Annotated in this window: 49 protein-coding genes, 1 tRNA gene and 2 pseudogenes (2 of these 52 cut by a window edge); 32 read left to right on the top strand and 20 right to left on the bottom strand. The window is 61.3% G+C overall.

Going from position 1 to position 57,671, the window contains the following annotated elements:
- The 11 genes from GRX01_RS19190 to GRX01_RS11085 all read left to right on the top strand — a co-directional run.
- Positions 1–395: the 3' end of a cobyrinic acid a,c-diamide synthase gene (locus GRX01_RS19190; RefSeq protein ID WP_321168041.1), read on the top strand. The gene continues 904 nt to the left of window position 1, outside the view; only the last 395 of its 1,299 coding nucleotides appear in the window; the start codon falls outside the window, past its left edge; it ends in the stop codon at positions 393–395.
- A gap of 1 nt (position 396) precedes the next feature.
- Complete coding sequence (locus GRX01_RS11125) at positions 397–1,083, top strand: HAD family hydrolase (RefSeq protein ID WP_321168040.1); 687 nt, start codon at positions 397–399, stop codon at positions 1,081–1,083.
- The gene (locus tag GRX01_RS18855) at positions 1,074–2,045 is read left to right on the top strand and encodes a CobD/CbiB family cobalamin biosynthesis protein (RefSeq protein ID WP_201289577.1); all 972 of its coding nucleotides are present in this window, start codon (positions 1,074–1,076) and stop codon (positions 2,043–2,045) included. Before GRX01_RS11125 ends, GRX01_RS18855 begins: the two co-directional genes overlap by 10 nt.
- Positions 2,042–2,839, top strand: a complete 798-nt coding sequence (gene cobS, locus GRX01_RS11120) for an adenosylcobinamide-GDP ribazoletransferase (RefSeq protein WP_321168039.1) — start codon at positions 2,042–2,044, stop codon at positions 2,837–2,839. The genes GRX01_RS18855 and cobS overlap by 4 nt, the downstream gene beginning before the upstream one ends.
- Positions 2,824–3,522 carry an NTP transferase domain-containing protein gene (locus GRX01_RS11115; RefSeq protein WP_321168038.1) on the top strand — a complete coding sequence of 233 codons (699 nt, stop codon included), beginning with the start codon at positions 2,824–2,826 and terminating at the stop codon, positions 3,520–3,522. Before cobS ends, GRX01_RS11115 begins: the two co-directional genes overlap by 16 nt.
- A complete protein-coding gene (locus tag GRX01_RS11110) occupies positions 3,519–4,532 on the top strand; it encodes a threonine-phosphate decarboxylase (RefSeq protein ID WP_159667096.1) in 1,014 nt (337 codons plus the stop codon). The genes GRX01_RS11115 and GRX01_RS11110 overlap by 4 nt, the downstream gene beginning before the upstream one ends.
- Positions 4,522–5,265, top strand: a complete 744-nt coding sequence (locus tag GRX01_RS11105; RefSeq protein ID WP_321168037.1) for an adenosylcobinamide amidohydrolase — start codon at positions 4,522–4,524, stop codon at positions 5,263–5,265. The genes GRX01_RS11110 and GRX01_RS11105 overlap by 11 nt, the downstream gene beginning before the upstream one ends.
- Positions 5,266–5,335: 70 nt before the next feature.
- Positions 5,336–6,070, top strand: a complete 735-nt coding sequence (locus GRX01_RS11100) for a cob(I)yrinic acid a,c-diamide adenosyltransferase (protein WP_159667093.1) — start codon at positions 5,336–5,338, stop codon at positions 6,068–6,070.
- The gene (locus GRX01_RS11095) at positions 6,070–7,626 is read left to right on the top strand and encodes a cobyric acid synthase (RefSeq protein ID WP_159667090.1); all 1,557 of its coding nucleotides are present in this window, start codon (positions 6,070–6,072) and stop codon (positions 7,624–7,626) included. The genes GRX01_RS11100 and GRX01_RS11095 overlap by 1 nt, the downstream gene beginning before the upstream one ends.
- Before the next feature lie 30 nt (positions 7,627–7,656).
- Positions 7,657–8,646, top strand: a complete 990-nt coding sequence (locus GRX01_RS11090) for a class I SAM-dependent methyltransferase (protein ID WP_159667087.1) — start codon at positions 7,657–7,659, stop codon at positions 8,644–8,646.
- A gap of 77 nt (positions 8,647–8,723) precedes the next feature.
- A tRNA-Thr gene (locus GRX01_RS11085) sits at positions 8,724–8,796 on the top strand.
- Positions 8,797–9,261: 465 nt separating this feature from the next.
- Here GRX01_RS11085 and GRX01_RS11080 read toward each other — a convergent pair.
- Entirely contained in the window at positions 9,262–9,582 is a 321-nt protein-coding gene (locus GRX01_RS11080) for a DUF7344 domain-containing protein (protein ID WP_449271451.1), read from the bottom strand.
- A gap of 183 nt (positions 9,583–9,765) precedes the next feature.
- On the opposite strand from GRX01_RS11080, the gene dph5 reads away from it, so the two are divergent.
- Entirely contained in the window at positions 9,766–10,578 is an 813-nt protein-coding gene (gene dph5 / locus GRX01_RS11075; protein ID WP_159667081.1) for a diphthine synthase, read from the top strand.
- 22 nt (positions 10,579–10,600) lie between these two features.
- Here the strand turns inward: dph5 and artA are convergent, their stop codons facing one another.
- The 3 genes and pseudogenes from artA to glmU form a co-directional block, all read right to left on the bottom strand.
- Entirely contained in the window at positions 10,601–11,596 is a 996-nt protein-coding gene (gene artA / locus GRX01_RS11070; RefSeq protein WP_159667078.1) for an archaeosortase A, read from the bottom strand.
- Positions 11,597–11,763: 167 nt separating this feature from the next.
- Positions 11,764–14,397, bottom strand: coding sequence for a BGTF surface domain-containing protein (locus tag GRX01_RS11065; protein ID WP_159667290.1), 2,634 nt, complete (start codon positions 14,395–14,397; stop codon positions 11,764–11,766).
- Positions 14,398–14,879: 482 nt separating this feature from the next.
- Positions 14,880–16,052, bottom strand: a pseudogene (gene glmU / locus GRX01_RS11060) (bifunctional sugar-1-phosphate nucleotidylyltransferase/acetyltransferase).
- A 480-nt stretch (positions 16,053–16,532) separates the two neighbouring features.
- On the opposite strand from glmU, the gene GRX01_RS11055 reads away from it, so the two are divergent.
- From GRX01_RS11055 to GRX01_RS11040, 4 genes are all read left to right on the top strand, one after another.
- The gene (locus tag GRX01_RS11055) at positions 16,533–17,687 is read left to right on the top strand and encodes a glycosyltransferase (protein WP_159667075.1); all 1,155 of its coding nucleotides are present in this window, start codon (positions 16,533–16,535) and stop codon (positions 17,685–17,687) included.
- A complete protein-coding gene (locus tag GRX01_RS11050) occupies positions 17,684–18,808 on the top strand; it encodes a glycosyltransferase family 4 protein (RefSeq protein ID WP_159667072.1) in 1,125 nt (374 codons plus the stop codon). Before GRX01_RS11055 ends, GRX01_RS11050 begins: the two co-directional genes overlap by 4 nt.
- 4 nt (positions 18,809–18,812) lie before the next feature.
- Positions 18,813–19,355 carry a glycosyltransferase family 2 protein gene (locus tag GRX01_RS11045; RefSeq protein WP_159667069.1) on the top strand — a complete coding sequence of 181 codons (543 nt, stop codon included), beginning with the start codon at positions 18,813–18,815 and terminating at the stop codon, positions 19,353–19,355.
- Positions 19,356–19,676: 321 nt separating this feature from the next.
- Entirely contained in the window at positions 19,677–21,203 is a 1,527-nt protein-coding gene (locus GRX01_RS11040) for a phosphotransferase (protein WP_159667066.1), read from the top strand.
- 5 nt (positions 21,204–21,208) lie between these two features.
- On the opposite strand, the gene GRX01_RS11035 is transcribed toward GRX01_RS11040, so the two are convergent.
- Positions 21,209–22,303 carry a hypothetical protein gene (locus GRX01_RS11035; protein WP_159667063.1) on the bottom strand — a complete coding sequence of 365 codons (1,095 nt, stop codon included), beginning with the start codon at positions 22,301–22,303 and terminating at the stop codon, positions 21,209–21,211.
- A 128-nt stretch (positions 22,304–22,431) separates the two neighbouring features.
- Between GRX01_RS11035 and GRX01_RS11030 the strand changes: the two genes are divergently transcribed.
- Entirely contained in the window at positions 22,432–23,334 is a 903-nt protein-coding gene (locus tag GRX01_RS11030; RefSeq protein WP_159667060.1) for an alkaline phosphatase family protein, read from the top strand.
- Positions 23,335–23,371: 37 nt separating this feature from the next.
- On the opposite strand, the gene GRX01_RS11025 is transcribed toward GRX01_RS11030, so the two are convergent.
- The gene (locus GRX01_RS11025; protein WP_159667057.1) at positions 23,372–24,895 is read right to left on the bottom strand and encodes an oligosaccharide flippase family protein; all 1,524 of its coding nucleotides are present in this window, start codon (positions 24,893–24,895) and stop codon (positions 23,372–23,374) included.
- A gap of 172 nt (positions 24,896–25,067) precedes the next feature.
- Here GRX01_RS11025 and GRX01_RS19410 point away from each other — a divergent pair, with 172 nt between their 5' ends.
- Complete coding sequence (locus GRX01_RS19410) at positions 25,068–25,595, top strand: acyltransferase (protein WP_159667054.1); 528 nt, start codon at positions 25,068–25,070, stop codon at positions 25,593–25,595.
- Positions 25,596–25,700: 105 nt separating this feature from the next.
- Here GRX01_RS19410 and glmS read toward each other — a convergent pair whose 3' ends face one another.
- From glmS to GRX01_RS19375, 3 genes are read right to left on the bottom strand one after another with little or no spacing between them, the layout of a single operon-like run.
- Positions 25,701–27,506: a glutamine--fructose-6-phosphate transaminase (isomerizing) gene (gene glmS / locus GRX01_RS11015; RefSeq protein ID WP_159667051.1), complete on the bottom strand. Its 1,806-nt coding sequence runs from the start codon at positions 27,504–27,506 to the stop codon at positions 25,701–25,703.
- Positions 27,506–28,699 carry a sugar phosphate nucleotidyltransferase gene (locus GRX01_RS11010; RefSeq protein WP_159667048.1) on the bottom strand — a complete coding sequence of 398 codons (1,194 nt, stop codon included), beginning with the start codon at positions 28,697–28,699 and terminating at the stop codon, positions 27,506–27,508. The genes glmS and GRX01_RS11010 overlap by 1 nt, the downstream gene beginning before the upstream one ends.
- A gap of 52 nt (positions 28,700–28,751) precedes the next feature.
- Positions 28,752–28,886: a hypothetical protein gene (locus GRX01_RS19375; protein ID WP_267903202.1), complete on the bottom strand. Its 135-nt coding sequence runs from the start codon at positions 28,884–28,886 to the stop codon at positions 28,752–28,754.
- A 111-nt stretch (positions 28,887–28,997) separates the two neighbouring features.
- On the opposite strand from GRX01_RS19375, the gene GRX01_RS11005 reads away from it, so the two are divergent.
- Entirely contained in the window at positions 28,998–29,858 is an 861-nt protein-coding gene (locus GRX01_RS11005; protein WP_159667045.1) for a TrmB family transcriptional regulator, read from the top strand.
- 3 nt (positions 29,859–29,861) lie between these two features.
- Here the strand turns inward: GRX01_RS11005 and GRX01_RS11000 are convergent, their stop codons facing one another.
- The 3 genes from GRX01_RS11000 to GRX01_RS10990 all read right to left on the bottom strand — a co-directional run bounded on the left by GRX01_RS11000 (position 29,862) and on the right by GRX01_RS10990 (position 33,125).
- Entirely contained in the window at positions 29,862–30,851 is a 990-nt protein-coding gene (locus GRX01_RS11000) for an NAD-dependent epimerase/dehydratase family protein (RefSeq protein ID WP_159667042.1), read from the bottom strand.
- Positions 30,852–30,918: 67 nt separating this feature from the next.
- Positions 30,919–31,881, bottom strand: a complete 963-nt coding sequence (locus GRX01_RS10995; RefSeq protein WP_159667039.1) for an NAD-dependent epimerase/dehydratase family protein — start codon at positions 31,879–31,881, stop codon at positions 30,919–30,921.
- Between the two features lie 29 nt (positions 31,882–31,910).
- On the bottom strand, positions 31,911–33,125 hold the full coding sequence (locus tag GRX01_RS10990; protein ID WP_159667036.1) for an NAD-dependent epimerase/dehydratase family protein: 1,215 nt from the start codon (positions 33,123–33,125) through the stop codon (positions 31,911–31,913).
- A 613-nt stretch (positions 33,126–33,738) separates the two neighbouring features.
- On the opposite strand from GRX01_RS10990, the gene GRX01_RS10985 reads away from it, so the two are divergent.
- From GRX01_RS10985 to GRX01_RS10955, 7 genes are all read left to right on the top strand, one after another.
- Positions 33,739–34,266: a hypothetical protein gene (locus GRX01_RS10985; RefSeq protein ID WP_159667033.1), complete on the top strand. Its 528-nt coding sequence runs from the start codon at positions 33,739–33,741 to the stop codon at positions 34,264–34,266.
- A 400-nt stretch (positions 34,267–34,666) separates the two neighbouring features.
- Positions 34,667–35,056: a hypothetical protein gene (locus GRX01_RS10980; protein ID WP_159667030.1), complete on the top strand. Its 390-nt coding sequence runs from the start codon at positions 34,667–34,669 to the stop codon at positions 35,054–35,056.
- Between the two features lie 53 nt (positions 35,057–35,109).
- Positions 35,110–35,466 (top strand): hypothetical protein, encoded by a 357-nt coding sequence (locus GRX01_RS10975; RefSeq protein WP_159667287.1) that lies wholly within the window; start codon positions 35,110–35,112, stop codon positions 35,464–35,466.
- A gap of 325 nt (positions 35,467–35,791) precedes the next feature.
- Positions 35,792–37,195 (top strand): sugar transferase, encoded by a 1,404-nt coding sequence (locus tag GRX01_RS10970; RefSeq protein WP_159667027.1) that lies wholly within the window; start codon positions 35,792–35,794, stop codon positions 37,193–37,195.
- A 104-nt stretch (positions 37,196–37,299) separates the two neighbouring features.
- Complete coding sequence (locus GRX01_RS10965) at positions 37,300–38,850, top strand: alkaline phosphatase family protein (protein WP_159667024.1); 1,551 nt, start codon at positions 37,300–37,302, stop codon at positions 38,848–38,850.
- Positions 38,847–39,809 (top strand): DUF2334 domain-containing protein, encoded by a 963-nt coding sequence (locus tag GRX01_RS10960; protein ID WP_159667021.1) that lies wholly within the window; start codon positions 38,847–38,849, stop codon positions 39,807–39,809. Before GRX01_RS10965 ends, GRX01_RS10960 begins: the two co-directional genes overlap by 4 nt.
- 14 nt (positions 39,810–39,823) lie before the next feature.
- Complete coding sequence (locus GRX01_RS10955) at positions 39,824–40,963, top strand: glycosyltransferase family 4 protein (protein ID WP_159667018.1); 1,140 nt, start codon at positions 39,824–39,826, stop codon at positions 40,961–40,963.
- Here the strand turns inward: GRX01_RS10955 and GRX01_RS10950 are convergent.
- From GRX01_RS10950 to GRX01_RS10940, 3 genes are all read right to left on the bottom strand, one after another.
- Complete coding sequence (locus tag GRX01_RS10950) at positions 40,941–42,134, bottom strand: sulfatase-like hydrolase/transferase (RefSeq protein ID WP_159667015.1); 1,194 nt, start codon at positions 42,132–42,134, stop codon at positions 40,941–40,943. The two genes, GRX01_RS10955 and GRX01_RS10950, sit on opposite strands and share 23 nt — an antisense overlap.
- Before the next feature lie 83 nt (positions 42,135–42,217).
- Positions 42,218–43,372 carry a glycosyltransferase gene (locus GRX01_RS10945; protein ID WP_159667012.1) on the bottom strand — a complete coding sequence of 385 codons (1,155 nt, stop codon included), beginning with the start codon at positions 43,370–43,372 and terminating at the stop codon, positions 42,218–42,220.
- 54 nt (positions 43,373–43,426) lie between these two features.
- On the bottom strand, positions 43,427–44,878 hold the full coding sequence (locus GRX01_RS10940; RefSeq protein ID WP_159667009.1) for a lipopolysaccharide biosynthesis protein: 1,452 nt from the start codon (positions 44,876–44,878) through the stop codon (positions 43,427–43,429).
- 220 nt (positions 44,879–45,098) lie between these two features.
- Here GRX01_RS10940 and GRX01_RS19500 point away from each other — a divergent pair, with 220 nt between their 5' ends.
- Positions 45,099–46,229 carry an O-antigen ligase family protein gene (locus GRX01_RS19500; RefSeq protein ID WP_159667006.1) on the top strand — a complete coding sequence of 377 codons (1,131 nt, stop codon included), beginning with the start codon at positions 45,099–45,101 and terminating at the stop codon, positions 46,227–46,229.
- A 127-nt stretch (positions 46,230–46,356) separates the two neighbouring features.
- Here GRX01_RS19500 and GRX01_RS10930 read toward each other — a convergent pair whose 3' ends face one another.
- Positions 46,357–47,877 (bottom strand): ArnT family glycosyltransferase, encoded by a 1,521-nt coding sequence (locus GRX01_RS10930; RefSeq protein WP_159667003.1) that lies wholly within the window; start codon positions 47,875–47,877, stop codon positions 46,357–46,359.
- A gap of 441 nt (positions 47,878–48,318) precedes the next feature.
- Positions 48,319–48,936 (bottom strand): annotated as a pseudogene (locus GRX01_RS19175) (VirB4 family type IV secretion system protein); the annotation flags it as partial.
- Between the two features lie 642 nt (positions 48,937–49,578).
- Between GRX01_RS19175 and GRX01_RS10920 the strand changes: the two are divergent.
- The 3 genes from GRX01_RS10920 (at position 49,579) to GRX01_RS10910 (ending at position 53,217) form a co-directional block, all read left to right on the top strand.
- A complete protein-coding gene (locus GRX01_RS10920; RefSeq protein ID WP_159666997.1) occupies positions 49,579–49,947 on the top strand; it encodes a hypothetical protein in 369 nt (122 codons plus the stop codon).
- Positions 49,948–51,224: 1,277 nt separating this feature from the next.
- Positions 51,225–52,622, top strand: coding sequence for a DUF4330 family protein (locus tag GRX01_RS19365; RefSeq protein WP_201289575.1), 1,398 nt, complete (start codon positions 51,225–51,227; stop codon positions 52,620–52,622).
- Between the two features lie 67 nt (positions 52,623–52,689).
- A complete protein-coding gene (locus GRX01_RS10910; RefSeq protein ID WP_159666994.1) occupies positions 52,690–53,217 on the top strand; it encodes a hypothetical protein in 528 nt (175 codons plus the stop codon).
- Between the two features lie 149 nt (positions 53,218–53,366).
- Here GRX01_RS10910 and GRX01_RS10905 read toward each other — a convergent pair whose 3' ends face one another.
- The gene (locus GRX01_RS10905; RefSeq protein WP_159666992.1) at positions 53,367–53,846 is read right to left on the bottom strand and encodes a hypothetical protein; all 480 of its coding nucleotides are present in this window, start codon (positions 53,844–53,846) and stop codon (positions 53,367–53,369) included.
- 133 nt (positions 53,847–53,979) lie between these two features.
- A complete protein-coding gene (locus GRX01_RS10900) occupies positions 53,980–54,264 on the bottom strand; it encodes a hypothetical protein (RefSeq protein ID WP_159666989.1) in 285 nt (94 codons plus the stop codon).
- A 262-nt stretch (positions 54,265–54,526) separates the two neighbouring features.
- Here GRX01_RS10900 and GRX01_RS10895 point away from each other — a divergent pair, with 262 nt between their 5' ends.
- Both GRX01_RS10895 and GRX01_RS10890 read left to right on the top strand, forming a co-directional pair.
- A complete protein-coding gene (locus GRX01_RS10895; RefSeq protein WP_159666986.1) occupies positions 54,527–56,821 on the top strand; it encodes an STT3 domain-containing protein in 2,295 nt (764 codons plus the stop codon).
- On the top strand, positions 56,818–57,096 hold the full coding sequence (locus tag GRX01_RS10890) for a hypothetical protein (RefSeq protein ID WP_159666984.1): 279 nt from the start codon (positions 56,818–56,820) through the stop codon (positions 57,094–57,096). The genes GRX01_RS10895 and GRX01_RS10890 overlap by 4 nt, the downstream gene beginning before the upstream one ends.
- Before the next feature lie 358 nt (positions 57,097–57,454).
- On the opposite strand, the gene GRX01_RS10885 is transcribed toward GRX01_RS10890, so the two are convergent.
- On the bottom strand, positions 57,455–57,671 hold the 3' end of the coding sequence (locus GRX01_RS10885; protein WP_159666981.1) for an archaellin/type IV pilin N-terminal domain-containing protein. 389 nt of this gene lie beyond the right edge of the window; the window shows 217 of its 606 coding nt (coding positions 390–606); its start codon lies off the right edge, out of view — the gene reads right to left on this strand; its stop codon occupies positions 57,455–57,457.

Here is a 57,671-nt window from a genome sequence, read left to right as displayed (position 1 = left end):
ACCGGGCGGCCGATGGCCTCCCCGTGCTCGGGGAGTGCGGCGGGCTCATGGCGCTCGCGGAGACGTTGACGACCGCCGACGGCGACACCCACGGGATGGCCGGCGTCCTCCCGGCGGACGTGCGGATGCACGACCGGTATCAGGCGCTCGATCACGTCGAGCTCCGCGCCCGCGGCGACACGCTCACCGCCCGGGCGGGCGAGACCCGTCGGGGCCACGAGTTCCACTACTCCTCGGCAGAGGTGGCCGACGACGCCCGCTTCGCGTTCGAGGTCGTCCGCGGCGACGGGATCGCGGAGGGGATGGACGGGCTGACCGAACACCGAACGCTCGGCACGTACGCGCACGTCCACCCCGAGAGCGGCGCGTTCGACTCGTTCCTGGAGGCGATCTGAGGTGGGGGCCGGCGGGTCGGGCGGCGCCGTCGAGAACGACGGCGGCGTCGCCGCCGTCTCGTTCGACCTGTTCGGCACCCTCGTCGACGTCGATGCGCCCGACGATCCGGCCGCGGCCGTCGCCGCCGAGCTCCGCGAACGGGGCGTCGTCGTCCCCAACGACTGGGCGGACGCGTACGCCGAGCCACACCTGGAGTACGCGGAGGGCGTCGAGCGCCCCCTGCACGACCACGTCTCGGCCGCGCTGGCGAGCCGCGACCCGGAGCGCGAGCCGCGCGCGTTCGTCGACGACGCCGCGGCGGCCGTCCGCGCGTCGTTCGATCGGCCGGTCGAGACCAGACCCGGCGCCGCCGAGGCGGTCGCGGCGCTGGCCGGGGAGTACCCCGTCGGCGTCCTGTCGAACTGCAGCGTTCCCGGCCTCGTCGCGCGGACGCTGGAGCGGTCGACCGTCGACGCCGGGGACCTCGACGCCGTGGTCGCCAGCGTCGAGTGCGGGTGGCGCAAGCCCGACGCGCGGGCGTTCGAGGCGGTCGCCGCCGACCTCGGCGTTCCGGCCGGTGGGTTACTCCACGTCGGCGACGACCCGGAGACCGACGGCGGGGCCGTCGGCGCGGGCGCGCGGTTCGTCCTGATCGGGGAGGTGTCGCTCCCGGAACTGCCGTCGGTCGTCGCGGAGCGATGGGGCTGACCGCCCTCGCGGCCGTCGGGCTGGCGGCGGCGCTCGACGCGGCGATCGCGGAGCCGCCAAGTCGCGTGCACCCGATCGCGCTGTTCGGGCGGGTCGTCACCACGGTCGACCGCGAGTGGGCTCGCCCGCGATCCGTCGGCGTCGCCGCCGCGGTCGTCCTCCCGCTGGCGTTCGCGGCGGTCGCGTGGGGCGTCGTCGCGGGCGCCGGACGCGTCGTCGCCGCGAGCGTCGCGTGGACCGGCACCGCCGTCGCGCTCGTCGCCCCCGTCGCCACCGTCGCCACCGCGGTCGTCGCGGGGCTCGCGCTGTTCTCGCTCACGAGCCTGCGGATGCTCGTCGCCGTCGCGAGCGAGGTGGTCGAGGCGGCCGAGCGCGACGCCGACGCCGCCCGCGAGTCGGCGATCGCGCTCGTCGGTCGGGACACGTCGTCGCTGTCGGCCGCCTGGATCCGCAGCGCCGCCGTCGAGAGCGCCGCCGAGAACCTCGCGGACGGACTCGTCGCACCCCTGCTGGCGTTCGCGCTTGGCGCGCAGGCCTCGGTCGCCGTCGGCGTCGCGGCCGCCGCCTGGGTGAAGGGAGTGAACACGCTCGACTCGATGCTCGGCTACCCGGACAAACCGGTCGGCACCGCGAGCGCCCGCCTCGACGACGCGGTTATGTGGGTTCCCGCCCGCGTGTCCGCCGTGTTGCTCGCCGTCGCCGCCGGGTCGCCACGGTCGCTCGTCGACGCCCGACGGTGGGCGCGCGTCCCCGCCTCGCCCAACTCCGGGTGGCCGATGGCGACCGCGGCCGCCGCCCTCGGCGTCCGACTGGAGAAGTCCGGCGCGTACGCGCTGAACCCCGGCGCCGCGCTCCCCTCGCTCGCCGAGGCGCGGCGAGGAGTCCGCGTGGTCGCCGTCGCGGGGGCGCTGGCGTTCCTGCTCGCCGGAGCGGCCGCGGCGGTTGCGGGGGTGGGGTCGTGACCCGGAGCCCCGTCGCCGCCGTCGCCGGCGCGCTCGGCTTTCTCTCCCGCGTCCCCGTCGCCCACAGCGACGCGCGCTGGGACGCGTTCCGGCGCACGCCGGCGGCGATCCCGACCGCCGGCTACCCGATCGGCGCGCTGCTCGCGCTCCCCATCGCGGCGGTCGCGCTGGCGCCCGGCGGGATCGGCGCCGCCGTCCCGACCGAGACGGTCGCGGTGGTGTTCGTCGCGTGGCTGTACGCGCTCACCGGCATCACCCACCTCGACGGCGTCGCGGACCTGGGCGACGCGGCGGTCGTCCACGGCGACGCCGACCGCCGCCGCGAGGTGCTGAAGGACAGCTCCCTCGGCGTCGGCGGCGCGCTCGCGCTCGCGCTGGTCGTCCTCGGACTCGCGGCCGCGGCCGCGCTCGTCGCCGACCTCGCGCGGTTCGCCCCGATCGCCGCCGTCGCGCTCGTGATCGGGACGGAGGTCGCCGCGAAGGCGGCGACGGCGACGCTCGTCTGCGTCGGAGAGGCGCCCCACGAGGGCCTCGGGTCGGCGCTGACGGCCGAGTCAGGTCCGCGCTCGCTGCTCGGGGTCGGCATCGTCGCCGCGCCCGTCGCGCTCGTGGGGTGGCCCGCGCTTGCGCCCGGGATCGCCGTCCTCGTCGCCGCCGCCCTCGTCGCCGCCGCGGCGCTGTGGTGGGCGAGGAGCCGACTCGGCGGCGTCAGCGGCGACGTGCTCGGCGCGACGAACGAGATCGCCCGCGTCGTCGGGCTCCACGTGGGGGTGATCGCGTGGACGCTCTCGTGATGTGCGGCGGCCGGGGCACTCGGCTCGGGGCGGTCGGCGACGGGAGCGAGAAGCCGCTGGTCGAGGTGGGCGACATCCCGATGGTCGACCGCGTGCTCGACGCGCTCGCCGGGAGCCGGGTCGAGGGCGTCCACGCCGTCGTCTCGCCGCACACGCCCGCGACCGCGAGGCACCTCATCGGGCGCGATGACCTGACTGTCATCGAGGCGCCCGGCAACGGCTACGTTTCCGACCTCGGCTACGCGCTGGAGCGGATCGACCGACCCGTGCTCACCGTCGCGAGCGATCTTCCGCTCCTGACGGCCGAGGTGGTCGATCGCGCCCTCGACGCCGCCACCGGCGATACTGGCGACGCCGTCGCCGCTGACGGCGCCGGCGTTGGCACCGCCGACGGCGCCGCCGCATCGCTCGCCGTGTACGTCCCAGTCGACCGCAAGCGCGAGGTGGGCGCGAGCGTCGACGAGCGGACGACGACGGTCGACGGCCGCGAGGTCGTGCCCACCGGGCTGAACGTCGTCGGCGACGAGGACGGAGAGCCTGTCGACGAGAGCGCGCTCGTCGTCGCCGGCGAGGGCCTCGCGGTGAACGCGAACCGCCCGCGCGACCTGCGCGTCGCCGAGGCGCTGCTGCATCGACAGCGCGAGGGAACCGAGATATCTCCCGATCACGGAGACCACCCATGAACTTCGACACCGCACGCGACACGCCTCGCACCCCGCACGGCAGCAGCGACGACCCCGACGTGCTCGACTTCAGCGCGAACACCAACCCCCACGTCCCCGACGGCGCGGCGGCGGCCTACCGCGACGCCTTCGAGTCGGCGCGGACGTACCCGGAGGAGCCGCCCGCGGAGTACCGCCGCACGGCCGCCGAGTACGTCGGCTGCGACCCGGAGGAGGTGGTCCCCACGCCCGGCGGGCTGGCGGCGATCCGGCTGACGATCGATCTCGCCGTGGACCCGGGCGACTCGGTCGCGGTACCGTACCCGAGCTTCGGGGAATACGCCCGCGAGGTGCGCCTGCAGGGCGGCGAGCCCTCGTTCGTTCCGCACGACGAGATACTGGAGGTCGACCCCGCCGAGCACGCCCTCGCGATCGTCTGCAACCCGAACAACCCGACCGGGAACGCCTACGGGGACGACGACCTGCGGTCGTTCGCCGCGCGGTGCCGGAAGGCGGGGACGCCGCTGTTGGTCGACGAGGCGTTCCTCGGGTTCACCGACCGGCCGTCGCTGGCGGGCGCGGACGGCGCGATCGTCGCCCGCTCGCTGACGAAGCTGTTCGGGCTGCCGGGGATCCGCGCGGGGTTCGCCGTCGCGACCGGCGACTGGAGGGAGGCGCTGGCGAACGCCCGCCGCACCTGGAACCTCGGGGCGCCCGCGCTCGCGACCGGCGCCCACTGCATGCGTCGACGGGAGTTCGTCGAGCGCACCCGCGAGCGCGTCGCCGCCGAGCGCGAGCGCATGCGCGCGGCGCTTTCCGACGCGAGATACGGCGTCCACCCCTCGGACGCGCCATACCTCCTGCTCGACGTCGGCGACCGCACGGCGGGTTCGGTCGTCGACGGCGCCGCCGAGGCCGGGATCGCCGTCCGCGACGCGACGACGTTCCGGGGCCTCGAAAGCCACGTCCGAGTGGCGGTCCGGACGCCCACCGAGAACGACCGCCTGTTGGAGGTGCTCCGTGGGCTTTGAGACCGCGGTGGCCGGGGGCGTTCTACGGCTGCGCCGCCCCGACACGCGCTGGCTCTCGACCGGCTGGGACGGCGGCTTCGCGGACGCCCCGGCGGCGTACAACGTCTCCGTCCCCGAGGGGTGGGAGCGGACCGACCTCGACGCGTACGTCGCGGACAGGCTCGCTGACGCCGGGTTCGCTGGGCCGGGAGGCGACCCCACGGCCCCGGCGCTCCTTACGGGCGTCGACATGCGCCACGCGCGAGTCGCGCGCTCGGGTCCGGTCGTCGCGGTCGCGACCGCAGGGGTGTCGAACCCCGCGGCGCTGCCGATGGACGCCGAGGGACGCGAGGAACCGACGGGCGAGTCAGTCGCCGGTGAGGGACCCGAGCGTCCCGGGCGCGGGACGGTGAACGTCCTCGTCGCGACGACCCGGCGGCTCGACGACGGCGCGCTCGCGAACCTCGTCGCGGTCGCCGCGGAGGCGAAGGCCGCGACCCTGCTCGCGACGACGGGGTTCCCGGGGACGACGACCGACGCGGTCGTCGCCGGCAGCGCGCGCGACGGCGACCCCGCGGCGTTCTCGGGGAGCGCGACGACGGTCGGAGGCGCCAGCCGGGCGTGCGTCCGCGACGCCGTCCGGGCGAGCCTGAACTCGCGGTACGCCGCCGGCGACGCGACCGTCCCGGATTCCGTCGCCGACGCAGAACACGGCGTCGTCACCGACCGTGAGACGGAGGTGACGCGCCCGTGAGCCGGCGGAGGACTGTCCCCCGCCGAGCCGATCCGGAACTGTTTGCCGATCCACGCCGTAGGAGACACCCATGCCAGACACGAACGCCGCCCCCGACGACGAGGACCGCGCCGCCGACCGAGCCGAGGAACGAGACGAGGACCCCCGCGCACGGACGCCCGGGAAGGGAGTCACCCCCGCCGCACGCGACATCGAACCGAGCGCGCCCGAGGAGTTCGGGCTGGTGCAGACGTGGTGGGGCGACGGGAAGGGGAAGACGACGGCAGCGCTGGGGATGACGTTCCGGGCCGCCGGCCACGGCTACCGCGTGCACCTCCTCCAGTTCATGAAGGGCGGCGCCGACAGCGTCGAGGACGTCCGCGGCGAGTACAACGCTATCGCCGCGATCCCCGGGATCAGCTACGAGAACTCCGGCCACTACGGCTGGCACGCGATGGCCGACGGCACCGACGAGGACGACCACGCCGCCCGCGCGGCGGCGGGGTTCGAGCGCGCCCGCGAGCTGGTCGACGGGTGGGCCGACGAAGACCTGACGGAGCCGTTGGGGCTCGACGGCGCACCCGAGGACGGCGCGCACATGCTCGTCCTCGACGAGGTGGTGTACGCCGCCAATCGCGGGCTGGTCGACCCGGACGACCTGCTCGATCTGATCGAGTCGAAGCCCGACGCCCTCGAACTCGTCCTCACCGGGGGTCACGAGGAGCCCGAGTACCTCGCCGAGGCCTCGGACCTGATCACGAACGTCCGCAAGGTGAAACACCCCTTCGACGAGGGCCACCGCGCCCGCAAGGGCACCGAGTACTGATGCGCGAAGGAGACCGCGGGAGCGACGTAGACGCCGCCGCGACCCTCCTCGTCGCCGGCACGGCGAGCCACGTCGGCAAGAGCACCGTCGTGGCGGGGCTGTGCCGTCGCCTCGCCGACGCCGGCGTGTCGGTCGCGCCGTTCAAGGCGCAGAACATGAGCAACAACGCCCGCGCCGCGCTCAGGCCCGACGGCGACTGGGGGGAGATCGGCGTCTCGCAGTTCGTGCAGGCGCGTGCGGCGGGGATCACCCCGACGACGGACACGAATCCCGTCCTGCTCAAGCCCCGCGGCGGGGGCGAGAGTCAGCTCGTGATCGACGGCGAGGCGGTCGGCCACTACGAGGCCGGCACCTACTACGACGAGCACTGGGGGACGGCGCGGACGGCCGCCCGCGAGGCGTACGATCGACTCGCGGCCGAGCACGACGTGGTCGTCGCCGAGGGCGCCGGCTCCATCGCGGAGATCAACCTCCACGACCGCGACCTCGCGAACGTCGAGACCGCCCGGTTCGGGGACGCGTCGATCCTCCTGCTTGGCGACATCGAGCGCGGCGGCGTGTTCGCCAGCCTCTACGGCACGCTCGAACTGATGCCCGACGACCTCCGCGAGCGCGTCGCGGCGACGGCGATCACGAAGTTCCGCGGCGACGCCTCCCTCCTCGACCCGGGGATCGAGGAGCTGGAGGCGCGGACGGGCGTGCCCGTCGCGGCGGTGCTCCCGTACGACGACCCCGGGCTCCCCGAGGAGGACAGCGTCGCCCTCCCGGACGGGGACACCCGGACGGTCGTCGGGGACGACGACGGCGTCGCCGACGCGGCCGCGGTGACGGTCGCGGTGCCGCGGCTCCCGCGGGTGTCGAACTTCTCCGATCTCGACCCCCTCACGCGCACGCCCGGCGTCCGGGTCGCGTACGTCCCCCTCGACGCGGACCTCGCGGACGCCGACGCGGTGGTGCTCCCGGGGACGAAGAACACCGTCGACGACCTGCTGGCGCTGCGGGATGCGGGCTTCGACGAGCGACTCCAGGCGTTCGACGGGCCGGTCGTCGGGGTCTGCGGCGGCTACCAGATGCTCGGCGAGCGGATCACGAACGCGGCCGTGGAGGGAACCGGCGACGCCGACGAGGTCGCCGGGGTGGGCCTGCTTCCGGTCGAGACGCGCTTTCGCGAGGACAAGCGCGTCCGGGAGACAGTCGTCTCGGTCGACGGCGCCGGCCCGCTCGCGGGGGTGTCAGGGACGGTGTCGGGGTACGAGATCCACATGGGACGGACGGAGCCCGTGGACGGGGGAGCCGTCGAGACGCCGCTGGAGCCGGGGAGCGCGGCCGTCGGCGACGTGCTCGGCACGTACCTCCACGACGTGTTCGCGACCGAGAGCGTTCGGGAGGCGTTCGTCGACGCCCTGTTCTCGCACACGGGGCGCGAGCGGCCCACGGAACACGGCCCGGAGCGTGACCCGTACGAGGCGGCCGCGGCGCTCGTCGCCGACCTCGACGTGTCGGCCCTGCTCGGCGACGACGCGCACGCGGCGTCGGAGCCGAACGCGGACCGGTAGCCCTTTTCGCGCGGCCGGCCGAGGCCGGGTATGACCACGCCGTGCGTCCGCGCCCCCGTCCGCGAGGGCGAGGCGACGAGAGCCGCGCTCGCCGAGCGCGACCTGCTCGACGGCGACCGCGAGATCGAGGTCGAGGACGGCGATATCTTCGTTCCCGTCGTCGACGCCGCCGCCGCGCGCGACGCCGGCTACGAGGTCGTCGACCGCGAGACCGACGAGCGCGACGGACCGACGCCGCCCGCGGAGGTCCTCGGGTTCGAGCCCTCCTACGAACGCCTCGGCGACATCGTGATCCTCGACGAGGACGACCCCGAGCGCGCACGCCGGATCGCCGACGCGATCGTCGAGTCGGACGTGCCCTGCGAGGCGGTTCTCAACCGCGCCTCGAAGGTCGCCGGCGAGTACCGCGTCCGCGAGTGGGACGTGCTCCACGGCGACAGTACGGAGACGGTCCACCGGGAGTACGGCCACGAGTTCGCGCTCGACGTCGCCGAGGTGTACTTCTCGCCGCGCCTCGCCACCGAGCGCCACCGCGTCGCCGAGCAGGTCGGGGGCGGCGAGCGCGTCGTCGACATGTTCGCGGGCGTGGGCCCGTTCGCGGTGCCGATGGCCGCCCGCGGCGCCGAGGTGGTCGCCTGCGACGTGAACCCCGCCGCCATCGAGTACCTCCGCGAGAACGCCGAGCGCAACGGCGTCGCCGACCGCGTCACCGCACTGGAGGGCGACGTGCGCGGGACGACCGCCGACTACGACGGCTGGGCCGACCGGGTCGTGATGAACCTCCCCCACACCGCGAACGAGTTCCTCGACACCGCGGTGCGACTCGCCGACGATGACTGCGTGCTCCACCTCTACGACATCGCCCACGAGGACGACCCCTTCGGTCCCGGTGAGCGGGCGATCCGAGCGGCCGCCGAGCCCGCGGGCTACGAGGTCGAGGTGCTGACGCGTCGGGCGGTCCGGTCGTACGCGCCCCACGAGGAGAACGTCTGTCTGGACGTGCGGATCCGCCGGTCGTAACGGCGTGTGAGTCCGGGTCACGGCGACGCACATTCGCAACCCTTATTCCCGTCATGGCAGTACGACTGATCGCACGCGCCGGTGTAGCTCAGCTGGCAGAGCGATTCCTTCGTAAGGAATAGGCCGAGGGTTCAAATCCCTCCACCGGCTTCTTCTGCCGAACGAAGTGAGGCTGGAGAGCCTCGCGTGGAGGGATTTGGGGTAGGTCGGAGCGAGCTCCGACCGTGGTTCACAATCCCCTCCACCGGCTTTCCGTTCCGGCGTCTTTTGGAAGGTGTACAAATGACCAATAGCGGGTGTGGAACTGGCATTTTCGGGGTTCCTCCACTCTCGTCGCACCACGTTTGACTCGGCGTTTCGGCCGGGGTCGCCGCCGACGTTCGGCTCGGTCACAGGGCCGTGGGCGGGCGATAGCCCGGTCCAAGGACGCCGAGTAGCGGGGGAACGCCTCGGGTGTCGATCGGTCCTCCCGCGACTTCGTGTGATCGGAGTCGACCCACACCCCGATCTGGAGCCGGCGGCTGTGAATCGGCCGGGAGGGAGGTTGCGAATTCAGCACAGGGAACTGTCCGGAGGACGGCAAGCCGGATCGAGGGAGACGCCGGAAGGGGTAGACTACGTCGTACAGTCGAGGAACCCGAGTTGCTGGAGTTTCGAGATCAACTCGCAGTTCCGCGACCGGATCACTCCGCTTCGCTCGTCGTACTCGACGAACCCCGCCCGCTCCAGTTTCGGCAGGTCCGTGTGATACAGGTTCGTCTCAACGGCCTCCACGGACGAGTCGAGCGTCGCCCCGATGTGCTCGGAGACCTCGTTGAGGGACATCGTCTCTCCCTCCGAGCGGGCAAGGAGACACAACACGTGCCGCCGGTGTCGGTCGGCTAACGCCTCGAACACTGCATCGGCCGAGGATCGGCTATCCAACGTGATCTTCATCTCACATAATAGTTCCACGTTCGGGGGTTAAAAAACAGGGCAATTCCCGATAAATCAGGTCCCGTACTGTCCGCATACTCCGTGGGCAACGAACCGAGCTACTCCCTTCACTTCGACCCGTGGTTCTGAGGCGACGCCGTGCCGGAGCGAAACCGGGAAGCGCCGGGCGGGCGTTCTTCGGGCATGCTCACCTTCATCGGCCTCGGCCTCTGGGACGAGCGCTCGGTCACCGTGGAGGGTCGAGAGGCTCTCCGGTCGGCCGACCGTGTCTTCGCGGAGTTCTACACCAGCCGCCTCGCGGGCACCACCGTCGAGGAACTCGAAACCCACCACGGGATCGACATCGAGGTCCGTGACCGCGCGGGCGTCGAGCGGGACCCGGAGCCGATCCTCGATGCGGCCGCCGACGGAGAGGTCGCCTTCTGCACCGCCGGCGATACGATGATCTCGACGACCCACGTCGACCTCCGCGTTCGGGCGGCCGAACGCGGCATCGACACCCGCGTGATCCACGGGATCACCGCCCAGTCGGCCGCCTCGTCGCTGACGGGGTTGCAGAACTACCGCTTCGGGAAGGCCGTGACCCTGCCGTTCGAGTACGCCCACGGGGCGGAGGGAACCCCACAGAGCGTGATCGACGGGATCGAGGCGAACCGCGAGCGCGGCCTTCACACGCTGGTGTATCTGGACATCAAGGTCGCCGGCTCCTCTCCTGCCGGGCCCGCGGAGGGCGAGGCCGACGAGTTCATGACCGCCGACCACGCCGCCGCGGCGCTGGCGCGCGACTGGGACGAGGACGCCGTCGGGGTGGCGGTCGCGCGAGCCGGGAGCCCCGAGCCGGTCGTCGCCGCCGACACGCTCGCGGCGCTCGCCGAGCGCGACTTCGGCGACCCGCTGCACATGCTCGTGGTTCCGGGCGAGTTGCACCACCTGGAGGTCGAGGCGCTCGCGGCGTTGGCCGGGTGTCCGCGGGACGCGTTGCCGGCGGTCGAGTGAGACGCGATCGGGGCGAGTCGGACTACTCCCGACCGGTCCGGCCGCCGTCGGTCCGCACCGGTTCCCTCGGCAGGTCCAGCGACTCCAGCAGGTCGTACTCCTCCTTGGTGACCATGTACAGCACGTCCTCGATCACGGTGACGAGCTCCGGTAGCTCGCGGACGACGAGGTAGGTGACGCCCACGAGCGCGACGACCGCGAGCACCTGCGAGATGACCCGGTCCGAGAGGAAGAAGGACACCATGTACGGGTCGGAGGAGCCGAACAGGAACAGCACCTCGTCGACGAACAGCTGGAGGTACTGGTTGCCGAAGGCGATCCCGATGAACGTGGTTCGGGCGATGTTCAGTCCCCAGATGATCGGGATCGAGACGGCCAGCGCGCGGAGCTTCCGGCCGAGAGGAGCATGCACCGCGGCGATGAGTCCCGCGAAGATGGCCATGCTCCCCAGTCCGGTGCACGCGAGGACGATCTCGAACAGCAGCCCGTGGCCGTCGGCCGTGACGAACCGGTAGGCGTTCCGGTAGCCGAGGATCGGCCCCTCGACCAGCGCGGGCTCGTAGCCGAACTGCGCCATCGCCCAGCCGGTCTGTCCGGTGACCACGAGGATCAGCCCGCGCTTGAGCGGCTCGATCGACTCGAACGGGAAGTAGACGATCCCCATCGCGGCGACCGCCCGCGAGAGCACCAACAGCGAGTCGCGACCGTTCCACAGCAGCCACCCGGCGTACAGACACGCCGGGACGGCGAGCAGGGAGAGCACGCCCTCGACGTAGCTCTTCTGGGTGAACGCGAAGTGCGGGAACAGCGCCAGCCAGAAGCCGGCGAACAGCACCCAGCCGGCGGTCGCGAGCGTCCGCTCGGGGGGCGTCTCGAACGCGTCGAGCCGCCCTCGGAGGGTCGCGAGCGTGCCCGCGTCGCCGCCGACGCGACGGCGGCGAACGTACTCGACGCCCGCGCCGGCGAGGAACGTCGCGATCACCACCCACCCCAGCAGGTCGGTGTAGATACTCGCCATTCGTTGTTCGTGAATCGGCGGTGTCGGGTAAAGCCCTTGTCGTCTCGTGTGTGTCGAGCACCGAGGCGACGCGATGGACGGCGCCGTCGCTGGCCGGTGTGAGCGCGTCGAAAGAATGGGTCCGCGGAAGCGGACGTGACCGGGTTACGGCCGGTCAGTCGTGGTCGTTAGTTGTCGCGGCGGACTGCCAGCAGCGCAGCGCCGATGAGGGCGATGACTGCCAGCACGGCGCCGAAGCCGGGCGTCGACGTCGAAGTCTCGGTCGACTCCGTCGTCGTCATGCCGCCTTCGTCAGCCTCGGTGGCCGTCGCGGTGGCCGTCGCCGTCTCCGTGGCCGTGGCCGTCGCGGTCGCCGTGGCCGTTGCCGTCGCGGTTGCCGTCTCCGTGCCTTCCGTGGCGGTGGCCGTCGGCGTGGCCACGCTCTCGACAACGTTGCCGTCGGCGCTCACAACGGACGTGCCGCCCTGGCGGACGGTCACGGTGAACGTGTCACCCGCGGACTGGTCCGCGAAGTTGAACGAGGCGTTGAAGCTGCCATCAGCCTGAACAGTCACGGTCTCCGTGTTGAAGAACCGCGGCTGCGTGTTGTCCGTGGAGCGGACGCGGATGGTCAGCTCGGTCCCCGGCGCGTAGTTGGTCGTGCCGGTGATCTGCTGCTCGTCAGCGGCCGTGACGTTCACGGGGTCACTGTCGAGCGAGGTGTCGGCCGACTCGACCTCGAAGGTCGCGTTGACCGACTCCTGGTCCTCCTCGTCGGAGGAGCCGAGCAGGCGTGCGCTGTCGACCGTGAAGGTAGCCTCGAACTCGTCACCGTCGCTCAGCGAAACGTCGTTCCCGCTGCGGGAGACGTTGAGGTCGCTGTCGCCGGTGTTGACCGCGATGTAGTAGGCACCGTCGCCCTCGACGAGCGTGACGGCGTCACCCGAGTCGGTCAGGTTGATGACCTTCGGGTCGCGGTTCTGGATCGGGTTCGTCTGCTCAACGGTCACGTTGACGCCGTTACCGAGAGCGGCGCTGAGGTTACCGTTTGCGGCGATAGCGCCCTCCAGGCCACTCGCGGTGACCTGGTGGACGACGTAGTCGCCGGCCGTGATGGTGTCGTCCTGCGTGACGGCACCGTCCTCGATGAGCGACGCGATGTCGGATTCCTCGACGCCGTCTTCGCCGTCAGCGTCGAGGTCGGCAGCGCTGGGCGCCGTCCACAGCTGCATGCTGTCGGTGGAGCGCTCGGCGATGAACATCGTGCCGATGTCCTGCGGCGAGTCAAGCGTCGTCTGCGCGTCGGACGCCGTGCTCGTCGCAATCGTGTACTCACCAGTCGAGAGGATCGCGGAGATCGTCTCCTGGTCAGAGCTGCTGTCGAATTCAACCGTGTCGTCACCCGTGGCGGAGACGACAGTACCCAGACTGCTGCTGCCAGCCGAGAAGGTGTTGAACTCGATGGTGACCTCGTCGTCGTCGTCCTCGTCAGTCACGGAGACGTTGGCCTGGTAGCCGTCGTCCTCGAGACTGCCGATGACGACCGTCGCGGTGTCAGCGTTGCCGCTGAGGGAGACGTTGATCTCCGCGACGTCACCCTGCGCGACCTCGATGTTACCCTGCTCGAATTCAGCCTCACCGTCGCCGACATCGTTCACCGTGATGTTGGCGGAGTCGGAGACGCCGGTGTCCTCGACGGTCGAGGTGATCGTGTAGTTGCCCGCGTCGACGCCCGAGAAGTTCGCCGTGAAGGCGTCCTCCGCGGAGCCGGCGACGGTCAGCTCGTCGGCGTCGTCGCTGTCGACGTCCTCAACGGTACCGGCACCGCCGAGAATGTCCTGCAGCGTCGACGCGTCGACGGCGTCACCCTGGTACTCGGCCTCGAGCACGTGGGTGTACTGCGCACGGTTGGAGTCAGCCTCGAAGTCGACCTCGACCGAGTCGCTCGGACCGGAGTTGTCGACCGAGTCGGCGCTGAAGTCGACCGAGATCTCCTGCTGCGTCAGCTCGAAGGAAACCCGGTTGTTATCGCCAGTGATGAAGTAGTCACCAGTCTGACGACCGTCCGTGCTGAACGTCACGAAGCCGTCACTGTTGACGGTCTTCTGTGAGACGAGCGTGGAACCGGAGTCGGTCACACGGCGGAGCGAAACCTGGGTGTTGGCACTGTGCTCGTCAGTACCGACAACCTGGCCTGCCCAGACGAGCGTGTTGTTGTTGCTCGAGTTGACAACTGTGTCGGCAGCCGACCTGTCCTGACCAGTGTTGGAGACCGTCAGGTCCGGACCTGCGTCCGCCAGCACGATGTCGCTGCCGCCACTGTCGAGGACAGTACCGCGGTAGTTGTAATCCGTGGCAGTGGTGACAGCAGGCGTGCTGAACGAGTAGGTGAACGTAACGGTCACCGTGTCGTTCTGGACACCGCTGTCGGTGCCAGTCGTGACGCGGAGTGTGTCGGCGACACCGTCACCGTCCTGCCCGTCGACCGGGTTACTGGAGACGCTGGCGGAGTAGTCGCCGTTGTCACCGTTGACAGTGGCCGAGCTCACGCTGAGCGAGCCAGCCTGAGCAATACTGTTCGGGATGTTGACGTGGAACGTGTCCGTGTCACCATCGTCCGTTGTCACGTCGTCAAACGTGACCGATACCGTTTCGCCGTTGAACGACGAACTCTCGTTGACCGGGTCAGTGGAGTACGTCGCTCCACTGACGGAGTTCGCCGCAGCGGCCGTCCCTGCGAACGCGACAGTGCCAGCGAAGACGCTGAACACCATCAGCGCTGTCAGGAACAGCGCGCGGATCTTGTCGTTAGTTTCTGTCATGGTTTGTCTGAGTCGCACTGCAAGCGGCGACAACACCGATCTCCCAAGCCTGCTCCAGAACGCCCGCGAAGCGGACTTGGCGGGGGGGACTATGTGCTGTCACCATGGGTAGGGGTACGCACATAACCAACATCGGACCTTATAAATCTCTTGTGGTAATTCGGACGGCGCGTCAACGCTTCACACACCCGTTTTCGGGGGTGTCGGCCGTTCTCGGTCGAACCTGGGGTAAGTACTTTGTGGGGTATATGTGTTACAATACCACGGTCGTAGTCGCCAGAACAGGGGGCTGATCCCTCGCGCGCGGCCGCCGCGACTGTGACCAGCCTTCCACGCACGTACTCCCCGAGGATTTCTCGGACGTGTCTCCGAACACGAACGAACTCACACCTGTCACCGAACTGGCTCGGGCAGTACCAGCGGTTTCCATGCCCAGTCTGTACGTTCCAATCCCACCGACGAGCTCGGGCCTCCGTGCGGCCTCAGTTATCGGCGCCCTCGGTTCGATCGCGCAACACGCGCTCGGCCGGACCGGTCCGTGTGTCCGTCCCCAGCTTCACGCCCGCATTGAGGCTCGTCTGGATGCCCGTCTTCACCCCGTCACCGCAGACGACGCCGAACTTGCGACGACCGGTGGACACGAGTTCCCCTTTCACCAGCGCCCGCACGTCCGCGTCGTCGTGCCGAAGGTTCGCGACCGTGGTCCCCGCGCCGAAGTTCACGTCCCGTCCGAGGAGGCTGTCGCCGACATAGGAGAGGTGCCCGACCGTCGCCCCTTGCATGAGTACGCTGTTTTTCACCTCGACGCTGTGGCCCACCGACGCGTTCGATTCAGAGTGTTCGCCCGCGCACGTACGCGTTCGGCCCGACGCTGGCGCCCGACCGGATCAGCGCGGGTCCCTCGATCACGACGCCGGCGTCGACCTCGGTGCCCGCCTCGACGACGACGTCGCCGCGGAGATCGGCGTCCGCGTGGACCTCGCCGTCGATCCGGCGCTCCAGCTCGTCGAGCTTCCACTCGTTGGCCGCCAGCAGCTCCCACGGTCGGCCCACGTCGAGCCAGCGGTCGAACGGGACCGCACGCACATCCATCTCCGCGCAGGCACGTTCGAGGACGTCCGTGAGTTCGAGCTCGCCGCGCTCGCTCTCGCCCACGTCGAGCCATCCCTGGGCTTCGGCGGGGAAGACGTACGCGCCGGCGTTGATCAGATCCGACGGGGGGTCGGCGGGCTTCTCGGTCACGCCCGTCACACGGACGTCGTCGCCGGTCCCCTCGGCGTGCAGCACGCCGTAGGCGCTCGGATTGTTGACCCGGTAGGAGCCGACGGCGGGCGCCGACTCGTACAGCGTCGCCAGCGACTCGGTATCGTACAGCGCGTCGCCGTTGAGCACGGCGAACGGGCCGTCGTCGAGCCGGGCCGCCCCCGCGCGGACGGCGTCGGCGGTGCCGCGCTGCTCGGACTGTTCGGCGAACGCCACGGGACGCCGTCGAACTCGTCGCCGAAGTACGAGCGGACCGCGTCGGCCTCATAGCCGACGACGATCACGAGCCGGGAGGCGCCGGCCGCGACCGCGGCCTCCGCGGTGTGGGCCGAGAGGGGCTTGCCGGCGACGGGCAGCATCGGCTTCGGGCGGCGGTCGGTGAGCGGACGCATCCGCGTTCCCTAGCCGGCGGCGAGGATGACGGTCTGCATGGATAGTGCCATCGCCGGCCGATGCAAATCGGTTGTGGCTGCGGGACGACACGGATCTGGCTTGGTGGAGGATATCGGAATAACGTATAGTAGTAGTGAAATAGATACTATTGAGATACCGATATAGCGGGAGTACGATCCGAACTTATGGACAACACCGGACGTAATCAGCTGTGTTATTGGACGGTTGAAACTTAGTAGCGCTCACAACCGGCCAGGTTCACCCCGGTCGTATACAAGAATAAAGCAACTCGCCAATTAATAGTAGAAGTGCAATTAGTTGTATAGCTCAAACCGCACAACGTCCAGTACGATCTGTTTCTACGCCGAACCATTGAGGGTACTTCACCGGAGGTGCTTATGCAAGCGATTCATGTCGGACCAATGACAACGGGGCGGTTAACCATGGTACTTTTCTCACTCCTACGAAACGTGTCGCGTATGGAAGACGGGCCGGCTGTGGGCTATGATGAACTTGACGTGGCACTTGCCCACTGGCACGTCAACGCTTGGGGTGGGGCGGAATACCTTGTGACCAAAATGGCAGAGACACTAGGTGTCGATCAGATCTATACCGTCGGAGTCCCCTCTCCGGAGGGCCCCAATCCTTACGGTGATGTTTCGTTTTATGACGTGACTGTAGATCTGTCATTCCCTAGCATACGGCGATTCCAGTCGCGGATCGACCGTGTATTCGAGTATTCTCTGTGGGAGGATGTCGACTGGCGCGAGTATGGCCATCCGGACGTACTCATTACATCGGGAGCGACTACTCGCGCTGTGATCACACCTGATGACGTGTTGCACATCAACTACTGCCACTCCCCTCCGCGGTGGTTCTATGACCTGTACCACGACCGGAAAGATTCTTTACTCGGATTGCTGTCGCGGCCACTCATCAGACACCTCCGAACACGAGACGTAACGGTAGATCCCCGTGTCGACTACTACTTTGCCAACAGTCCGATTATTGCTCGACGACTGCGCAAATACTACGATCGAGAAGCACACATTCTGTATCCACCGGTTCCGCTAGAAAAGTACCGTAATGAGGGGGATGAGGGGTTCTACCTGCATCTTGGAAGGTTGGACAATGAAAAGGGGGTTTTGGCTATTGTGAAAGCCTTTGAACAGTCGAACGAAGAGATTCGATTTGTCGGTGGCCGTGGTGACGTGGATCAATCAGTAGTCGATCAGATAGAAGGGTCAAGAAACATGTATTATGAAGGGTTTGTCTCCGAAGAACGGAAGTTGGAATTGCTCGCAACGTGTACTGCAGTCGTGTTTAACGGTCGCAACGAGGATTTCGGTATTGTACCGATTGAGGCTAACGCGAGTGGAAAAGCCGTACTAACACGTAACGAGGGGTTTCAAGGCGTGTTCGTCGAAGAGGGGGTCAATGGTTATCTTCATGATGGCAGTGCTGACGGCATCGTAGACGCGATACACAGACACAAACGAGCACCACTTACAATTTCAAAATCACGGGTGGAGCCGTTCTCTTTGACGACGTTCGACACTCGCTTGCACAGTTTGATCACGGAGTGGCATCGGAATCACCAGCTGGGATCCGACCCTGCAGAGGAAGAAGTATGAACATCGGGATCTACTCCCCGAGAGTCGGGTTCGCAAACAGCGGCGGTACCGAGACCGTCGTTCGGGAGCTGACAAAACAACTCACCGGTCGTCACGATATCACCCTGTACACAGGGACTGGGAATATCCTCCCGGAAGTCGAGCGGATGGATGCTGACATCGTCCAAGTCGACTTGATCCCCAAAGAAAGTCGATTGAACGAGCGAGTGTGTAGTTACACGCCCCTCATGTCGGCCGAAGTTGAATCGCTGTCGATGTTTTGGAACGTACTGCGGAGTGATGTACGTGATGCTCTCAACAGAGAAGATATCGTTTCAACACATTACTACCTGGATAATCTCCTTCTCTCCCGAACGCTCTCTGTGCCGAACGTGTTTCACATTCCGGGAATCAGGCACTCGTCGATCCGGTGGAAGCTGATGGGCCGATTTGCTCAGCCTGACTCATATCTCGCTACTAGCAAGGACACAAAACAACGTGCCGAGGACTGGCTTGGTGTCTCCGTCGATGGAATTGTTTACCCATCTGTAGACAGGGACCAGTTCAACCCCGATGTGAAGCCTGCAGTGACGGAGGACGATCCCATCGTGATGTTCGTTGGTCGTTTGCAGGATGGGAAAGGGGTACCCGATCTCCTCGACGCATATGCGCAGCTTGTGAGCCCGGCTGTCTTGTATATCGTTGGCGATGGTCCATTAAGAGCTGAACTCGAACAGCGCGCACACGACATCGGGATTGCGGATTGTGTCCGGTTTACCGGTGCTGTCGAACATGAAGCGATCCACCAGTACTTCGCGGCGTGCGATGTGTTCTGTCTACCATCGTATCATGAAGGATTCCCGGTCGTTAACCTCGAAGCGCTAGCTTCCGGTAAGCCAATCGTCAGCACCGATATCAACGCGATCGCAGAGCAGGTTACTGAGGGAAAGAACGGGTATCTCGTCTCCCCAGGCGACGTCAATGGGCTTACTGAGGCATTGGATCGCCTGCTTGGTGACGGGCCTCGCCGGGAGCGGTTCGGCCGAGTGAGCAGGGAGGTGTCTGAGAAATTCACTTGGGACCGACAGGCAGAAATCTTGGAGATGCACCTCCAGCGAATTGTCAACGACAATGTCGAATGAACGCGTGATCTCTCCAGAGGAGGTTTCGGTGGTGATTCCGACGCTTGACCCGGACCCAATTACACTCGAGTCTGTTCCAGACACCGTTGAAACAGCAGTTGTGTCCGAAGGGAATCGGGCGGAAGCACGGAATCTCGGGGCGGCGCAAACCGACGGTAAGATTCTCGTCTTCTGTGATGATGATATCACATTCGAAGAATCGTTCTTCTGGCAACACGTTCGTGAGGCCCGCCAAGGCCTGGTCATCGGCTTAGAGGACTTCGACTTTGGGCTGTTGCTGACTCGGTTTTTCGTCCTGTCACGGCAAGTCTTCGAATCACTTGGCGGGTTTGACGAACGGTTGAATCACATGGAGGACACCGAGTTCTGTCTTCACGCACTCAATAAGGGCCTAGAACTCCGCGGGCTTCCCAGAGACAGTATTCATCACGAAGAGCACGAGTCGGTTGGGCAGGGAACACTTCAAACACTACAGGCAACTGCATATCTCTGTGTCAGATATCCGCAGTATGCCCCAAGTCTTCTCAAAGGCGTTCTCAATTTTTAATTAATGACACGATATTCCTCTCAGGAAGTGCCATTGCTCACTTGCCCACAGTGTTGCGGGCTGATTCGAGACGCAACTACGGGCTGTGAGTGCGGTTGGGCCCCGACGCGACGGAGTGGAATCTTATCGTTTCGACAGCAGGATGAGACGTGTCCCTTGTACCGAGATCTCGCTGAAGAAACAGAGCGCACATCGCTTCGCAACGCAGTCGAGACCAGTAGCCTGGGGGGTGAAGAATTTGACTCAGTGGTCGCCGAACTATTCGAATATGGTCGCGACTGTTGGCGCTTGTTCGTTGGTCCGTTTCTCACCGGACGATGCTTGGACATCACTGCCGGAACCGGTCGTCGGACAGGCTTGCTAGCGGAGCAGTGTGAGTCTGTCGTGGCTCTTGGACAGTCGGTGGACCGACTTCGGATTCTTTCGAACCGAACTGATCTGCCGACAGATTCCGTCGTTCCCATCCATGGATCGCTGTCAGAGGTCCCACTCGCTCCTGGAACATTTGATACGATTGTGGCTGATTTAGCGAGCCTTCGGGATGACGTCGATCGCCTCAGTTTGTTCTCGACGATCGATACACTCCTCTCAAAACGAGGAACGGCGTTCGTCCTTACAGAAGGTGTGATCCAGGCAGACGGGGTCGCTGACAGCGTCCGTCGTCTTCGGTCTGTTCAGCGAGCGCTCCATGGGAACGGAGGGCCAATTAAAACCCTCCAGATCGCCAAAGCATATGGCCTGTACCCGAGTCCAAGTTGTCCGGACTACGCGCTCGACCCGACAAAACGAGACGAGATGCGACGGTTCCAGACGCTGGAGTTGACTGCCCGGACTATCACAGAACGGGCAGGCAAACAGATATTGACACTACTTCGCCGTCTGGGACTGCTTCAATACGCCCTACCCGGATACCTACTTGTCTTCTCCCGTCAGAGAGAACCAACAACGACAGACTTGTCGGGTGGCCTGATTCTCCGAGGGCGATACCGTTCCACGCTGTTCGATAGCTCTACCGACGGGGCTGACCGGATATATAAGGTTCCCAACGTCACGACGTATGAGCAGTTCAACAACCGCGAACAGGAGACCTTGGAGTACGTTCGCTCAACAAATGACGAGATTACTGGGACTCTTCCAACAGGAACGCGGATAGAGACACAGTTTGGTAATACCCGATCTGAACAACAGGTCCAAGGAACACAACTTCGTAATAGAGTCAAACGGTCCCCTGGGTCATTCCAGTGGGTGTTACGGACGGGTCTCAACTGGATCGCTCGTCTCCAACAACCGTATTGTGAGCACAAGATCGAGCGGACACCAACAGAGGTACAAGAATTCCTCTCTAACAGCACCGTCGGTATCGAGGTTCCTGCGCCCCCGGAACCGATATCGAGCTTCGAAACGGTCGTACACGGGGACTTCAATCAGGTGAACGTGTTTGTCGATGATACGGGAATTACTGGTGTAATCGACTGGGAGTACGCGGCGACAGCAGGCTCACCGTTTATTGATCCGACGAACTTTCTTCTGACCCTCGGCGTGCGCACGTTCGGCGACATTGACACTGCCGTAGACCGACTGTTTCTACAGGACTCCCCGTTCGCGCGAATCACGACTGAGGAACTCACACGATACGGCGAACAGGTTGGGATGGACCCGGTGACTATCGTTCGCCACTTGCCAGCTGGTTTGCAACACAGAATCAGTGTGAATTATTCATATCCCACGAGCCTTTCGCTTATCACGATCCCTGAGACGTTTGCGGTTTGGGGACGAAAGATTGCAGGCGAGTTGCCTGCGATTGTGCAGGCAGTTTCCCACAGAGCAGGGGCAGTGTCGCCCGATTGAGAGGCTTAAACGCCGATCGTCGTTTCGACGACTCGCTGTTGGGTTTCTCTGCTCCACTCTTCTTCTTCGGGAACCTGAAGCCGATACACGTCTGCGGTTTCGGCCACGGCTTCGTACACTTCGCGTTCACGAGAACGCAGTTGCATGAGCTGGTCCGTTAGCCCGTCCCGTTCTGGGAACAGCATGTCGTACGCGCTATACGTGTCATGGAGTGTCGTATTCCATTCGAAGTCAGTGATTGAACCCAGTATGCGGGCCATTGTTTTCGCCTCGATTGGTTCGATACGGCAGTGATCGATATCAGACTCCGTTGTTTCCAACAAAACGAGCTTGTCTATCGGGGTCTCTTGCGGGATCGTCACAATATCTTCGAAGAGATCTGACGGGTGGTACTTATATGAGTCTTTGATAACATGGTTATTGAGGTAATCGAGGACACCTCGCACAAAGCTGTGCTCCGGCATCCCCTCAGTTTGACTAGCGAGGGCCATACTCAGCCTATCTTTGAACCGTTCGAAGTTACTCCGGGCAAGCAGCTCTGGGAACGCACGGAGGTTATACTGAAGGAGATTAATCGGCATCGGATAGCTGTGGGCCATCCCACGTTCGTCCACGAACAGACGGTCATCAGACAGGAAGTCACCGCCTCGGACGGCGAAACTCAGCATCGTATTGGTCTTCCCGGTATGACGCCACGCGGGAAAGAGAAGCGTCTCTCCCTCATACCGGACACCTGAGCCGTGAATCATCGCCTTTCCCTCCGGCGCAAGTTGTTGCCTGAGCTGCCCCTCGAGGAGTGTCGTCAACGTTGACGTTGAAGCCTTGGACGAACACGCAACTTCAGTCCAATCCTCATCAACGGCGATTGTACTGGCGTGATCACGGAGGGTAAACCGATCCTCGGACCGCCCATAGAACCGCTTTGCCCCGCCAAGCTTGTGCTCGTGTCTCAACGATTGCGTGAGTTGGGATATTTGTAAATTTATATCGACATCGGTTCCTGTTGAGGAAAAAGACCCATACGCGTTTGAGAGCTTATCTAATGCATCTGTACTCCCGTCAATGCCGAGCTGATACCCGTATATGTCGAAGACGTTCATACGAGAGAGTTCTGTTATCAAGTAACGTTTTCCACTGGACATATGCATTCTGGTCTGTTCTGAGTCCCAGTCTCACCGGCCCCGTAGACACCGAATAGCGTAAGTATCCCGCGGGGACACTCCTCCACATGACTGACACACTGGCCGTCATTGCTCTTGACGCGGCTGATTATGCTCTCGCGCGTCGGTGGGACTGCGAAAACATTCTGCTCGAAAATAGCGGGCCACTGGAGACATTCACCTATTCGGCCGACCACCCGTACACACCTGAAGTTTGGACATCTGTCGCAACCGGCGTCCACCCCTCTGAACATGAGGTGACTGGTGACGCCGCAGACTGGGATTCGCTTGCTCTTCGGGTCGCAAGCCAAGCTACTCAGTTCTTCCCACACAAGGTGAGAAACACACTCGGGAAACCATTTCGAGAACGAGGCCACAGGCAGGAGATCCACCGAACTCACCTTCCTCATGCGTTCGAAACTGGTCAAGTATTCGGTTGGCCAGGTATTGCTGATGCGACTCACCTCTCAGAGGCCTGGAGTTGGGCGTCAAAGGTCAGCCATGGTGAGATGACCGAACGGGAACTTCGGCAGCGGACGATGGGAAATACGGGGAAAGAATTCGGCTGGATTGTGGGTATTACGGATATCGACACACCGATCGCAGGCGTTCATTCCCACGTTCTTGATGTGACAGGTCACGCCTTCGCAACGCGGGAGGCCAAGTTGCGAGAGTATTACGAGCGCGTCGACAGTATGCTTGGCTGGGTCCGGGAACGAACCGATGAGTTGGTCGTCCTCTCAGACCACGGTATCCGGGTTTCTTGGATCGACGATGGAGAGAGCGGTGTCCACAGTAACCGAGCGATGGTTGCAGCCACAGAAGGCGTCAAAGGTGACCTGCCGGAGTCTGTCTTCGATGTTCGAAAGTGGTTGGAACTGAATACTGACGACCGGGAACGGGGGGTAGATCAGACAGTCACAATGGACACTGCAGAAGAGCGCCTTCGCGAACTCGGATATATGGAGTAACCTCACAGAGATGTTCTGGAGATCGACTCGGGTCAGTTCACCGTATTCGATCGTGTAGCTGCCTGATGTAGTGGAGGTCAATACCTGTTTGCGATTCGATTGTCTCGGCGAGCATCATGTCCGATTTCTCAATGCCGCTACTGAGATACCCGAGCGTGGTCGTTGCAACAAGAGCGAACGCGGAGACAATGACCAGTAGCACTGAGTTGTCTTCAACAACGAACCACAACAGTCCGGCTACCAGTACTGTCGGGATGAGCGGCAAGAGCATCTGCCGTGAGAAGGGCATGATGCCGTATGTCCGATGGAGGAACCATGTCATCACACCATTTCGAACGACGTACGATGCGCTAGTCGCGGTTGCAGCACCGGCAATACCAAATCGAGGAATCAGAACGAGGTTCAGGACGATGTTCAGTCCGACCGTTCCGGCATCGAAGATGAAGATCTCTCGAGTATCCCCGAAACTGGTGAGCGTGTTGATGTTCGGCCCAACAAGGATGTGGGTCAAGAATCCGCCAATAAGAATCAGAAACGGGAGTGTTGCTTGAAGATATATCTCTGAATACAAGAGGGAAATGACCGTCTCCGGGAACACCACAGCAGTCAGGATAAACGGCACAGAAGCCAGAACGACCCACTTTGTAACTGCTTGGTAGATCATCGACGCTTGGTCTATTGCTCCCTCCTTGTGCAACTCAGATAGTTCTGGGACGTACATGAACCCGAGTGTCTGGTAAAACAGAAGTGTTGTCTGTCCGAGCACAAACGCAACATTATACTGCCCGACATCGGCCGAAGCTTGCAGTGTACCGATAAGAAGCGTGTCGACGTTGTTCATTAATCGCATAATGACTGCAGACCCAACTAGCGGCAGTGAGAACGCCAACAGTGAACGGTACGAACGGGCCGCCGGAGTGCCGATCGCGAACAGATCTGTCTCACGGTGGACGACATAGAGAGCGAGAAAGGCCGCAGTCCCCGTTGCGACAACGTATGCACTTGCGACACCTACGGCCTCAAAGCCAGCAGTTACCAATACGACGATGAACACGATTCTGACAATTGGTTGGAATATACTGGATATGAGGGCTTTTGCCGCCGGTTTTTTCACCGCCTGAAGCCCCCCATTCGAGACTTTTCGAAGACTGTAGAGAGGGACGACCACAGCAACCACCTCGAGTACAGGAATCAACGATGGATCGTTAAACACACGAACTGCCAGCGGTTCGGCGGCGAGAAACACGCCGACCCCACCAAAAACTGACAGAATAATGGACAACTGAAGCGCCGACAGGAGAATCCCTCGTCGTTCTTGATCCGTTTCTGCACGGGGATAATTTCGTGAAACACCCTGTCCCATTCCGAGATTCAGCAATTCCCCGAAGACGAACAGCATCGATAATGCGACAACCACAATCCCATAGCCGGTATCCCCAAGTGCCCTAGCTATGAAGATGCTCCCGCCGAAAGCGATGAGCTTGTGAAGTATCGAGCCGGCGAAAATGATGGCAGACCCGGAGACGATCCGGGAGATCGATCCAAGGCCTTCGTCGCTCATGTGGCGATGTATTAGTGTTCGCGGTATATACTCCCCGAAGAATAGGTGTTGACACCACCCGAGGAACTTAACAAGTGAGCCGATAGAGCGAACACAGATGTTGTTGTCGCATCCGCTCATCTCAAAGGCACGTACGTACTACCGTGAAAACGGTTTTAGCGCGACTGTTCGGATGAGCGGACGGTACGTACTATGGAGACTTGCAGGGGCTCGTTTTCTGTGGAAACACAAGAAGACAATCACGGGTTCCCGAGAGGGGCTTAAGATCCGGGGCGACGTTCGGCTTCTTGACAGTGGGGCTGAACAAGTCGTATTCGGCAACAGGGTAGAGCTCGTCGGGAATCTGGGACAGCCGACGTTTTTCAAAGTGGCCGGCCGCCTCACTGTCCACGACGACGTATTCATCAATCGGGGCTGTGAGATCTACGCAGCGACCGAGGTCGTCCTCAAAGAGGATGCCACGCTTGCTCCTGGTGTCGTGATCCGTGATTCTGATGTCCACGCTGTGGGCGACGGTGCCGTCGAGAAGCGTCCAGTCACGGTCGGTGAAAGCGCATGGCTGGGTACGCGAAGTATCATTCTGAAAGGCGTGACTATCGGCGACAACGCAGTCGTTGGTGCCGGTTCGATCGTCACTGACGATGTTCCTCCTAATACTGTCGTCGCTGGAAATCCAGCTAAGGTAGTCAAAGAACTGTGACCGATATTCCGGGCCTGCTGTCTTTCTGAATTCACAGAGTAGGCTTCGGCTCTTCGAGAGCGCGGTTTCCTGATGTTGTGATTATGTCCGTATAGTGGATACTGTTCACTCGACGGTGACGCTTTTTGCGAGGTTACGCGGCTTGTCGATTGCGCGCCCGAGTCGATTAGCCATGTGATAGGCAACAAGTTGCAACTGTACGTTTGCGAGCATCGGAGCAGTCCGCGGGTGAGTCTCAGGAATCATCAATACGTGATCTGCATACCGTTCGACATCGGATTTCCCGTCAGTTACGGCGATCACTGGGGCGTCGCGTGCCTCGACTTCTTTGACGTTGCCGATGGTCTTGCGTGCGCGTTCGTCGTCGCCGGTCACGATCGCAAACACCGGTGTGTTTTGTGTGACCAACGCGAGTGGACCATGTTTCAATTCACCGGCAGCGAAACCCTCTGCATGCTCGTAGGTGATCTCCTTGAATTTCAGTGCGCCTTCAAGAGCGACCGGGAAGTTCTGCCCACGACCAATGAAAAAGAATGATTCGTGGCTCAGGTACTTGTCGACGATTTCTTCGGCATTTGTCTGGTCAAGTACTTGTTGAATGTCACCAGGAACGTCCCGCAACCCGGCGACGAGATCACGTGACTTGACCCCACCGTTCGTAAGCGTCTCTGCCAAGAGGTTCAACGCGGTCAGCTGCGAGGAGAACGTCTTCGTCGCGGCGACGCCGATCTCCGGGCCCGAGCGGATGTACAGCGCGTGGTCGCACTCGCGGGCCGCGGTGCTGCCCACCACGTTCGTGAGCGCGAGCGTCTCGGCGCCCCGTCCCTGCGCCTCGCGGAGGGCGGAAAGGGTGTCCGCCGTCTCGCCGCTTTGCGTGACGCCGACGACGAGCCCGGACTCAGGGATGGGCGCGGGGCCGGTCGCGTACTCGCTGGCGAGGAACGCCTGCGCCGGGATACCAGCCTCGCGGAACAGCTCGACGCCGTACAGCGCCGCGTGATAGGAGGTCCCGCAGGCGACGAAGTGGACCGTCTCGGGTGTCCCCACGTCGTCGAGTTCCTCGACAGTGACCGTCCCCGAGAGCTCGTCGAGACGGCCGCTGAGCCCCTGTCGGAGCGCGGTGGGCTGCTCGTGGATCTCCTTGAGCATGTAGTGGTCGTAGCCGCTCTTGCCGGTCTGTTCGGCGCTCCACGTGACCGTGGAGACGTCCTTCTCGACGCGGTCGCCGTCGCGGTCGGTGACCGCCCACCCGTCGCTGTCGACGATCGCGACCTCGCCGTCGTCGAGATACACGACGTCGCGCGTGTGCTCGAGGAAGGCGGGCACGTCGCTGGCGAGGTAGTACCGGCCGTCGCCGACGCCGAGCACGAGCGGGGAGTCGTTGCGGGTCGCGAAGATCCGGTCGTCGCCCGCGACCACCGCCGCGATCGCGTAGCTGCCCTCGATGCGCTCGAGCGTGCGACGGAACGCCGCCTCAGGGTCCAGCTCTGCGTCGAGGTACGCCGCGAACAGATGCGGGATCACCTCGGTGTCGGTGTCGCTGGTGAAGGTGACGCCCTCGGCTTCGAGCTCGTCGCGCAGCGCCTGGTAGTTCTCGATGATCCCGTTGTGGACGACCGCGACCCGTCCCGATTCGTCGGTGTGGGGGTGGGCGTTCGCGTCCGTCGGCGGCCCGTGCGTACTCCAGCGCGTGTGGCCGATGCCGACGGGACCGGCCGGCGGGACGTCGCGGCCGGCGATCAGCTCGCGGAGCATCTCCAGGCGGCCCTCCTTCTTCTCCACGTCGATGGCCTCGTCGGCGAGGGCGACGCCCGCGGAGTCGTAGCCGCGGTACTCCAGGGTCTCCAGTCCGTCGAGGATCACGTCGAGCGTGTCGTCGCCGTGTCCGACGCAGCCGATGATCCCGCACATCAGCCCTGCACCTCCGTGTCCTCGTCGACGCTGCGGTGGAGCGTGACGCCGGCCGCGATGTCGGCGCCGGGGCCGACGAGCAGTCCCGGCCGAACCGTCGCGCCCCCGCCGAGTCGGGCGCGGTCGGCGAGCACGCACCCGAGTCGTTCGTCCTCGTGGACGCGGTCGCCGACGCGCACGTCGGCCGGGCCGCCGGGCGCGGTCGCCCCGGCGCCGATCTCGACCCCCTGGCCCGTGATCGAGTCGACGAGCGTCGCGTTCGCGCCCACGCGCGTGTCCGTGTCAACAACTGACCGCCGGACGACCGCGCCCGATTCGACCGTGACGTTCGGCCCGACTGCGGCGTCGGGACCGACGACGGCGCCGGGTTCGACGACCGCGTCCGGACCCACCACGATGGGGCCGTACAGAACGGCGTCCTCCGCGATCGACGCGGAGTCGGCGACGTACACTCCGGGTTCTGCTTCCGGTTCGTTCACGCGGCCGTCCGCGAGCAGCGTGCTCGCGAGGGCCGTGAGGTCCCACGGATACGTCACCTCGGAGTGGAGGCCGTCGGCCCTGACACCCCGCACGTGCCCGCCGCGGTCGATCAGGTCGGCGATCCCGTCGGTGAGCGCGAGCTCGCCGTCCGCGCGGTCGACGGCCTCGACCGTCGAGAGGAACGACGGGCCGAAGGCGTACACGCCGGCGTTGAGCAGCCGGTAGGCACCGGTCCCGGGTTTCTCGATGAGTTCCGAGACGGTCGACCCCTCGAGCGTGACGGCGCCGTACAGCGGCGCCTCCGCGGATTCGACGACGGCAAGCGTGCAGACATCCGCCGCGGAGTGAGCGTCGACGACGGCCGCGACGGTCTCGGTATCGACGACCTCGTCGCCGTTGACGACGAGGAAGTCGCCGTCGAGGCCGTCGCGTGCCTGGAGGAGGGCGTGTCCGCTGCCGAGTTGCTTCTCCTGTGTGTGGTAGGTGATCGTCCGGTTCCGGTAGGTCGGCCCGAAGTGGTTCTGAACGCGGTCGGCCTCGTAGCCGACGACGATGTGGAGGTCGTCGATCCCGGCGTCGATGAGAGCATCGAGGACGTACTCCAGGATCGGTCTGTTCGCGGCCGGAAGCATCGGCTTCGGACGGTACTTGGTGAGCGGTCTGAGTCGTTGGCCCTCGCCGGCCGCGAGGACGACTGCGGAGTTGATTGACATACTCGTGAGCGAGGAGGCAGGCTACTGTGTCTTTCGTCCCCGGGCGACCGGTCTAGCGGTCGGCGTCACTGTCCGTGGTCGACTCCGGTTCCTCCCGTTGTTCGCTGAGCTTCTCCCAGATCTCGGTGCAGCCCGCGCCGTCCTCGAGGTCGTGGAGGTGATCGTCATCCCGCGCTGAGTTACTCATCTTGTGAGTAACTGCAGCCCCCCATCGACATGAAGCTATCGGACACCGAACCGATCGTGAGAATCGGCGTCGACCGCCGTGGCTTATGAGCGAGACGTGCGTACGGTCCGCATGAGCAGTCACGACGCGGAGGCGCTTCTCGACCCGCTCGATCTGACCGAGTACGAGGAGCGGGCGCTCGAACACCTGCTCGAGTTGGGGCGGACGACCGCCCCCGACCTCTCCGAGGCGACCGGGATCCCGAAAGCTCGGATATACGGTGTGCTCGACGAGTTGGCTGACTCGGGGTACCTCAAGGTCATTCCCGGCCGGCCGAAGCAGTACCAGCCGAAGCCCCCCGAGGAGATCCTCGACCGCGCCGTCGAGAACCGACGGCAGGCGTACGAGACCGACCGGGCGCGGATCGAGGACGCCCGCGAGGAGTTCGTCGCGGCGTTCGGGCCGCTGTACGAACAGGCCAGCGAGGACATCTCGCCAACGGAGGAACTGTTTCACGTGGTCGACGTCGGCGACCCGAGCGAGCGCGAGACGCGGACGCTGTATGCGGAGGCACAACAGGAGGTACGGGTCATCACGAAGAGCTTCGAGTACTTCGACGCGATCGAGCCCGCCTTCGCCGACGCGTACGACCGGGATCGGACGCTTCGGGTGCTGTTCCTCGATCCCGAGTTGTTGGAACCCGCCAACCGGTCGGTCCAACGTGAAATCGTGGAGTACCTCCGCTCGACGTATCCGGCCGTCAAGTACCGCTTCAGCGCGACGCGACTCCCGTGGCGCGGGACGCTCATCGACCCGAGTCTCGAGTACGACTCCGGCGACGCCGTCCTCCTCGTCGAAGAGGAGGATGTTCCGCTACACAAACGACAGGCGGCGGTCACGGAGAACCACTCGTTCGTCGCGGGGCTGGGCCGCTACTTCGATCTCACGTGGAACCACGACACGCTGGACACCGATCCGTACGATAGCGGCTGAGCCTCAGGAGTCGGTCTCGGCTTTCGCCTCGAGGAGCTCCCGTATCGATCCGTCGACGGTCTCTCGGGGCGACCATCCCAGTGTCTCTTCCGCTGCGGAGATGTCCACCTCGAAGGACTCGACCATCGTCTCGCCGCTGCGAGGGTTCTCGACCAGTTCGATGTCGATGTCCTCGTCGAGTATCTCGGCGGCGTGTCGCCGGACGAGTTCGGCAACTTCCATCACACCGGGGTCCTCGCGGGAGGCGATCTCGTACTTCTCGACGCCGGTTTCGCCGCGGTCGAGCTGGTCGCGGAGTCGTTCGGCACTCCGCGCGTACGCGCGGGCCACGTCCTTGACGTGGATGAAGTTGCGCGCTTGCGTCCCCGGCTCGTAGACGGTGAGCGGCTCCCCAGCCGCAGCGCGGTTCGCGAAGAAGTTGATCACGGTCCCCTTCGAGACGCGCGTGTCGCCAACGATGTGCTCGCCGTAGAGGTTGGACTTGAGGTACAGGTGCGCGGGGAACGCGCCGTCCGCGAACGTCTCGATGGCACGCTCGTTCAGGACCTTCGTCCGGCCGTACCAGTTCAGCGGGTCGCGGTCGTCATCGACGGAGATCGGGAACGAGTCGGGGTCGCCGATGACGGCCATGCTGAACGGGAAGACCAGTCCGGCACCGGTCTTGCGACAGAACCAGGCGACGTTGTTCGTCCCGGTGACGTTCACGTCGTACGCGAGGTCGGGGTTGGTGTCGCAGTCGTCGACGCCGCTGACCGCCGCGAGGTGGAGGACGATGTCGGCGCCCGCGAGCGCGTCTTCGAGGTAGTCGCGGTCACGGATGTCGACGTGCTCGACATCGACGTCGTCGATCTGTCTGACCGTTCCGAGATAGAAGTTGTCGAGCGCGGTGATCGCCCACTCGGGGTGGTCGCGCTGGAGGATCTTGACGACGCGGCTGCCGATGAAGCCGGCCGCACCGGTGACCGCGACGTGGAACTCGTCCGTCGTGCTCATGCGCATCCACCGTCCGCGTCGGTGCAAATACCTCGCGATTCCCGTTCGAGGGAGCGACCGTCCGCGATCATCGGCGACCTCTTCCGACAGTACCGTTCCGGAACCGGTCGGCCAAGTCCGCGATCCCTGCACGGAGGTCGTGTTCGGGTTCGAAGCCGGTCTCGGCGACGCGGTCGAAGTTCACGTGATACGACGGACCGGGGTGCTCGTCCTCGAGATAGGTGATGTCGAGGTCGCGATCGAGGACGTCCCGGACGGTCTCGGCGATCTCCTCGACGCGGTAGTTCCCCCCGTTGGCGCCGACGTTGTAGACGAACTCGGACCAGTCCTCCGGGTCGAGTGCGGCCTGCGCGTACGCGCGGGCGGCGTCGGTCACATGGATGAACGGCCGCCAGTTCGAGCCGTCGCCGTACACCGTGAGCGGCCGGTCGGTGATCGCGCGGAACACGAAGTGATTGACGACGAGGTTGAACCGCATTCCCGGGGAGTAGCCGTAGTTCGTGCTCATGCGGAGCGCGGTGCCGTCGTAGCCGTACTCGTCGATCGCGTTCGCGAGGAGGTCCTCGGCCTCGTACTTCGATTCGGCGTAGGGGTTTAGCGGGTCCGGCTCGACGGTCTCGTCGATGTCGCGGGCGGCCGCCCGGCCGTAGATGTTGCACGAGGAGGCGAACACGACGTTGTCGACGTCGAGCTTCCCCGCCGCCCGGAGGACGTTCCGCGTCGCGTCGTAGTTGACGTGGAACGTTTCCTCGCGGCGGTCGTGCGTGCTGTCCGCGCCGGTGATCGCCGCGAGGTGGATGACGGTGTCACAGCCGCGCATCGCCGACTCGACGTCGCCGTACTCGGTGACGTCGCCGCGCCGGAAGCGCAGGCTGTCGTCGCTCCCGAGTCCGCTCCCCATGAGGTTGCGTGGCGACGACATCGAGAGGTCGTCGAGGACGGTGACGCGGTCGACGCGGTCGTCGTCGCGAAGGATCGGGACGAGCGCGCTGCCGATGTACCCACAGCCGCCGGTGACGAGAACGTGCATGCGTGATATGTGAGAGGGTGTCGGGTCGGTCAGTCGTCCGCCGCCGGGGGCGCCTCCGCGGAGTCGTCGTCGAGGCGGTCCTCGAGGACGCCCGGGAGGAAGCGGTCCTCGTAGGCGCCGATGCGGTCGGCGCGGTCGGCCAGTCGCTCGAAGACGCCGCGGATCCCCTCCTCGAAGGTCACCTGCTGGTCGCCGATGAGGTCCATGTAGCGGTCGTTGTCGATCTCCATCTGGTGGGTCTCGTCCTCGTCGCGCGGGTTCTCGAAGTGCTCGACCTCCGTGTCGAAGCCGAACTTGGTGGCGACCTCGGCGATGGTCGTCCCCATCTCAACGATGGAGATCGGGCGCGTAACCTGATTGTAGACGACGTGGTCGTCCGGGCGGTCGTCGGGGTCGTTCAGCGCGAGTCGCGCGAGCCCCTCGACGGCGTCCTCGAGGGAGACGAACGGCTTGCGCTGTTCGCCCTTGCCGTACACGGTGATCGGGTAGCCCGCGATCGCCTGCGCGGCGAAGCGGTGGGCGACGACGCCGAAGTAGTAGTCGAAGTCGAAGCGCGTCGCGAGGCGGTCGTCTGCTGCGGTTTCCTCCGTGGCGGCACCGTAGGTGATGGCGGTGCGCACGTCCGAGACGGGGATGCCGAACTGCTTATTCGCGAGCCGGAGGTTCGCCGCGTCGTGGGACTTGGTGAGGTGGTACCAGCTGCCCGCCATCGCCGGGAAGGGTACGTCGTCGCGGTCGCCTTGGTTCTCCATCGTCGCGCCGCCCTCGGGGATGGGGAACTCAGGGGCGCCGTACACGCCCGTGGTGGTCGTCTCGATGAGGTGGGTGTCGGCGAGGTCGTTCTCGTGGAAGCCCCACGCGAGGTTGCGCGTGGACTGCATGTTGTTGTGTTGTGTGAAGTTGGCGCGCTCGCCGTTGATCTGCGAGTAGGGGGCGGAGGGTTGGGCAGCGGTATGGACGATTGTCTCTGGCTCGTGGACCTGGAGGAGTTCGTCGACGAACGAGCGGTCGGTGAGGTCGCCCTCGACGAACGAGAGATTTGTGAGTCCGTGCACTTCCTCCGCCGCTTCGAGGCGCGTCTCGATGTCCGCGACTGGCGTCGCGGAGACGGAGCCGACCTCCGAGACCCATTCGCGCCGGCCGAAGTTGTCGACGAGCACGACGCGGTCGTCCGTTCGGGAGGCGATACGTAGCGACGTGGGCCAACCGAGGTAGCCGTCGGCGCCCGTGACGAGGATCGTCATCGGTTACTCAGCTTGTGAGTAACCAAGAGTTCACTTGAATCTTGTTATCGGAGTATCGGACGGGAGAACCTCGATACGTGTGGAAAACGGGTACGGATCAACAGCGTCGGTTAGTCCCGAATTGAGTTCGTCGTTACCCACCCAGTGTGATGGTCCGGGGACGGGATGAGATTCGCCTCTGCGTAAACTGCTTCAAGCGTATCGAGGTGAGACAGTGAGTTGTCTCGCGCGACATCGTGTCCGAGCACACAATCGCGCGAGCACACTTACCACGTGCGAGTGCGTCATCGGAGTAGTACATGATCGCGCCAGGCGAAGGCAGTCGTGCCGGGCGGACTGTCGAGACGACGCCGCGTCGCGATCGTGGTCCCGGCGAGATTCATCGTGTCTTCGATCGGTTCGACGCAGAGTTGCTCGATGCGACATCACGGAGTGAGCCACGGCGGCTCGAGATCACCGTGGCCATCTGAGCTTCCGTTCTTCTTGAGATACACACCGCGGTCAACGAGATTGCTGAGACGACGTATCGTGATGTTTGTTCTCAACTCGTCAGAGGAGGATTCATCCAGATCCGATCGCAGTCACTTACTCCAAGCAGGTTCGGCTACCTTCTATGCGCAGGGAGACGATCGCCGAGCATCTCGACCGCTACGACGAGACACAGGGACTCCTGCCGGGTGAGTTAGAGACGTTCGGCGAACAGTATCGGAACCAAGGCTATCTCACCCGAGATCAGCTCTACGAGATCGCGTACCTGTCGTCGACGCGCAGCGCGTACCATGTCGAATCCAACCTGGAGGAACGCTGTCGCGAGGTGACGCGTAACGTCCGTACCGTCGACGGCGACTTCTCGAAGGTCCGGCTGATGACGGGACTCAGCGGGTTTCAAGCCCCGACGACGTCGTGTGTGCTTACGGCGCTGGATCCGGAGCGGCACGCGGTCGTCGACACGAGGGTGTGGGCGACGCTGGAGCGGTTCGACTATCTGGAGGGACGCAAGGAATCGTTCGACGCCGCCGACTACGTGGCGATGATCGATCCGATCCGGGAGATCGCCACCGAGACTGGGTATACCCCCGCGGAGGTCGGGTACGCGCTGTTCGCGTACGATGCCGTGCATCGTGAGGGGACGCTGCACTGACACCCCCGTCGGCGGGACGCCCGAGACGGACGGCAGTCACATAGAGGCCGACGACAGCAGTTAGAACGATTCGCCGGACTCGGACTCCGGGACGACCGATGAGTCAGACGACGAGCCCGATACCGACACGCCGACTGAGACGCCGCCGGAGACACCGACAGCAACGCCGGTAGAGACGCCGACCGGACACAGCGAGCCCACAGCCGAAGACAGCGAGTCGGGTGACGAGCCGCCGAGCGACACCACCGGAGGAGAGTCGGCGAACGACGCTGGTGAGGGTGGTCCGCCCGCGTCCGCGGACGGCGGCCAGTCCGGGGACGGACCCGGGTCGATCACGCTCACTCTCGGTGTCGATGCGTCGGTCGACTCCCCGATCAGCACCGACCGCGGAGACGTCGACGTGGTCGCCGGGACCGTCTCCGGGACCGCCGAGTGGTCACGGCCGCGGGCAACGCACGCCGAGGTGACCGTCGGCTTCGGAACCGACGACACGACAGTGCAGGTCCGCAGCGTCACTACCACGGTCGCGAATCGGACGGAGTTGACGCTGGCGAACGCGCTTGTCGACACGCGACTCCAGTTCCTGACGGCGGGCGAGGCCGACGATCTCTCGGTCGCAGCCGACGGCCGGACCAGGACATACGACCGAACGGTGACGGTGACGGTCACGCTGTACGCCGGCGACCAGGATACCGAGACGGTGGCGGCCGACGTGCCGGTTGAGATCGTCGTGACGAACGAGCCCGGAAACAGCGAGGAGTCGGGCGGATCGAACGCGGGGGCGACGTAGTGACTTGACCGGATGGGTAGAGCTATCCACGGCGTCGGCCCTACACGCTCGTGATGCGGGCCACCCTCTCGCTCGCGGACACGCCGTTCGAGGACCGCGAGTTCAGCTGGTTGTGGGTGATCGCGACCGGGCTGTACGGCGTGGGCGATATCGTCACCACGCTGGCGTTGATCGGCTACATTCCAGCGATCGACGAGGGAAATCTCGAGATGGCTGTCGCAGTCGAGTCGTTCGGTCTCGTGGGACTGATCGCGCTGAAGGCGGTCGTGTTCGGGGCATGTCTCGCCGTCAGTCTCTGGGGGGCACGGGCCGGGGACCGGCTCGTCTTCTACACGCCGCCGGCGTTGCTCGCGGTCGTCGGCGCGTTCACCACGGCGTACAATCCCCGACTGCTCGTCGGCGTCGCGTGAGCTGAATCGAAAGCGTGGCGTGATCAAGCGGCTTGCACTTGGGTCCCGTCCAGTCGATATACGCGGGAATCATCAACGGAGACGAGTACATCGTGAGAGTGTCAGTTACTGAGTGCCACAGGATTCGAGGTTCGCATATCGTATCACGACCACCTCGGAGGATCGGATGATCGGGATCAGTAATCCGGGGTGGCCCGACGCATGCCGCCAGGTCGTCGGTGGTCCGAACGTGTCCTCCATAGAGTGTAACCCCGATCTTCCGAGCCCACTCAATCCGGCCGAGTTACGTGAGACTTAACCCGATTCCCCTGACAACTGTTCGGTAATGGACCGAGGCTGGCGGTATCGACTGGGCAGCGTCGCGGGAGTGGTTCTCCTGTCGGCGTTCGCGGTCGGCGTGGTCAACAACGCCACCGTCCAGTCGCTCGCGTCGATGGCTCCCGTGCTGGGGCAGCTGCCGACGGATCCCCCGGCTGCGCCGGAGTTTACCATCGAGTTATTGGTGACAGTTGCGGTGATTACGGGCGCGTTCTTCCCGCTTTACCGCCCGCGGCCGCGTCGGATCCTCAACACGGTCGCGCTCGTGCACAAGCGCCTGTTCGTCGCCATCCTCGCGGTCGCAACTGTCGGCTACTTCGACTACACCTACGCAGTCCCGCGGATGACGGTGCTGCTCGTGACACCGATCCTCTTTGTCGCGCTCCCGCTATGGTTCGTGTGGGTGGGGCGCCGTCCCAACAGTGAGTCCGAGCGGGTGCTTGTCGTCGGCGACGACCCCGGGGTGATTGAGGACGTGATCAGTGAGTTGGACCGAGCGCCGCTGGGTTACCTCTGCCCGACGACCACGCTACGTGCCCATGAGACAGTGGGGGACCCTGTAGTCGCCGACGGGGGGGTGTCGCTCGGCGGGGTGAGTAGGCTCGGTGGACTGTCTCGCATTGAGGACGTGCTAGTGGAGCAAGACGTGGACACCGTGGTGCTTGCGTTCGCTCAGGCCGACCGGGCGGAGTTCTTCGGGGCGCTGGACGCGTGTTACGAGCACGGCGTCGACGCGAAGGTGCATCGCGACCACGCTGACACGGTATTGACTGGTGATGATGAGATGGGGACGCTGGTGGACGTGGTGATCGAGCCATGGGACGTGCAGGACTACATGGCGAAGCGGGCGTTCGATGTGGCGTTCTCGGTGGCGGGGTTGGTCGCGGTGTCGCCGGTGATCTTGGGGATCTGTGTGGCGATCAAGCTGGACGACGGGGGAACGGTGTTGTATCGTCAGGAGCGGACAGCCGTGTTCGGTGAGACGTTCGACGTGTACAAATTCCGGTCGATGGTCGAGAACGCCGAGGCTGAGACGGGTGTGACGCTCAGTGCTGAGGACGACGGCGGCGTGGACCCGCGTGTGACGGACGTGGGTCGCGTGTTGCGGCAGACGCATCTTGATGAGATCCCGCAACTCTGGTCTGTGCTGTGGGGTGATATGAGCGTGGTCGGACCGCGTCCAGAAAGACCGGAGTTAGACTCTGACATACAGACTGGTGTGGTGGACTGGCAGAAGCGGTGGTTCGTAAAACCAGGGCTGACTGGGCCGGCGCAGGTGAGTGGAGTTACAGGTGTTGAGCCGGATCAGAAGTTGCGATATGACTTAGAGTATGTTCGCGACCAGTCGTTGGGATATGATTTCAAGCTTGTTACAAGACAGGTGTGGATTGTATTGGATGAAGTGATATAAGACCATTATCTACTCATTCTAAGCCGTCCGCTGGGATTCTGACCGTCAGGCCCCATTATCGCCAGGACGCAAATCATAATTATGTCGATGCGAAACTCCAGTCAATGACAACAGTTACTCTTGGATTGGATGGTGGGAGCTTCGAACTCATTGAGCCTTGGTTACAAAACAATAAGCTCCCGAATATTGAGTATATACAGAGAAAAGGAACCGCTGGAGATATGCAGAGCTGTGTACCGCCGGTAACGTGTCCGAATTGGCAATGTTACGCCACCGGGCAAAATCCGGGGAAACTCGGAGTTTTCTGGTGGGAAACGATAGATAGAGAGAAGCATAATATACGTAATACAAGCAGAATTGAGAATTTTGATGGTGAACCGTTTTGGCGACGGCTTAATCATGATGTCGCAGTAATTAACCTTCCTACAAGTTATCCGCCACCGGATGTTAATGGAATCCACATTTCCGGCGGTCCAGGAGCAGAGCAAACCGGTTTTACTAGTCCTGCGTCATTAGAGAGTAAACTGAGAGATGAATACGATTATCAAGTCCACCCGGAACAGATATCCTTACTTTCAAAAGATAATCCCGATAGCCCGTGTGTTGACGAAATATACCGATTGATAGATCAGCGGTTCGATGTACTCCTCGATGAATTAGCCACCGGTGAGTATGAGTATATACATCTGACAGTATTCTACCTGAACATGCTCCAACATTTTTATTGGGACGATCCCGTCGTTGAGAAAGCTTGGCAACGGATCGACGACCGCGTCGGCGAGTTATTAGAGGCAGATGAACTCAATCGATTACTCGTGATGTCCGATCATGGTTCAAACGAAACTAAGATTGAATTTCACATTAACACTTGGCTTAAACAACAGGGATACTTGATCACTACCGATAGCAGTACAGATTGGTTGTCGCGGTTGGGAATCACCAGAGAACGTATTCGTCCGTTCCTCGGAAAACTCGGAATTGAGTGGTGGCTACGTCAATTTATTCCAGACCGGGTCCAAGATATGCTTCCGTCAGAGGACGGACGGATTAAAAAGAGTGGCAAAGAGTCGGTCATCGATTGGGATCAATCAACAGCCGTGGCTAGTGGGCAGGGCCCTCTGTATGTTCTCTCCGATGATCCGACTGAACACGAACGAATCCGTAGTGAACTTATTGAAGCACTTGATGGACTAGTCGATGACCAAGGAACCACTGTCGTGAGCGAGGCACTCCCAGCTGCTTCCGTGTATAATGGCCCATACCTTGACGAAGGTCCCGATATAATTCTTCGGCAAGCACCCAATGTCCATATTGATGGGAGCATCGGGGCTGATTCTGTTTTCGATGACCCCGATACGTGGCGAGGAGAGAACAAGGAAACTGGTTTTTTCATGGCGTACGGAGACGATTTCGTCACGGACTCATTCTCGTCGGAGATGCACATTCTAGACATCGCTCCGACAATTCTCCATCTACATGGCGAGGATATTCCCACCTTCTTTGACGGGACGGTTCGAAGTGAGTTATTCGCGGCCGGTTCAGATGCGGCAGATCGCGAACCGAACCGAGTCACGGCCAGCGACGAGATAGATCAGAGGGCAGTCGATAGAACGGGATCCGTATCTGATCGGCTCGAAGACTTGGGATACAAATGAGCAAGCCCGGAGTATTCATTGTTTCGCTCGATACGGAACTGGCGTGGGGGAGGTTCGATATGATCGATGTCGAGACAGAACGCTCAGCTTTCGAAAATACTCCAGCAGTAATCGAGGATCTTGTAAGACTGTTTGATCGGCACGAAATCTCAGCGACGTGGGCGCTCGTCGCCCACCTCCTCAGAGACTGTGAAGGCAGCCACGAGGAACCAGAGCCAGCCTTCGAGTGGATTGATTGGATGTCGGCGTTACCCTGTCGGAGCAAAGTGAGTCGGGACCTCTGGTACGCTCCTGAGATACTGGAAACGATTCGAAACGCAACGGTGGATCATGATATAGGCCTCCATGGGTATACCCACATGATACTCGGTGCGAACGGCTGTTTCGATGACGTGGCCGCGGCAGAGATAGATACAGCACTGGATATCGCAGCTGCAGAGGGTATCGATCCGGACAGTTTCATTTATCCACGTAACGAGATTGGCCATCAAAAATTACTCGCTGACCGTGGATTTGAGGTGTACCGCGGACTCGATCAACGATGGTTCGAGCATGAGAATGTTCCCAAAGTTGTAAAACCGGGAATACGCTTCCTTGAGGAATTAACGCAGTTGACACCCCCGACGGTCACGCCAAGCAAACGCCGTGGACTGGTCAAAATTCCGGGATCACAGGTGTTCAGACCATATCACAACGGCTGGCAGTACACTCCATGTCACTCACAGCGAACGCGAGCTAAGAAGGGACTGCGCCGAGCTGCTGAGACCGGCGAAATATTCCACTTGTGGTTTCATCCATGTAACCTGGCCAGTGATCGGGACATGCTACTCGCTGAACTCGATGCGATCCTTGGTACGGCAGCAGAACTCCGTGACGAGGGCGAACTGGAAGTGATGTCGATGTCGGATGTCGCAACAGCATATCGGGAGGGACGCTGGCAGAGGGGAGACAACAGATGAGTGAGGTAGCCGTAATGCACCTCATTACGCGTTATTTGAACGGAGGTGCTGAAACGACGACTGATAACGCTATCAAAGCGCTCCATGAGGCTGATGAGGAGTATGAATTACACCTAGGTACTGGAGAAGCACACGATCAGGATCGACTCGCAGACGCAGAATCAAAGGGCGTCAAGACGGTTGTTTTTCACAGGTTACGACACTATAACCCAATAGCTGCGCTCATTGCAGTGTTAACTATCGCATGGTACCTCCATCGCAACGACATTGACGTTCTCCATACCCACAGCACCGAGGCAGGGATCGTAGGACGATGGGCAGCATTTTTAGCACGCACGCCGTTTGTCGTCCACGAAATTCACGGAGACCCCATTTCGGAGGACCACCACCCCCTCTTGAACGCATTCGTGCTGGCTGCTGAGCGAGTGAGTGCACGAACTACAGATCTGTTAATTGTCAAATCAAAACGGATACGAGAGGAATTTATCGATCGGGGGATTGGGGAACCTGAGCAGTACGAACTTATATATCACGGTGTCGATATTGATGCGTTCGCCGACTCACAACCAGCCATATTACCGGAGAGCAACGCTGATCATCGACTCTTGTTTGTGGGTCGTCTCGCGGAGGGTAAGGGACTCTACGACCTGTTAGATGCCTTCAAGTCTTTAAGACAAGAAATAAGTGTCGAACTCATAATAGCCGGCGACGGGCCGATCGCAGAGGAATTTACAACCCGAGTCGAAGAAAGTGAGTTGTCCGATGCCGTTCGACTCCTCGGCTATCGATCTGATGTTCCAAATCTCCTAGCGGCGTCCGATGTCTTCGTTCTCCCATCATATCGAGAAGGGACGCCTCGAGTTATTTCAGAGGCTTTGGCATCGGGTACACCAGTTGTTTCAACGCGTATTGCAGGAATCCCCGAACAAGTGGCTGACGGCGAGACAGGACTACTGTACGACCCAGGAGACGTTGAGGAGCTTAAGAATGCCATTTCGGAGTTGCTTGAAGACGATGAACTGAGAGTAGCGATGACGGATCGCTGTCGAAAGAGCGTCGAAAGGTTCAGATGTGAACACTCAGCTCGACAGGTCCAAGAGCTGTACAAGAAGCACTGTTTTGATCAATCGTCTATTGATAGCCCAATTTCTTGAGCTGTTCTTCGTCGATATCGTATTGAGTCCTATCCGCCGCTTCAAACTCGTTCGTTACTGATTCCCGGGAAACCTCCAAATTAGAACCGTATTTGACAACGCCCGGGCTGTGAGAGCCTAGAATTCTTTTAATAGTAACGTGGTTCGCATGGGAGCGAGTTAGAGACGCATGGGAAGCCGTGTACAGATGTGTTGCAAGTCCGTACGATGCACGAGCGAGTGCTGAATATCGATGGAATACGACACCGGATTCACCTGTTGACCATGCGCCAGTGGCCGCGTACTTATTATAAGATCTTCCCCGGTGCTTTCCCTTTTTCCAGACTTCGGAAAGCAACGGTTGCGATCTCGACGGGGTTTTCCGCCAAATACTCTGACCAAAAATATCTTGACGAGGCGACCATCCCAACGACCGCATTGCGGTCGGAGCGATATCTGCTGTTGAGATAGGCTCATCAGCAACTACGCCGCTCTTGAGACCGGCACCGCAAAAGACGATAGGGACCTGTACTAACGGTGGTGCCATCGGATGGCCGTGGCCATAGATCTGACCGAGGTTTTTCTCGCCAATAAATTCTCCATGATCACTGCAAAAAATAAGGAGAGTCTCCTCAAGTATCGACCGATCTTCAAGTTGGGCTACGATATCAGCAAATCGGTCGGCAGAGCTTTCTACCGCATCTACATAATCATTTCGTGCTGATCTGTGTGAACCTACGTTCTCGAAGTATGCTTCAGAACCTTGCGAGTTCTCGAAGTCTTCATTATATGGGGAGTGACCCCCCTTATCGTGAACAATGTGGACAAAAGGGGAATCTAACTCATCCAATTTCGTTCTCTCATCTACATGGTGGATCTTTAGTGGTGGTTTCTGGCGGGGGGGAAGATCGGTCCAAATTGTTTCCGCATTGAATCCTACGTTTCGGGCGTTCTTTAGTAGCGGCGGCATTCGTTCAAGTTGATCGTCGAAGTGCCATATCTTGTGAGTGCTCGGGAGTTGGCCGGTCAGAATCGATGGCAACCCAGATGCGGTGAAGGTGCTGGCAGATACACCTTCGAAGGTAACTCCATGTTGGGTTACTGTCTTCGGTACCGAATCGAATCGGTGACTATCCGAGACGAAGATCAAAACATTATCGACTTGCCCCCGTTCTGTGAGTGTTGAGAGCATATCGTGACTCCAGAAACTCTATTACAAGGTTACATAGATTCTCCGATCCGACGGGACAGACGAATGTTCAACCGATGTCAGAGTCAATTGGGAATATCGACCTTCGTCCCGTCACTGACCACTTCTAAAATGGATTGGATTCGACGCTCCCAGCTGTTTTCGATACCTTTCTCTCTCGCATTCATTCCGAGTTCAGAACGAAGCCGCTCATTTGATATAAGCCGCTCAATAGCCTCTGACATCTCCTGTGTATCGTCTGGTTCCACGAAAAGAGCGTCATGTTCATGTTCCAGAATCCGTTGGTGCGGTGTTATTCTTGTGGCGATAATCGGTAGTCCAAGTGCGAGGTACTCGTATATCTTTGCGGGTGAACTGACATTGAATCCCTCGTGTGGCGGGAGCGGGGAAACTGCACAATCACAATTGCCTACCTTATAGGGTACGTCTTCGTGTGGGATCAGACCGTGCCACGTTACGGAATATGCCCCGACGTTAGCTAGTTCTTCGATTTCAGCTGCATAATCTTCGACAACGGGACCAAACAGTTCAACGTTGATTCGTTCCTGAGTTTGTTTCGAGAGTTGGTTCAACCCCTTGAATACAAATTCAATACCTCGATGAGCTTTGATCGATCCTACATAGACAATGGTAAAGTTGTCCTTATTTTCTTTGGTTTGTGGCACAAACACATCGGGATCGACGCCGAGCGGAACGATATATATTTCATCTTCTGATATGCCGAAGCTCTCAGCAATACTCTGACAGAGAGGTTCGCTAAGCGTGATTGTAATATCAGAAAAACCGAGTAATAACTTGTGTCCCAACCATGACGATGTTAAAAATATTTTGTTTGTTATGGTGTTTTTATTAAATTCTTTTGGCTGTTCAACTGGGTGTACCTGAAGATCACAGACAACTCGAGAACCGAACAAGATCTTCAGGAAGATTGGAGGAAGTATGACGTTCCGATAAGCATAGACGATGTCTGGACGCGTTCTACACGCTAGCCAAACCCAGCGTGGGAGAAGGATAATGTTCATCCAGAGGACTCCAAGGATACCGGAGGCCGAGTAGGAGTGCGATGTCGTACCCACAATTCTCGTCGAGGACGGTCCGATCACATGCGTATCGAATAGCTCCCCGAACGATCGTGAGACGTAGTATGCTTCTGTCGTCCCCTGCACGGTGGAGATATCATGTGTCGAGAAAATGAAAACCGTGTGTTGGTCTGCCTCCATTATGCGTAACACGGAGAGGCACTAACATAAAATACATCCGCCTTGAGGCGGTCCTTAGCTCAGTTTTTGTTGGAGATATTTTAGTTCGTGCCCAGTAATGGTCCGAAGACGGTAAGAAGAGATGGTATATATACCGATACCGACCAGAACAGTTGCAAACAACGATGGGAACCCTAATGGAGATAACTGCCATCTCATGATCAATACAAACACACCCATCACACCTGCGGAGGCAACTACCCGAACAAATTCAAATCGAATCTGTACAAGATCTTCTCTGAGATACCACCCAGCAGAAGTCAATCCAATTACGAAGGCTGTGAACGTTGCTATTGCGGCACCGGTGATGCCATAGACTGGTACTAAGATGATATTCAAGCAGATGTTTGAAATTGCAACACCTCCCCAGAGAAGACCGACAAGTAGCGTTCTTTCCTCAACTTTCAATACTTGGATAAATATATTAAATGTTCCATACAGTGCCATTCCTGGAGCAAGGATCGCCATGAGATTGGCGTCACGAGCGATGGTCGACGTGCTAATGAGTCGGATAGTTGGTATCCTGAGTATGATGATTCCAACAATCGACGGGGTAGCGAACAATAGAAAGTAGCGAACGATAATGCCGAGTCGAGATTGAGATTCTTCCGTTTCTCCCTCCTTCTTTAGCTCCGAGAGGTCCGGAAATAGGACATTAATAATGGGATGTGAGACTGTTCCGATTACCGCCGCTATTGCGTACATAACCGAATATATTCCAACAGAATCAAGTCCCAAAAAATACGTTATTACGTAACGGTCAGAAGTATTCACAACCCAATACGCTACGGTCGAAAGTAGAAGCGGTAGGCTAAAATTCAAATATGACCTGATATTAGCGAATCTCGGAATTGAGACGCCGACTATTGAAACGGCTTGGACCGAAAGCAGTAACGAGAACAATAGATAGAGAGCAAGAATACCGAGAAATACACCAACAATTGAATTAAGGAAGAAGCCGCCAACGAGTAGACAGCCGACTTCACCCAAGATTCGGGCGGATCGCCAGAGGTTCATGCTCTTGATACGTCGTTGCGATCGTAGCATCTGTAAAGTCTGGACAAAGTAGATATTAGCTACCGATGCGGTTGCGAGTAACAAGAGAATCGTGCTACCGCTCTCGGTCGGGAAGAGAAATTCCGCTGTCGTTTGTCGAAATATAATAGTGAATAGCCCAATTGCCACGGCTGTCGCTAGAGTCACTACTAGAACAGCATAGTAGTCTTCTCGAAGTCGTGTGTCGTCAGCACCGGGAAGATATCGGTTCATCGCGTTCTCTAATCCAAGGCTCGCCAGTTTCGTGATGAGAATCAGCGATATACTATACTGGATCCATACACCGTAGGTCGAGGGGCCGAAGAGTTTCGTCAGAATCGGAATAACGAGGACACCGCGGAGTTTGCTAACCGCAAACGGCAGAAAAGAGTAGAACACATCGTGGAGAAACATCTGGCGAGATTCAACCATTCGATAGCAAGCGGAGTTGATTGGGATAAATGTCTTTCGTAACCCAAAGCTCGGCGTTCCAGCTCATATGGTGGAGTCTCATTTCAAGTCGGATTATTTTTACTTGTAGCGAGCGGTGCGATTCGTAATGAGACGTACTGCTCTTCTAGCAATATTGATGTTTGTATCACTGTTGACGCGCTCGTATCTCATTCAACAGAGGCACGCATACATACTCACAGTGCTCATTTACATACTGATCCTTGGATGGGTGTTCATAACAACTGATACTAAACTGATGAGTCATAGAAGACCGTCTTATCCTATTCTAGTTATCATTGCAGTTTATATTATGCATATTTTTATTTCAGCAATTGATGGGCAGAATATTCTCATAGTTACACTTCGTTCTGTGACCTTCGTAGTCTTCGCTATAATCAGTTTGTACGTTTTGCCAAATTATTTTTCACGAGGAGAGTTCATACGTGTAGCATCAGGGTTTAGTGCAGTCATTGTTGCGATCGGTCTTCCAACGGCGATCTTCGGTGATTACTCCGCTCTTGGTGTTACTATCAAAGCTTGGCCATGGAAACTTCCATTTGAACCACAATTCTTACCAAATGGAACTCTCCACCCAGTCCAGAGTGTAACGAACAATCCGAACGTCATGGGGTTACTCACCTCGGTTGGGACGATCTGCTCGATGGCAGAGCTATACCGACGTAAAAATATTTTCATGTTATTACTCTTCACAATAAATTCCTTAGGTGTATTCCTCAGCGGGAGCAGAGCGGCACTTTTAGCCGTTACAGCAGGAACATCGTTGTTGGTTATCTGGCGCACCCATAGTGTTCAATTCAGCCGATTAACGGCGGTACTCGGCGTTATTGGGTTAGGGATATTTACCGGGCTGGTCACCGACATCCTTCCTTTTCCCCAAGTGATCTCATCTCTTGGTCTGAGAGGGAGAACTCCCCTCTGGAGGGGGACGATTGAGGCCCTTTCTACGCGGCCTATCTTTGGCTTCGGTCCGGGGAGTAGGGCAGGGTTCATTCGTCCGTTCGTAGGCGAAGAGTGGCATGGGCACACCCCACACAACTCTTATCTCCGTATGTACCTCACCACGGGTGCTATCGGCGGAACAGCCTATGTATATTTCACAATCGTCGCAATTTCCGATTCGATTCGGAAGGCCGTTCCCCCAGAGGTCGTTACACTAGGGATCGTCGCTGTTGTGGTCGCAATCATGCAGACATTTGCTGGTTTCTCACTATTTGGTATCAGTTTCAATTCTGTTCTCACCGCGTTGATTTTTGGCTTTGCAGTTTGTCCGTATGAAGCGCAAAGTAACCGAACCACCTCAGGCCGCTGAGGCAGATATCCACTTCTTCTTAGGTGAAAGACAAACTAGCATACATTATATGATAGTGTTTATTGGATTGAGAAAAATCAAATAATATGCCAACAATAGAATATTTTATTTTTTTAATTGTTGTGTTCTACCTATGATTGCATCTTTTGATATCAAGTGAGCCGTCAGATTGCCCCATAATAATCACAGTACACTGTAGGCCCTCTGGTGATCCAGTAATATATCGCGGTCCAGTAGTAGCATTCCGATCAAGTGATGGCTTCCATACACCACGGACCTCCAAGTTACTGTATGTGATCACTCGGTATATTGTTATATATGACAATTCAGTACCACTATTTACAAAAACAATTTCGTTTACTCTCTGGATCTGGTAATTGCGTAGAGCGTATCCAGTCTCGACAGCTTCCTTCCCAGTGATTGGGTCACTAGCGAACCGTTGATCTGCTTCACCGCGAAGATCAAATACGGGTGCAGCGGTAGACGCAGACCCGTTAATGCCAATCCCGGCCTCAAAGACTGCGGCGTTCAGCAGTGCCGTCATTACAAGAACCGCCAGAAGTAGGTGTACAGCACGTTGCGCAGTCTGTTGATAATTATACATTCTCGCGTTCTGATACACAAGCTCAAGAATCCCACTGAGTGCGAGTGTTACGGGGAGGACCAACCCCCAGAGATAATACTGATGGTTGAGTCCACCAGGAAGTCCGAACGGAATCGCCGCACCCGCCGCCAGCCATGACAAAACGACGATGTCCGCGTACTCCTTACCTATCAATTTTCCTATACTACGATTTGTCACAAGTCGGTAGAAAAAGTATGCACCAAGGACTAATCCTGGATAAAACAAAGAACTATGCCCAAGATAGAATGGTGAAAATGGCCGTGTGAGAAACCGTAACCAGAAACCAGTGGTAAAGAATATACTGAATCCTGTCTCAACGACCGCATAGTGAGAGGGTGATGCCGGGTTGGGCTGAAGTTCGGTCAATAAGTAAACAGCGACCACAGATACAGTGGTTACAATCACAAATACACTGCTCCATCGGTATTCCCGGTGGTAACCAAGAATGACAACAATGGGAAGTACGATCGCTGCTTCCCATAGATGATTGCTCACACCGGCAACCAATGCGAGTACAGCGATTCCGAGCCACTTCTGTTTATCTGTGTCCGTATACTGGATTGTGGCATAGACGGCTACGGCGGTAAGAGCCATACTTAGTGCTTCAGGCATCACGGTCCACGAAAATCGGAAGAAGAATGGGTTAGCCCACAATAATAGTGGACCGACGATCCCAGCGACTGGCCCAAAGAGGTCGCGTGCAGTTTTCCCAAGGATGATCGTTGCAGCAACTGCGGCGATTACACTAACCAGTCGACCACCGGCTTCGTATCCGATTGCCACGAATGGCGCAGAGAGGAGCGAGTAAAGGTGGAGCGCAGCGTCACTTTCGCGTAATGTTATGTATGTATATGATTCAACTCCATTACGTAGGAATGCGACTGATTGGAAATAGTGTGCGAGCTCACGGTCTGGAATGTAGCCCGCTGGAATTGGCTCCGTCAGAAGCAGGAGCACTCCCAATACAGGGAGATATTTGACGAGAGAAAGTCGTGAATCGAAGAGTCTGTTGTCGTCACTCATTGGTTATGCGGTCTACACAGACCGTAGTTAATTAAACGGGTTGTTTCAGATTGTGGGGGTTCAAGTCTACGATTATACCAAGAGTCACGGTGAGTTCCATCAAACGGTTTCGTGAAGAACAATGGTACTGTCTTGACTTCCTAATCTGCTCTGTTCAGCTGTCTCTGCACCCGCTGAGTTTGACCCATTATTGATTGTTCTGTTGTTATTCGTACTTCAGGATCAAAGAATCTATGATTCCAAGTTCCGGGCATTTATAAATAAGAGTTCAAGACAGCCCCCGCTTATTGGCTTCAGACGTGCAAGCCTCATCAAAGGGCGATCATGGTTTCGAGTGCGGCGCAGATACATTGTCTACCGTATCAAGAGCGATCACACTTCTCACATGTTTGCTATCCCAGTCCTCAGGTCGTCAGCACACCCATTGATTGCGAACCAGTGTTACGTTCGGCACAGCCGAGGCCATTCCCACCTGAATATCGATCGGTCCGAGACGGCCTCCACGAAGTCGTCAACCAACAGTCCGCCCGGTGGTTCAGGGTCATGTCCGATGACAGCATGCTCGCGCGGCAGCGCCCGGACCTCCAGGCCGCCCCACTCTCGGTCGACACCGAACAGTGCCTGGAGGTGGCCCGTATCCTCGTCACCCACGGTTGCCGACTGGACGTACCGCATCTGAAGATAGTTCAGGCCGAACTCATCGGCCCATTCGGGGTCCATCCCGTCGAGCTTGTGGAACTGTTTGCTCGCATACTGATCAAGGATCATCTCGGCGGTGTCGTGCTCGAAGAACTCGTCGAGCGTCTGCGTGACCAGCGGGATAAAGAGGTCGTGATGGTGGTGATGCCGGAAGATCGTCTCCAAGCACGACAGCGTCGCCGCGTCCTACATCAAGTATCGCGCCTCGTCGATGGCAAACACGACCTCTTTATCGGTTTCTTTCGCCCGTTGTACACCAGCGAGATGAGCAGCTCCATCAGCAGGCTAGTGTGGCCGCCCCACCTAGCCGTCCTGCTCGGCCACGTCAGAATATACGACCGATCCATCACGGATATGAAAATAAGTCAAAGATATTATATTCTATCTATTCTTTCACACATCTCACACGGTGATTTGTTCTTATTTTGTGCTTCTTTAATTGTCAGTTTCTCAAATGTTGCATCTGGACCACCAGCATTACAAAGCGGCTCCTGATCATCATTTGGTTCGTGATATGCATATCCTCCGTTTGCCGCTCCTGTCGGCCGTGTTAGAACAATATGATTATCGGGGCGTGAATCTTTAGAAGCTAATGCTACTCTTTCTTCCGAACTTGGGCGACTATCACTTGGCATATTGGGTTATATGAATAGTATCAAAAGTAGTTACTGGTTGGGAAGAGGAGGCTACGATGTTAAATAGGCCGTGTGGATTTTTACTTTGATTGAAACAAGCTGTTGATCTCAAAATACAGCTTTGAAGATTACCTCATCAGATTCATCAATGCTTTCTTTGATAGCAGACCCCACGCAGTCATTGACCCACAGTCGTCGGAGCGTCCACCCGTCTCGGTTGTAGTAGGTGGGATACGCTCGTACAAGATCGCTAGTCTGAACGCGCTTGTTACATCGGCCGCAGATGTGGCCCGACTGAACTCCGTTGAGCGCCTTGACAGGGTTGTGTGAGCCGTCTCTATACACCTCCAGTGACGAGTAGGCGACGTTGCGCTCGTCGCAGATCCACCGGGACAGCCGGTACGACGCGGTCGGGCTGGATACCGAGGGCAAGATCGTCGTGACGCTGGAGGCCGAACGGGCCAACAACGACCGGTATCGGGCTGTCCCCGAGGATTACGACGCGCTTGCGGCGCCAGAGCCGGAAGCCGCCATCTGGGTGGTGAAAACCGGCGCCGTGGGTCATGAGGTGTTGACGGCGCTCAACCGCCTCGCGGACGGCGAGCCTCGCGTGGCAAAAACGTATGACGAGAACCCGCCGCCGAGTCAGTGGCTCATCGACGAGCCGGGGTTCACCGAGTTACGAACGGCCGGAACGCTGCTGCGGGATCTCGATCTACGTCATGCCGACGGGTGATCTGCTTCACGAGAAACGGTGGTTGTCGGGCGTTCAGGTAGTGACTCGACCGATTCAATCCTATTCGTGCCGAATTCGGCTGTCTCGCCACGGTAAGCTGTCGAATCGGCGGATCAACGCCGTCGCTGCGCCGCTTATATTCCCGGTACAGGCCGGCAGCATGTCGAAATCGACGTCGATACGGGTACTGTTGTCACCGGCGCTAGCAGAACTACTCGTAGTGAGGAATGGCCGATTCCCAAGCAGCCGTGTGAAGCCCGCTACAGCCAGTATTTGGATCTGTCGTTGGAGATGGAGATCGCCTGTGCTGTCGGTATTCGAGAGTATATCAGATTGAGCTGCCGGATACTCGATCATAGCCGTGGTCGTCGTGACTCCCGTTGGTGGTCTGATATCGGATGACTGCGTCGAAATCGCCAGATAGCAGGGGCCTTGGTTTTGAATGCCGATGCAGCGGTGGCTCCTTACCGGTCACAACCCAACCGCCACAGAGTCTCTCAAACAGTTGGTATCGGTCGATATAGGCGATTCATGTGGTTCCAGCGGTACCTGTTGGGCTATCGAAACGCTGCGTTGCTCCGCGATTGCGCGTATATCGGTGTGTTCAGCGCTCTACTGCACTTGGCTTGGTCGCTGCGGACAAAGTAGTCAACCGATCCCCCGCAGAGACCGTTAGCAGGTTGCTGTCCACACAGACAGCGGAGATTGGAAGGAAAATACCGAGTGACTCTGGCCGATGTGTTCCCTTATGAGCCAAATATACACGACAAAGCTTCTTAGTAGCTAGTATAGGATTATATCCTAGGGAAGGCGACAATTGGATGACTTCAGGACGGCCCCTATTTCGAGTGTAATGACGTCTATTTGCACCGGGGAGTGATTCCGGGGTCGCCAACTATCGACGGGCTGCTACCGCTCAACTGCGGACGACTATCACAGTCGCGGATGTGTCCACAACACACCGGAAGCGTCGTGATTCCCAAGAGAGTAGTTGCAGACGAACGCTCGGTCGGGACGCGTCAAGGCGAACACCGCCTCAGTAGGGGACAAAAGCTAGTTCGCCTCAACGCCCGTTGAGCCTCGGAGGTTATTCAGGGTGACACGCCCGATTCGGTTGTCGGCGTTTACAGCGACGTACAACTGCGGTCTACAGGCAGTCATCCCATTCGCCGCATCGCTGAGAGAGGGCCGCTCGCCGAACGGATGCGGAGGGATCCGGAAGCGTTTTGATCCAGATGCGATAGGGAGTGAGTAATGCGACCAGCGGGTGATCTCCAGTGAATCTCATTGACGACGAGGGCAACCTCTTCGGCGCCGTCAACGTCGTCGACGCCCTCGCAGTGCTCCTCGTGCTCGCCGTCGTCGCCGCGGGTGCGGCGTTCGTCCTACAGCCCGATCCCGAACCGCAGGGCCCGGACACCGCGACCAGAAACGCCACCCTCGATCTCGGGACTGTCCCGCAGTACGTGGTCGACGAGATCAACGAAGGTGACACCTACAGCCCGGCAAGCAACCAGCAGATCACGATCACAGACGTACACCTTACGCCTCAAGGAGACCAAACGAGAGCAGTTCTTCGGGTACAGATTCAGGGTGTGCAATCTGGCGGCTTCAGCTATGACGGCGCCCCGCCACGCTTGGGGCGGACACTACAAATCGCGACCCAACTATACCAGGTCGAAGGGCAGATCCGTGCAGTCGGGAACGGCGACACACTGGACACACCGACCACGCCGGTTGTCATTCGGGACATGATGCCGACGCAGGACGCCCGTGATCTCGCTGCGGGCGACGAGATCCGACTCGCGGGACGTACAGTTGCCACGATCGAGACAGTTCGCGCGTATCCCACCGAGGACGCGAGCCAGCGGCTCATCTATCTCACCGCGAATCTCAGCGCCCATCGGCAGAACGGCGCCCTCCGGTTCGGCGGGAGCCAACTCCGGCGTGGGCAGACCGTCTCGCTGCCGGGGGCCCAGTACACCGTCGACGGGCAGGTGCTTTCGGTCGGAGATGGACTCGAAAGCGGACAGTCGGAGATCCTCATCAGCCAGACCGTGCCGACGGAAGTCGCCGACGACATCACCGAAGGCGACACCACGACCGTGGGAACGCAGGACATCGCGACGGTCGAACACGTCGCCAAGTACAGCACGAGCAACCCGGACAGGACCCGGGTGTTCCTCGGGCTCTCAGTGTCGACTGTCTCGACCGGCGACGATCCCCAGTTCGGCTCGACCGAACTCCGGCGGGGCTCCCGACTGACGTTCGCGACCGACGCCTACAGCGTCACCGGCGAGATCGAACGCGTCGGCGCGACGACCCAGCGCGGGGCGCTCGCCAACCGGACGGTCACGCTCAGCATGCGCGAGGTCCGCGAGCCGATGGCACAGGCGATCGATGGGGGGATGCGCGAACGCTCCGACGGCGAAACGATCGCCCGCGTCGACCGCGTGAGCGTCGAGCCGTCCACGATCATCCTCGAGGGTGAGCGGGGAGACCTCGGCGTGTACGACCACCCGACGCTGCGCGACGTGACGATCACGGCCACGCTGCAGGTGCGCGAGACCACGTCCGGGATCCGGTTCAAGGGTCGCACGATCCAGCAGGGGTCGACGGTCGTGCTCGACCTCGGAACGATCACCGTGCGGGCGACGATCGTCTCGATCCGATGACGAGCCGACGGCCGGGCGCGACCCGCCGACGGGGCGAACCCGCAGCCGACCGCGAGGGGCCCGACTGATGTCACAGGAGGACACGACGTCCAGGTTACGAACGCGCGTTCGGGGGATCGTCGAACGATCCGCCGTCGGGAGCGCGGTCGCCGACCTCGGCAACGCAGCGCGGTCGTCGTCGCTCACGGCGTTCGCCCGGCGGGTCGGCGAGTTCACGCGGCACTCGTTCTTCTACCGCTGGCTCACGAAGGAGCCCGAGCCGGAGGTGATCGTCATCGACCTGCGGGAGACGTGGACGGTCGGACCGATCATCGCACTCCTCGACTGGGCGATCGAGCGGACGCTCCCCTACTGGCGCGGGTCCACGCTCAAACAGGCCCTCGACCGACTCGTCGCGCTCGGCGAACGAGCGGCAGACACCCGTGCCGGGCAGCTCCTCGTTCGGGTACTCGAACCCCCGGAGCCGCCCGACAGACACGCTGATCGATCCAGCCGCGGATCGGGGAACGAGGAACCATCCGAGAACACCGATCACGAAGACGAGAGCGGACAGGAGCCACCGGACAAGTCGCGCGATAGCGAAGCCGACCGGTAATACCGCAACCGACTGTGATCGGCCACCCAACTGGTTTCTGCCGTGTGTACAAGCTGCGAGACGTGCCACAGTACAATAGACGGTGAAGAATGTCGATTCAGCGAGGAATGGATGTCATGCGATCGTGAGGGGCGAACCGATACCCACGTTCACTCGTTGAGGGCAACCGACTCGACGACGACACGGAGGATAACGGCAACCGAGACGATCGTTCCGCCGACCGCCCCGAACACGACCCCGACCGCGACGATCAGCGTCCCGACGCCCGCGACGGCCCGGACCACGCCCGTCGCCAGCCAGACGAGGACGACCGTGTTACAGAGAACGACGACAGTCTCACCGCCGCGGAGCACCACCCCGGTTGTGGGTACCTGATCGGCCACGGCACGGACCGTGAGCGTTCCCCGGTGCTCGCGTATCCGAGACGCCCCACGAGCGAGCACGACCCCGGTGATGACGGCGCCACCGGACAGACACCACACGAGCAGGACACCGGGGACGAGCGCACCCGGCGACGTGAGCCGGGTCGCCGGCACGAACGACACCGCCGCGAGAACGACCGTCGGCGTCAGCCGACGATCGACGAGCCGATCGCGGCGCGTCACGGACGGGCGCGGCAGGGAGGGCACGGCAGCCACATGGAAGCATGGCCACTAAAGCCGGACGCCGAAGTCGCCAGAGGCGCGAGCGACGACCGGACGCCGGTCTATTCCTCGTCGGGCGACCCGTAGGTCCCGCTCGGCTCGTCGAGGTCCACGGCGATCAGCGACTGCTCGTCGTCGTCGGCCCACGCGGGGTCGTACTGCGTCGTGACGTCCGGACGAGGTCGTACGTTTCGAGGAACGCCTTCGGCGCGATCGTCCCGCCGGAGTCGGTCACCGAGACGGTGTAGGCCGCGTCGTCCGCGTCCGCGTCCGCGACGGGCTCGATCCCGATCCGGTTGGCGTCCTCGTCGAAGTACAGGACGGCGCCCTCGTTGTCGCCGAAGAACTCCTCGGGTGCCGCTCGATTCACGCCGATGCTCCCCGACTTCCGGATCGAGATCATCGGGTCGGTTCCCGCCGGCCGGCCGCGGCCCGATCCGGACTCGTCGAATTTCTCGAAGGCTATAGTCTTCGTTCGAAAGATATCGTTATATAGCTATTGTCTATTCGTGTGGTCAGTCGGATCGATCGGTCTGATCGGTTCGCCGAGGGGGAGCCGTTCGTAGCGACCGGTCGGGTCGACGCCGTACCGCACACGGCCACACCGTGCGTGCCGTGCCCTTCGAGACGACGGCTTCATTACCCGAGTGACACAGACTGGCGCTATGGTGACCGCTCGCGACGTCAGCGACCTCCTCGACGAGCGGCCCGATCTCGAGCCCGCGATCGACGCCGTCCTTGAGCCGGAGGGGCCCTGGACGTTCGACGACGTGGACGTCGACTCCGGCGCCTTAGGCGAACTCGTCTCGCGCGGTATCGTCACAAAGACCGACGACGGCTACGTCGTCGCCGACCACGCGGCGACACGCCGCGCACTCGCCGGGGAGGTCTCCGAGCAGACCGTCGAACCGGTCCGCGATCTCGACGTCTCGCTGCCGTCCCTCCCGAACCCGCGCGTCCTCGCGGCGCTGGCCGGAGCGTTGGCGGTCGTTTTCGCGCTCCGGATCACGACGTTCCCGGCCGTCTTCCAGGAGGAGGTCGTCCTCACGGCGAACGACCCCTACTTCTACCGCTACTGGGTCGAACGGATGCTCACCGACCCCGAGACGACGCTCACGACGGTGCCGGGCGGGATCGCGAAGGGCGAACCGCTGCTCGTCGCGACGCTGTGGTTCGTTTCCTCGCTGCTCGGGGGATCCACGGGCGTCACCGGACAGGTGTTCGCGTGGTACCCCGTGGTGTCGGCTCTCGTAACCGGCGTGCTCGTCTATCGCCTCACCGTGGAGGTGACCGACGACCGCCGGGTGGGGATCGCCGCGGTCGTGTTCATGGGCACCGTCGCGGGCCACGGCCTCCGGACGAGTCTGGGGTTCGCCGACCACCACGCGTTCGACTACGTCTGGCTGCTGCTCACCGCGCTCGGCGCGACGGTCGTCGTCCGCGATGCGATCGACGCGCAACCGCTCGCCTCGGTCCGGACGCTCGCGGCGACGGCCGCGGTCGCGGTCGGCGTCGCCGGACAGACGCTCGCGTGGGACGCCGGCCCGCTCCTCGTCGTGCCGCTCGGAATCTTGGTGGCCGCGGACGCGATCGCCGCGGTGTACACGGACCGCGACCCGCTGCGCAGCGGCGGCCCGCTCGTCGCCGCGAGCGCGCTCGCGGCAGGGGTCGTGTGGGTCGCACACTCGTCGTTCGGGTGGCACACGACGCTCGTCGCCGTCTCCCCGGTCCTGTTGACGATCGGTGGACTCGGCGTGGTGCTGGCCGGCACGCTCGCCCGTCGCGTCGAACTGCCGGCGGCGGGGGTGGCCGGGGTCACACTCGTCGGCGCGATCGCGGGCGCGTTCGCGTTCAGCAGGCTCGCGCCGGAGCAGTGGGCGCGAGTGACGCGAAGTTTTGATACTCGCCTCGTCCGCACCGACGCGATCGCCGAGACGACCGGGCTGTTCGGGGAGTCGGGCGGATGGCTCTTACTTGTCGGCTTGCTGCTGTTCATTGGCGTCCCGTATCTCCTGTGGGCGACGTACCACCTACGTGAGGACGACCGGTGGCTCGTGCCGGTCGTCTACACGTGGTACTTCCTCGCGCTCGCGGTGGTGCAGGTCCGCTTCGTCGGGCAACTCGGGCCCTTCCTCGCGGTCTTCGGCGGCCTCGCGTTCGTCCATCTGGCGGAGCGCGTCGACGTCGCGCGACCGCCGACGCCCTTCGGGGGCGATCCCGTTCGGGATATCGGGACGCCCGACCGACAGACGGTCTTCGCAGTCGCGGCGTTGTTCGTCCTCCTCGGCGCGTTCGGCGCCGCACAGGTTCCGCTCAAGAACGCACAGCTCGTCCACAGCCAGGAACAGTACGAGACGGCGTCGTGGATGAGCGACCACGCCGCCGAACACGACCTCGAGTACCCGCAAAGCTACGTGTTCAGCTTCTGGCCGGACAACCGCCATTACAACTACTTCGTGAACGGGGAGTCCCGGTCGTACGGGTACGCACGCACGAACTACGCCTCGTTCGTCGCCTCGACGGATCCGGCCGGGTGGTACGACCGACTCGGGGACCGCGCGGGATACGTCGTCGTCACGCCCGATACCGTCGGCAACGAGTCACAACTTGGGACGCGTCTCTATCGTGAGCACGGCTCGCGAGCGAACGGGACGGCAGGCGTTGCGCGGTACCGACTGCAGTACGTGAGCGACGACGAGACGTATAAGGTGTTCACGCTCGTCCCGGGCGCTGTGCTTCGCGGGACCGCGACGCCGAACGCGACTGTGACGGTAGAGACGACCGTCGAGGTCGAGGGCGCGAGGTTCGCCTACACCAGACAGACGACGGCAAACGCGAACGGTGCGTACACGGTCCGCGTCGCCCACCCCGGCACGTACAGTGTTGGGAACGGAAACGTCACGGTCAACGAGTCCGCGGTCCGAACCGGCTCGACAGTGAGGGTGAACGCGTCGACATGAGCCGGGTCAGGTTTCCGCTGCTCCCGCGGTGGGTCAGGTACCTCGGCGTCGCGGGCGTGTTGGGCTGCATCGTGTACTTCTCGCTGGTCACGGCGCCGCCGTCGGCGCCGACACAGGCGCAGACGCCGTTCTGGGACAAGCACCTGCACTTCGCCGCCTACGGGGGGCTCGCGCTCGCGCTGGCGTACGCCACCGTCCGATATCCCGACCGTCCAGTCGTTCGAGCGGCTCTCGTCGTCGGTGGCGCACTCGGTGTCGGGATCGAACTGCTCTAAGGGACGCTCCCGAACCGATACTTCGGTTGGGGCGACCTCCTCGCGAACACGCTCGGGAGCGCGGTGGTAGCGGTCTGGTTCCTGATCGAACGACGCGTGCGGTACGTCCGGGTTCGTCCGACTTCCCTCACGGATCGTCCCAACTGAGTGTAGCCTCCGGCGAGCCAGTCTCAGTCGGAAACTCGTCGATACATTTAGACCGACGAGCGAACTATTAGCGAAACGCTGAGCCCTGTCCGGACTCAGCGAACTCGAACATTGGAGCGGTCCTCACGGACCGCTTTTCGGAGACGACGCGTGACCCGTCAGCGGTTGCTGCGCGGTCAGGATCTAGAGCCGAAAAAACGGAACGTCGACGTTACAGTTCGACGGCTTCCTTGTTCCCAAGCGACTCGGGGACGGTGAACCGGATGCTCGTGGTCGCACCCGCCATCGTGTTGACCTTCACCGTGACCTCTTCGCCTTCGTTGAGCTCGTTAGTGAAAGTGCTCGTGTCGAACACGAGGTTCAGTCGGTCGTCCGCGTCGTTGAGGACGTTCTCACTGCCGTCAGAGTCCTTCACGACGGAATAAGAG

The sequence above is a fragment of the Halobaculum saliterrae genome, assembly GCF_009831625.1.
Classification (GTDB): domain Archaea; phylum Halobacteriota; class Halobacteria; order Halobacteriales; family Haloferacaceae; genus Halobaculum; species Halobaculum saliterrae.
Note: the sequence above shows the minus strand (reverse complement) of the source record. Positions and strands in the feature narration are given on the sequence as shown.

Coding starts and splice junctions, on each gene's coding strand:
- GRX01_RS18855 (WP_201289577.1), top strand. CDS start 1,074: ATGGGGCTGACCGCCCTCGCGGCCGTCGGGCTGGCGGCGGCGCTCGAC.
- GRX01_RS11110 (WP_159667096.1), top strand. CDS start 3,519: ATGAACTTCGACACCGCACGCGACACGCCTCGCACCCCGCACGGCAGC.
- GRX01_RS11100 (WP_159667093.1), top strand. CDS start 5,336: ATGCCAGACACGAACGCCGCCCCCGACGACGAGGACCGCGCCGCCGAC.
- GRX01_RS11095 (WP_159667090.1), top strand. CDS start 6,070: ATGCGCGAAGGAGACCGCGGGAGCGACGTAGACGCCGCCGCGACCCTC.
- GRX01_RS11090 (WP_159667087.1), top strand. CDS start 7,657: ATGACCACGCCGTGCGTCCGCGCCCCCGTCCGCGAGGGCGAGGCGACG.
- GRX01_RS11080 (WP_449271451.1), bottom strand. CDS start 9,582: ATGAAGATCACGTTGGATAGCCGATCCTCGGCCGATGCAGTGTTCGAG.
- dph5 (WP_159667081.1), top strand. CDS start 9,766: ATGCTCACCTTCATCGGCCTCGGCCTCTGGGACGAGCGCTCGGTCACC.
- artA (WP_159667078.1), bottom strand. CDS start 11,596: ATGGCGAGTATCTACACCGACCTGCTGGGGTGGGTGGTGATCGCGACG.
- GRX01_RS11065 (WP_159667290.1), bottom strand. CDS start 14,397: ATGACAGAAACTAACGACAAGATCCGCGCGCTGTTCCTGACAGCGCTG.
- GRX01_RS11055 (WP_159667075.1), top strand. CDS start 16,533: ATGGAAGACGGGCCGGCTGTGGGCTATGATGAACTTGACGTGGCACTT.
- GRX01_RS11050 (WP_159667072.1), top strand. CDS start 17,684: ATGAACATCGGGATCTACTCCCCGAGAGTCGGGTTCGCAAACAGCGGC.
- GRX01_RS11035 (WP_159667063.1), bottom strand. CDS start 22,303: ATGAACGTCTTCGACATATACGGGTATCAGCTCGGCATTGACGGGAGT.
- GRX01_RS11030 (WP_159667060.1), top strand. CDS start 22,432: ATGACTGACACACTGGCCGTCATTGCTCTTGACGCGGCTGATTATGCT.
- GRX01_RS11025 (WP_159667057.1), bottom strand. CDS start 24,895: ATGAGCGACGAAGGCCTTGGATCGATCTCCCGGATCGTCTCCGGGTCT.
- GRX01_RS19410 (WP_159667054.1), top strand. CDS start 25,068: ATGAGCGGACGGTACGTACTATGGAGACTTGCAGGGGCTCGTTTTCTG.
- glmS (WP_159667051.1), bottom strand. CDS start 27,506: ATGTGCGGGATCATCGGCTGCGTCGGACACGGCGACGACACGCTCGAC.
- GRX01_RS11010 (WP_159667048.1), bottom strand. CDS start 28,699: ATGTCAATCAACTCCGCAGTCGTCCTCGCGGCCGGCGAGGGCCAACGA.
- GRX01_RS19375 (WP_267903202.1), bottom strand. CDS start 28,886: ATGAGTAACTCAGCGCGGGATGACGATCACCTCCACGACCTCGAGGAC.
- GRX01_RS11005 (WP_159667045.1), top strand. CDS start 28,998: ATGAGCAGTCACGACGCGGAGGCGCTTCTCGACCCGCTCGATCTGACC.
- GRX01_RS11000 (WP_159667042.1), bottom strand. CDS start 30,851: ATGAGCACGACGGACGAGTTCCACGTCGCGGTCACCGGTGCGGCCGGC.
- GRX01_RS10995 (WP_159667039.1), bottom strand. CDS start 31,881: ATGCACGTTCTCGTCACCGGCGGCTGTGGGTACATCGGCAGCGCGCTC.
- GRX01_RS10990 (WP_159667036.1), bottom strand. CDS start 33,125: ATGACGATCCTCGTCACGGGCGCCGACGGCTACCTCGGTTGGCCCACG.
- GRX01_RS10985 (WP_159667033.1), top strand. CDS start 33,739: ATGCGCAGGGAGACGATCGCCGAGCATCTCGACCGCTACGACGAGACA.
- GRX01_RS10975 (WP_159667287.1), top strand. CDS start 35,110: ATGCGGGCCACCCTCTCGCTCGCGGACACGCCGTTCGAGGACCGCGAG.
- GRX01_RS10970 (WP_159667027.1), top strand. CDS start 35,792: ATGGACCGAGGCTGGCGGTATCGACTGGGCAGCGTCGCGGGAGTGGTT.
- GRX01_RS10965 (WP_159667024.1), top strand. CDS start 37,300: ATGACAACAGTTACTCTTGGATTGGATGGTGGGAGCTTCGAACTCATT.
- GRX01_RS10960 (WP_159667021.1), top strand. CDS start 38,847: ATGAGCAAGCCCGGAGTATTCATTGTTTCGCTCGATACGGAACTGGCG.
- GRX01_RS10955 (WP_159667018.1), top strand. CDS start 39,824: ATGCACCTCATTACGCGTTATTTGAACGGAGGTGCTGAAACGACGACT.
- GRX01_RS10950 (WP_159667015.1), bottom strand. CDS start 42,134: ATGCTCTCAACACTCACAGAACGGGGGCAAGTCGATAATGTTTTGATC.
- GRX01_RS10945 (WP_159667012.1), bottom strand. CDS start 43,372: ATGGAGGCAGACCAACACACGGTTTTCATTTTCTCGACACATGATATC.
- GRX01_RS10940 (WP_159667009.1), bottom strand. CDS start 44,878: ATGGTTGAATCTCGCCAGATGTTTCTCCACGATGTGTTCTACTCTTTT.
- GRX01_RS10930 (WP_159667003.1), bottom strand. CDS start 47,877: ATGAGTGACGACAACAGACTCTTCGATTCACGACTTTCTCTCGTCAAA.
- GRX01_RS10910 (WP_159666994.1), top strand. CDS start 52,690: ATGTCACAGGAGGACACGACGTCCAGGTTACGAACGCGCGTTCGGGGG.
- GRX01_RS10900 (WP_159666989.1), bottom strand. CDS start 54,264: ATGATCTCGATCCGGAAGTCGGGGAGCATCGGCGTGAATCGAGCGGCA.
- GRX01_RS10895 (WP_159666986.1), top strand. CDS start 54,527: ATGGTGACCGCTCGCGACGTCAGCGACCTCCTCGACGAGCGGCCCGAT.
- GRX01_RS10890 (WP_159666984.1), top strand. CDS start 56,818: ATGAGCCGGGTCAGGTTTCCGCTGCTCCCGCGGTGGGTCAGGTACCTC.